The following is a 52886-nucleotide window of genomic DNA, read 5'->3' on the forward strand; positions in this document are numbered from 1 at the left end:
CTGCAAAAGCTCTTGTATTTCTTTTGAGCTCATTTCATCAATATCTAACATTTTATGCTCCTTATAAGACTTAGGTACTCTAGAGAAATCCCTCGATGTTTAAAATTGCTTCACGAGTTGGGCTGCTCGTCTAATTTATTGCCTTATTGATGCACCTGTTTTGTTTATATAAAAATTGTATAAGTATGGAAATTGTAAGCTTAATTCTTGACAATTATCATCTACCTTTAGACCTAGATTGTTTGTCTAAAAATTTGTATGGCTCTGATTACAGCGGTTATCAAAAAAGTGAGGTATGCCCTATGCCCTATGCCCCATGCCACATAGTACCTCATCTTTCTGAAAAAGGCTATAGTTTTAATCTTATGTCCGATCGCGCGATCGGACATAAGATTTATTTTAATTAGCCCCAAGCGGCGACAGCAAACATATTTGAAACAAAAAAAATCGTTTGCAGTTAGGACTTCAGTCCTTACTACAAACATTTTTTATTATGAGCTATTAAACGGAGATTTTATTAAATCTATCTAACGGATCGTCCTAGCCTAAAGCATCTTTGAGCAAGCTAAGAAAGCCTTGTCCTGTCAAAACTTCGATCGCCAGAAGCGAAACAAAGCCAATCATTGCAAAACGTCCGTTAACTTTTTCAGCATATTTGGTAAATCCGGTGCTGACGTTAGTGTCTACATACATCTTAGGCTCGATCGCGAAGTTGTTCATGAGGCCTTGGTCGTCAACCATCAAATTGCGTGAAGTCATTTGTTTTTCCTTTGTTGCTTTATGTAAATAAATGTAACAAATTGTTAACAAGTCTTAATGTGATAGCAAACATATAAATATGTGATATTAGTCACATACTTTTGTATTTAAGTAAGTAATAAAAATTTGCTCATTACCAGGATCTGCCTGGTAATGCAGATGATTTGGTTCTAGCTCTCTTTATATGTGTGTCCCCGAACAGCAAATGTGTCGATCGACCTTTCCCGCATCGCCGCCGAATTCCCCCAAATCCAAACCCTGACGCACTCGCAAGGGCGAGAAACCCGGTTTCTGGTCAGGGTATGGCGCAGAAAGCCTAGGTTTTTGTCGAGAAACCCGGTTTCTTTAATTTTTGGCATCAGCTACCAAATAGTTAATAAATATTATTAATTAACAATACTTCGGACAGTTTTAGGCAGGATCGAGTATCTGAAACCCATGCTGGCTATAGTGCGGACTATTTTTTAAAAGTTTAAGTTTAGCCTTAAGTTTGAAAAAAAGATTAAAAATGCGAAGGCTTGCACTGTAAAGCTTACAGAAACTTTAAAAAACTGTCCGAAGTATTGAATTAATTTAAGCTGCAAATACTATTCAAAGTAAAAGTAACGGTGAATCCCATGACTCTTTCCACCTACACTCCAGGCTTGTACGCTAGTTTAAGACACCAGACTTTCACCCACCGTCAGTTAGTGCCGGTGCCGTCTCAAGGCTTGTTGCGAATAGAACGGGGAGCTGTCCGAACCGTGACTTGGAGCGAGCAGGGGACAGCAATCACGCTGGGAGATTGGGGAGTTGGAGACGCGATCGGTGAGCCGCTCTGTGGCGTGCAACCTTATCAAATTGAGTGCAAGACTCATGTAGAAATTAGCTACATTCCGACCAATTTGTACGATCGCTCCTTAGATGAAATTTTTGCCCACCTTCAGCAAACTCAAGAATTTTTCTGCATACTTCGCACCGAATCTCTGCGGGATAGATTGCTGCAACTATTGGTTTGGTTGGGAAAAAAATTTGGTCGGGAAGTCGCACAAGGGCTGTTAATTGATTTGAGATTGACTCACCAAGAGATTTCCGAAGCCCTGGGGATTACGCGGATCACGGTGACGCGACTGATGGCGAGGCTGGAAGAAGAGGGATCGATCGCTCCCGCCCTCAATACATTGTCTTAATTTCCCGTTAACTTCGCATTTTTGACATTTTTGAAAGCAATTATAGATTTATCTGAAAATCAGATTTCCCCGTTTACTATCAGTGGACTTGCGCCATAAAAAGAGGGTTTGAATCACTTCTCTGACTAATAGCCAAAATCGGTTTTAACCAACCCAGTTTCTGGTTGTTTTAGTTTGTTTTAACCCAATGCTCCCTCGCCGTTTGTTTGAAGCGAAGGCGGGCTAGTCGGCAAACTAAAAATGAAAGTGTCGGTAATGACAAGCTAAAAAAAAGGGAGAAACCAGAATCGGCTCGAAGTCCCCCGACCATCCGGGAAAGTAGGCGGTATGCGAGGGAAATCCTCGACCGACAGTTTTAACAATCGCGTATTAATTCAAGTTTTATTCTACTTATCTGTTTTTTCGGTATTTGAGGCAGTTAATAACAAGAAATAAATTAATTTCACAAAATCTGCGATAATTTTTGTAATAATGGGCGATGAATTAATATGGATGAGATGGAAGGATTGCGACAGCGAGAACTTTGCGATCGCTTAATGCTTGACTATCGAGAGATGGCTGCGACAGCAAAAAAGCTAGGGCTGAGTACCCATGCGTATATTCAGCAAAAAACAGGATGGATTTTGTTTGAGGAACTTTACTATCCTCCAGAAACAATAGTTGTAACTGAGGATTTGTGCTGCATTCCGTTAATCTTGTATTCTAAATCAAAACGATGAAGGGAATTATTTATAACCTTTTTCAAAAATGTGAGTAGTCAGTCAATTTTAGATTTTAGATGGGAGGGATTGAGAGATTTAAGAATGGTAATTTTATTAAAGTTGGAGTCTCAACCATGAAAAACCGTTGGATTAAATGGCTTCAGTTTAGCCTGACGGCTTTGCTGGTTGTGGGTGCGATCGTCCTAATCAACCACTACGGGATCGAGCAAATTAGAGCTAACATCAGTCAGTTTGGAATTTGGGCACCGTTGGTGGTGATGTTGCTGCGAATGGTAAGCATTGTGATTCCTGCCCTACCAGGTACCGGTTATTCGCTGCTAGCAGGTGCATTGTTTGGGTTTACCCAGGGTTTAATCGCGATCGCCATTGCTGATGCGATCGCCTGTACCATTAATTTCTACATTGCCAAACGCTACGGACGCCACCTCGTGCAAAAAATTGTCGGGGAAAAGTTCATGGATAAAGTAGATTCTATTAATCAGAATTACCTAGAAAGTAATATCTTTTTAGTAACGGCTTTACTGATGACTGGGCTGTTTGACTTTGTTTGCTACGGTGTCGGATTAACTCAAATGAAATGGCGGAGATTTATCACTACTCTGACGCTGAGTATTGTTGTGGCAAAACCTCCATTAGTAGCTCTGGGAGCAGGCGTTCTCGAAGGCGGTAAGTTGTTGCTAGGATTTGCATTGTTAGGAATGTTTTTACTAGCATTGGTGACAGGTTGGTTGAATCACAAACACAGTTTACCGTCTTGATTGGTAGAATTTTATTGGAGACATTGCAGGATTTAAGATCCTGTCCGCTGGATTACCATCACAAAAAAGGATCGCGCGTGCAAACTGCAGTCCGCTCTTGGATTACGGACTCGCATTCCGCACGCGCGATCCAATTTTCTTGTTATCAATCCAAGAGCAGACAGAATTTAAGAAATTTTTAAATCGCAGATGCACGCAGATAGAGGCAGATATTTTTTAGATATTTGCCTCTGTCTCAACTAATTTAATTTGTCGGCAATGCCTTCAACAAATAAGCCCGAGTTCCTGTTAAAGTCGCGCCCTTGGCATTTTGGTACGTGTAATTTCCGTAGTTAGCCCCATTTTTATTTTGCCACAACTTTGCTTTAATTCATCTAGTCGAAGCAGATTGTACAGCCTATTGCTACTTAAAATTAACTAAATTGGCTGAGGTAATTATTTTTTTATGTGATGTATCTCTGAAAGTACCTAAGAATAAAGATTTCAATACTAAGTTCAGTTATTTACCGTACTCGTTAATAAGAAATTTTTCAATAAATATGCTTAAAAATTGTTTAAAAAAACTAGCCAGTTGACAGTTAGGGATTAGAATCATTGTCGCAATTAGCTCTTGATTATTTTATCAATAGAAGCCATGAAGTTTAAGTCCCTCAAGTCTGTGAATCCGGGTTGAGTTTTCGTTTGTTTGGCGGTAAGTTCGATCGCTGTTACTGTCACTGTTAGTTCTGATTTGTAACAAATGCCCCTGCGATCGCTCCTACAACCCGAAAGTACGCGCGTGCGAAGCTATCCCGTAGGGAATCGCCCAAACCCCGACTGGCGAGTCAGAAGATGCGATCGTCCCCTGAAACTCTCTCACATTAGATACACTTCGTGAAAAAAAACATCAATTCTCGAAAAAAATAAAAGCTGAAACGATATAATTTTTGACATTCCCAACCTAAAAAATTGAGAGCCAATCAAATCTTCGCAGTCTGTTCTTATGACACCAGATATCTCCGAAGCCCAGCAGCAAAGAAATCACCGCATAATTATCTTGGCGCTGATTTGTCTGACGCTGCTAGGATTAGCATTCCGGCTTTATTTTGCGTGGCACACCAACCAAACTCTCCCCGATACCATCGCCCGTCTCAGAGGCGACGAACCGGGCTATGAGGGTTTGGCCTACTGGTTGCTGAAGGGTCATTTTTTTTAGCGACCGAGCCGGACACCTGTTTATCCATTTTTTGTGGCTGGATGCTATGCAATTTTTGGTCGTTCTCCCGCATCTGTAGTATACGTACAAGCTTTTTTAGGGGCGATAACTATACCGCTAACTTTTATCCTGGCACGGCGTTTTACTGGCCCTCAAAGTTCTTTAGTCGCGGCTGGATTAATAGCGCTGAATCCTGCCCTGATTCTTCATGTCAGCCGGGTGCAAACGGAGATTTTATACACACCTTTAATGCTTTTAACAGTGCTGGGCTTGCTACGGGCATTGGAACAGCCGCAGTGGCAAAAATTTTCATTAGCAGGTGCGCTGTTGGCAATTACAAATCTTTGCCGACCGACAGCGATGTTGTTTCCATTAATTGTGCCACTATTGATGCCGCCTCAATGGTCTTTAAAGCGCAAGATTGCTTGTTTTGTTGCTTATTTGGGCGCAATTATTATCATTACTACACCTTGGACTTACCACAATTATCGAACTCACAAGACTTTTTTGATTTACAGCGTTTCTATAGGTGCGCTGTGGCAAGGAAGTCCAGAGTTTTATCATTTAGCCTACGAACAACTACCAAAACGCAATATTGTTCAGATTTGGCAGGAAGAACTCAATCCGGCTCGGAATGGAGGACACAATGCTTTTACAATTGAGGGCGATCGCTATTTTACCAAACGGGCGATCGCTTCAATACTCCGCGAGCCGGCTGTCTATCTCTGGTATTGTTTGCAAAAGGCAGTTTTTTTCTGGTTTGGAAACCCTATAAGTGACTGGCCTTATCACACTTTGTTTAAGATTAAGGCAATGCGGACATTGTTTTCGCCACAACGGATTATCGGCATTTTAGCGTCGCGAAATTTGCCTGTATTTGCTATTTTGGGCATGATAGTTTTGCGGCATCGCTGGAGGGAGTTTTTGCCACTGTTGGCAGTTTGTGGCTATTTTACTTTGATTCATGCGCTTACTTATGCAGAAGTTCGCTACAGCGAGCCACTGCACCCGATTTTGGCGGTCGTAATTGCTACGGCGGCGGGGGAACTTCAGCGTCGGTTGAAGTCATCAGTCATTAGTCATTAGTCATTAGTCATTAGTCATTAGTCATTAGTCATTAGTTGTTAGTGCTGTCCCCGCTCGCTTTGTTCAAACGTCCAACGTCCAACGTCAGCATTCAAGTGTTATCAAAAACCACAATTATAAGTTTAGTTATAGGCATTTTAATCGCCCCGATCCTTGAGTTGTCCAGCCCGATCGCAATTTTTGCTCAAAACGCCGTCGCAATTAAAATATCGGGTACTGCTGCAGGGTGCGATCGCTACATCGGTGCAGTAGACGGTAATTTAAAATAAAAAATTCTAATAATTGAGAATTTATAGCAATTATTAATATTTGCTATAATAACAGAGTCAGTGATTATCGCCATTATTTGTTTTATAGCAGTTCGAGCCCAAAATGAGGGATTGACCGATCGCTCCCTCAATCCCTCAATCCCTCAATCCCTCAATCCCTCATTTTCCCCATGCCCTAATTCCCTAATCTAAAATCTATAGCAGTCCGAGCCCAAAATGAGGTATTGATCGATCGAGTTCTCAATCCCCCAATCTAAAATCTCAAACTTGTACAGCAAAGCCGAAGTATCTAAAATCTCAACTCCTCACCTTTTTGAGAAAGGCTATATATTCAAAGCTCCCCCTTTCCCGTTCTCTCCCTCTGGCTTCTCCCACCCCCTAATTGCACAGTTTATATACCTACTAATTGGCAATCTTGTAACAAGCCTGCGGCCGCTGGTAAATTGGTAGTGTATAAGTATCTTGCCTCAAACAGAATCTGAGCGAGAATTCCGTTGAGGGCGAGAAAGTAGGGTGCAGTCTAGACAATCGCAGAAATTCTTGCTCGTCAACCCGCAGTAGTTAGGCTGGGCGAGGAATTGCCGGCCAGTTAAAAGTCCGCCCTGTGGCAGATAGCATTGGTTCTGACTTGTCATTACCCGCCAATTGTCAGGATTTGGCACAGAATTAATTTTAAATGCCAAGATGCTGGAAGTAGGGGTGAATTTTATGATACAGAAAGTTTGACCGTGCTTGGAAAGCTCGCGGGTAAAGCCTCTCAATCAAGCTGCTGCCCGCGATCGGGTTTTTCTAACAAATATCACTCTTATGCCCGCTGATGTTTATTCCTTCTCTCAGTCAGGTCATCAACCGCAATCCCCTTACCGTCACCCCTCAGACGCCCGTAGAAAAGGCGATCGAGCTGATGAGCAGCACAGGAGCCAGTTACGTCCTCGTGGTAGAGCCGCGCGAGCATTCTCAACTGGAAAATCTCAGCAATGGGAATTCCCCACGATTGCGGGAACAGTCGGGTTTCTACAACGGCTTACCGCGTGCGGTAAAGGCCTTCGGCAACGGGCTGCATCAGGGCGGCGCAAAAGCTCCCTATGGGAGCGGGCAGACGGTGCTGGGGATTTTTACGGCGCGAGATGTGGTACAGCTAAATTCGATCGGCGCTGCTTTGAGGGGATTTGCGATCGAGCAAATCATGATCAGAACCGTGACTGTAGCCAGAGAATCGGAAATTACCGACTTTTTTGCCTTAGTAAATCTGCTGGAAAAATATCAGATTGGTCATTTACCCGTCGTCAGCGACGCTGAAGAACTTGTCGGTTTAATTAGCTCTCAAAGCTTGGTAGAACTGTTGCAAGAACTGGGGAAATCGCCACAAAAAGCAAGCAGCGATCCGCCACCCGTGACCTTCGCTTTCCCACCGCCGCTGCCAAGTTCACAACCGAAATTAGAGCTGCCGGCGAGTTTAATTAAACTTTATCAAATTCCTCAAATCGCAGCAGGACGAATTATTCACGCTCCTGCTAGTTCTTCAGTTCGCTATCTGGCGCAACTGATGTTCCGACACAATGTTAGCTATGTATTAATTACTGAAACCCCAGAACCAAACTCGACTGGTGCTACAAATTCCAAATTTACAAATCCCAACCTGCACAAACTCGTTGGGGTCGTAAGTTCGCGGGACATCGTGCAGTTGCAGGCGTTGGGAAGAGACTCGAACAAAATTAAAGCGGGAGCGATTTGCAACAGCTCGCCGCCGCTGGTACGATCGCAATCTACCCTAGAAGCAGCCGTCGCCCTGCTGCAAAAATACTACTACCAGTTACCATTATTAGTCATTAACGAAAGCAATCACCCGATCGGGATTGTCAATCCTAAAACTATCCTTTTACAAGCGCTAGATTCAAAATCTCTGCATTCTAGCTTGATCGCTTTGCAGCGACAACTAGAATCTAGCAACGCGCAATACAAAAAACTCGCCGCCCAAATACAGCTTCCGGCAGTAAATCGCTACCAGGAAGTTGAAATTGCAGAAAACAGTTTCGCCGAGCCCCCAAATCTCCCCGCTACTGTCAACAATCAGGGGATTTGGGATTGGAATCTCGAAACAGATGAGTTTTTTTATTCCGTGCGGTGGCAAGAAATGCTCGGCTACAAAGCAGGGGAAATCTCGAATCGCCGATCGGAATGGTGGAGTCGCATCCACCGAGATGACATTAACGGAGTAAAGGCAGCCTTAGAAGAACACTTCGCACAAAAGACAGCGGATTTTGCAGCAGAATATCGGATGTACTGCAAAGACGGCAGCACTATCTGGGTGCTGAACCGGGGTCAAGTTTTGCGGAGCGCTGCAGGCAAACCGCTGCGCTTGGTCGGAACTCATACAGATATTACTCCAAACAAGCAGTTAGAACTCAAAGGCGCAGATCCCGATCGATTCCAAGTCTTTGATTCTTTGAAAGCAACAGTAATTTTTCAGATGGATGCGGCGGGAGTTTGGACGTTTCTCAACCGCGCTTGGACTGAAATTACTGGTTTTTCGGTTTCCGAAAGTTTGCACACTAATTTTTTAGATTGGGTTCATCCAGATGAACGCCCGCAGTGTGAAAATCTATTAGAGTCTTTGCTGTCTGGAAAATCGGAATTTTGTCGGAGAGAACTGCGATTTAAGTACAATTCGGACTCGGTGAAAAATGAATTAGACATTCATCCTGAATCTGGCTTTATTTCGGTAGAAATATTTGCTCAAGTCCGGCTGAATTCCCAGGGTGAAATAGCGGGAATTTTAGGAACTTTGCACGATGTCTGCAGCCGCGTCGAAGGCGTTGAGGAATTGCGGGAAAGCCAGCGAGCAATTCGATCGCTCTACGAGGTAATGGTGAGCTCGTCAGGCTCCTTTGAGGAACGCACTGCTCAGTTGCTGGCAATGGGTTGCAGTCAGTTTGGGATGGATATCGGGCTGTTGGGCAGGGTTTTGGGCGATCGCTACGAAGTCATCGCAGCCTATGTACCGTCAAATTTCCCCTTCGGATTTGCCAAAGGAGATGGTTTTGCTTTGAGTAGAACTTTTGAACGAGAGGTTTTGCGATCGAACGAACCTATTTCTATCGAATCCGCCGGCACTACTCAGTGGAAGAACCACCCGGCTTACGCCGTCCGCAGGTTGGAGGCTTTTGTCGGCACGCAGGTAATAGTGGAAGGGCGAATTTTTGGCACTTTGAGCTTTACTTCGAGCTCTGCTAAACCACCTTTAAAACCGCTAAATTTTGAAATGTTAAAATTGATGGGCAATTATATCGGCGCGGAAATTGCCCGCGAAGAACGCGAGCACACTTTGCAGCGTCAGTACCAGTGCGTTTTACTCTTCAAACAAATCACTCAAAAAGTGCGATCGACCTTAGATACTCAAGAAATTTTTCAGACTACCGCCACCCAAATCGGGCGCGTATTCGGTGTCAATCGCTGTACAATTCACACCTACCTTTCCCAACCTTATCCGCACCTTCCTTGCGTCGCAGAATACCTCGAACCAGGTCACGCATCAGCTTTAGATTTAGAACTTTCTGTCACTTACAACCCCTACACAGAAAAACTGCTCGCTGAAGATATAGCCCTAGCATCTCCCGATGTGTTTGCCGATCCTTTGCTCGAATCTTCCGTGCCCATGTGCCGCCGCATCGGCTTAAAATCTATGTTGGCGGTTCGCACTTCCTATCAAGGCGAACCGAATGGCATTATTACTTTGCACCAGTGCGATGCAACTCGCCAGTGGACTCCCGACGAAATTGAACTGTTAGAAGATGTTGCCGCTCAAGTCGGAATTACCTTAGCCCAAGCCCAACTTTTAGAAAAGGAAGTTCACCGACAGCAACAGTTAGTAGAGCAAAATGAAGCTTTGGAGCAAGCGCGACAAGCGGCCGAAGTTGCTAACAGAGCTAAGAGCGAGTTTTTAGCTACGATGAGTCACGAAATCCGCACTCCGATGAATGCGGTCATCGGGATGACCGGTTTGCTGCTGGATATGGAACTAACTACAGAACAGCGGGATTTTGTAGAGACAATTCGCACCAGCGGCGATGCTTTGCTGACTATTATTAACGATATTCTCGACTTTTCCAAGATTGAATCGGGTAAAATGGATTTGGAAAGTAGCCCCTTCGACCTGCAAAACTGCATAGAAGAATCTCTGGAATTGCTGGCTCCGAGAGCGTCAGAAAAAGGTTTAGAGCTGGCTTACTTTATTGACGATTCTGTTCCAAAAAACATTTTAGGAGATGTCACACGGCTGCGCCAAATCTTGGTAAATCTGCTAGGAAATGCAGTCAAATTTACAGAATCTGGAGAAATTGTCGTTTCTTGTACCGCTCGGCAAATCGAGCCTGTAGCTGCTAAAGTTTTGCCGGAAATAACCAATATTTTAGCTCTGAAACCGCTAGCAACTAAGGAGGAAAAGTTGCCAAGTAACAGACAGTACGAGATTCAATTTGCTGTCCAAGATACGGGCATTGGCATTCCACCAGACCGGATCGATCGCCTATTTAAAGCTTTTTCGCAGGTGGATGCTTCCACAACTCGACAGTACGGCGGAACAGGTCTGGGACTGGCTATCAGCCAGCGTTTGAGCGATATGATGGGTGGTAAAATGTGGGTTGTCAGTCAAGTTTGTCCGGCAAGTTCTAAGTCTCAATCTGCTGTTTCGGCGATCGGACAAAGTACCGCAGGAATTCCGCCTGCTGGATTTTATCCACCGTCGGTATCGGGTTCCGGTTCAATTTTTTATTTCACGGTGACAGCAGAAGCTAATGAAAGTCGAGAGTCAAAAAAACTGCCGGAATTTGCGGTGGGCAAGCATTTGTTGATTGTCGAAAATCATGCCATTAACCGGCAAGTTTTGATCCGGCAAGCTGAGGCTTGGGGAATGATACCCGTAGCTGCAAGTTCGGGTGCTGAGGCTGTGAAAATTATCCAAGAAAACTCGGCGCTAGATTTGGCTATTTTGGCGATGAATCTACCAGATATGGATGGCGTGGCTTTGGCTGTGAAGATTCGTTCCTTGGAGCTGAGCAATTTGTCTGGCGGCGAGGGGCTAAATCCGAATGTCATTGTTACAAGCCCTCGCAAAGTTCCGCTACCTTTGGTGCTGTTTACTTATTTGAGCAAGGCGGAAGTCTGGAAAAAGCTTGAAACTACAGAAGTACATTTTTCGGCTTTTTTAACTAAGCCTCTAAAACAGTCGCAGTTTTATAATGTGTTGCTGCAAGTTTTTGGATATGTTGCCGGCAGAAGTAGTAGGGGAGAAGTTTCAAATGTGGCGACTTTGACTTCGGGATTGAAGTATTTTGAAAATTCTCAAGAACAGCACCGCGTGCAGCGGACACCTGCGGTTTTGAGGCAGGTGGCTAGCAATTCTGTCGCACAGGATGGAGCTAATTCTACTCAGATTCGGATTTTGCTGGCGGAGGATAATGTGGTGAATCAAAAAGTAGCTACGCATTTGCTCGACAGGATAGGATATCGGGCAGATATTGCGGCTAATGGGCTGGAGGTTTTGGAGGCTTGCAAGCGGCAATCTTACGATGTTGTGCTGATGGATGTGCAGATGCCGGAGATGGACGGGTTGGAAGCGACGCGCCGCCTTTGTCAGGATTGGCCTGCTAATCGGAAGCCGAGAATTATTGCGATGACGGCTAATGCGATGCAGGGCGATCGCGAAAAGTGTCTGGAAGCGGGTATGGACGATTATATTACTAAGCCGGTGCGCCGGGAAGAGTTGGCGATCGCCCTGGGCAAATGCCAACCACTGCAGCGGGATGAATTGGATGCCGTTGCTGAACTAAAAAATCCACAGATTACTGAGCAAGTTGACAGTGTGGCTGCTGGACACTCGATCGTTCAACCTGCAGCAAATTCGCCGATCGATTTTCATGTTTTGCAAAGTCTCCGCGAGTTAGACGATGATGAAGACCCGGATTTTTTGGGGGAGTTGATTAAGATATATTTGTTAGATGCACCGCAGCAGTTAGAAACAATTAAAGAGGCTATTTTTCTCGGCGATGCTGATAGTTTGAAGCTGGCTTCTCACACGCTGAAGTCGAGCAGCGCTAATTTAGGAGCGGTGTCTTTTTCGGAAGTTTGCAAGGAGTTGGAGTATATGGGCCGCATGGCAGTTGAGTCTGGAGGGGAACAGGTTTTTGATGCGAGGACGGCGCGCGATCGGCTTTTGGAAGCCGAAACAGAGTGGGAAAAGGTACGGATGGCGTTTGAAACTGAATTAAAAACGGGGAAGTTGCGATCGCAAATAGGGTAATGGGGAATTGGGAATTGGGAATTGGGAATTGGTTGTTGGTTGTTGGTTGTTGGTTATTGGTTATTGGTTATTAGCTGTAGGGTGCGTCGCAACTATTAAATTTCCCAGAAAAAACCACAATCTAATAGCGACGCACCTGACAAATAGGATTCGTGAAAACCCTCCGCTGCATCTCGCCCAATACTAATGATTGTTGCAAGATTTTTTAGAAACGATATTAACACTGTTGAATCAAGAGAATTAGTTGTTAAGAATCATCCCTGTAGGGGAGCCGTACTTTTGAGCTATTGCTTTCATTACTTGCCACTGTTTTTGAATTTTTTCATGGTATTTATTGGTTCCATAATCTTCAATGCTTGGTGCTGGCCATATAGTTCCAACTGTTTCTAAAGATTCAGCGATCGCTAACATCATGTTGGTTAAACTAGGAAACCATAAAGAAGGGTCACATTCTTCTATTTCTAGCACAGGTGAGTTTTCAACCTTTGTTTCCGAACCAGAAATGAATAGACAACCATTTTCATAGGAAACAAATTGAAGATACTTTGGATCGTGAAAAGATGGAGAATAATATCCTTTTGCCTCCTCAAGAGACAGGAAATGAATTAAGTCATCTGCGGGTTCAAAAAATCTCTCCAGCGCACAGCAATATGTCGAACTACTGTATGAACAATCGTCATCATCTGGCCACCTCATACCTACAGGTGCGCCTGCCCACTGATAAAATTCATAGGCTTCATCAGATAGCTGAAATGGAAAAAAATTGAGTTTTTTTTCAATTTCTTCTCTGGGTCTATCTGGCTCGCTTAGCTCACAGTAAATACTGATTCGCTCAAGAGCCTCGGTCATCACAGACATAGTTTATTACTCCCAAATCAACTTCAAAATGCTGCTATTGTATTGTCAAAATAACACAGAATTATCATTGCCTAAGCGGAGACGACCTAATAGCCGATTACCAAGGCCCAATCCCTCCGCTTCGCGCTCGCCCAATCCCTCTGCTTCGCTCCGCCCAATTGCCATATTTAACTTTCCCCTAAATACGCCTTGCGAACAGTTTCATTTGACTGCAAATCGCTAGCAGTACCGGCAACTACAACCTCACCAGTTTGAATGACATAGCCGCGGTGAGCTACACTTAAAGCCATCCGGGCGTTTTGTTCTACCAATAAAATAGTAGTTCCTTCAGCATTAATATCGCGGACGATCGCAAAAATTTGACTCACCAACATCGGAGCCAAGCCCATACTCGGCTCATCCAATAATAACAAACGGGGGCGCGACATCAAAGCACGGGCGATCGACAGCATTTGCTGTTCCCCCCCGCTGAGAGTTCCCCCTTTTTGACTAATTCTTTCTCGCAAACGCGGAAATAAATTTAAAACTTTTTCCATATCAGACTTGATACCGAGGGTATCGTTGCGGAGATAAGCACCCATTTCCAGGTTTTCTTGTACCGTCATGCGCCCAAAAATCAGTCGCCCTTCCGGGCTTTGAGAAATGCCCAAACGGACGATCGCCTCTGTAGAAAGCGACTCCAAAGGCTTTCCCTCAAACAGTACAGTACCTTGGCGCGGGCGCAGCAGCCCTTGAATCGTGCGGAGAGTGGTAGTTTTCCCCGCCCCGTTGCTACCGATTAATGTCACAACTTCTCCCTGCGAGACAGTTAGCGATACTCCTTTGAGAGCGTGAATATTTCCGTAATAGGTGTGAATGTCTTTAATTTCTAGCATGATTGCTCTTTCTGCCTTGTCCTTTGTTATATCGTCCCGACTTAAGTATAAAATTTTATTGCATTTATTTAAAATTAACCTTTTCTATAGTAAACCAGAGCATTTCACAATCTTAAAATTATCTGCGTCAATCAGTGTTTATCTGCCTTAAATTTGCGGTTGACAGACTAATTGTATTAACCGTGAACATCATCTTCTTTTCCCAAATATGCCTCAATCACGCGAGGATCGGCGCGAACTTCTGCCGGAGTTCCCTCAGCAATTTTAGTACCGTACTCCATCACACTAACGCGATCGCTAATTCCCATAACCACCTTCATATCATGTTCAATCAGCAAAATACTCAAATCCAACTCATCGCGAATCCGGTAAATAAAGCGAGTTAAATCGGCCGTTTCGTTCGGGTTCATTCCCGCCGTCGGTTCGTCCAAAAGTAACACTTTCGGATCGGAAGCCAAGGCCCTGGCAATTTCCAATCTACGCTGGTCGCCGTAGGAAAGGTTTTTTGCCAACTCCAGCGCTTTAGAAGCACCTAAACCGACAAAATCCAGCATAGTCAGCGCTTTTATTTTAGCTTCCCGTTCCTCCACTATCGCAGTTGGTGGGCGGAGGATTGCACCCAACAAACCTGTTTTCATTCTGCTGTGCCTGCCTACCAAAACATTATCCAGCACAGTCATATTGTTAAACAAGCGGATATTTTGAAAAGTTCTAGCAATGCCGAAACTTGTCAGGCGATCGGGAGGCAAACCCGTGATATTCTTATTTTGGAGGAGCAAGTTACCGGCAGTAGGTTTGTAGATACCCGTCAGCATATTAAAAAAAGTGGTTTTACCCGCACCGTTGGGGCCGATCAAACTGGCGATCGAGCCTTTTTCTAAGGTTAAACTAACCTGGTTGACTGCTGTCAAGCCGCCGAATTTCATTGTAAGTTGCTGTGCTTCTAGTAATGACATTTTTGTTGTATTTTCTAATATTTTATATGGAAGTGTGAGATTTCACGCAGGCTTCTGACTCAACTTGGGAGATTATCGGACATATTCTCTAATGTACACACAAAATAAAACTTAAAAAGATTAGATTCTAGCGAACGGCGAGGGCGATATTGTACGTGCAAATCGGTCGTCGAAAAGTTCTCAATAACTTTGAGATTGAGTTCGTCAGCCAAAGTAGCAATGTTTTCAAACCCAGTAATCCACGGTGCATACATACTTTCGTATCGATCTATGTAATCATTGATATCTTGGTAGCCCGTCGTCCTCAAAATCACCCGCTCTGACATATAATCAAAGGACAATCGAAAACTCTTCACATTGTCACGAATTTGTTCCAACGTCAATATTACATCTTTTTTGGCAAGCAAGGTTGTGTTGCCTTCCCACAAAAAATATGTCGGCCGCTCGAAATCCAATTCACTCTCTTTCAGTAAAGCTATTAAACCATCTTTGATGTAATCTCCGGGAATGTAGCGAACATTGGCGCTAATTTTGTTGGCTTTGAGAGTTTCTTCTTTTAATTCAAGAGTGTCGCTGTCGTCTATTTCAAAATAAGTGACTTTTTCTCCATTGATTCTGGCAGCGCGAGTGTCTAAACCCGAACCTAAAATAACTACTTGCTTGCAACCTCCTAAAATTTGATTTGACAAAACGTCATCAAAATACTTAGTCCGCAACTTGATCATTTCTTTAGCGGCGGGAGAGTTTTGAGCTATTTTGTCTGCGATTTCTTTGGTTTTCTCATTCAGCCATATTTTTACGACATTATCAGTGTAAAGAGGAATTGTTTCTTGATTTTCTTCCGCTCTAAATTCCGCAACGATAAAAGCAGTACCAGTTACATTGTTCATGGCTAATTTTTCAGCTTTACTATTGACTTCTGGCATCTGCTAAAGATTCATTGCTCGCTTCACTATCTGAATGCAATTCAGCTTGGTGGAGCTTGTCGGGAATCAGCCCCTCGGGCCGCACGACCATCATCACAACGAGTGTTAAACCAAAGAGAAATAAACGCATTTGAATCGGGTCTAAACTGGTGGCGAGAAAGTCTGCTAACTGGGGAATTGCAATTCTGGGGAGTACAAAAGTATTCAGGAAACCTTTGAGGACTTCGGCTAGTTGGGGTAGATAAAGCCGATCGGCAGACATGATAATGATAGCGCCTAAAATCACCCCGGTCATGTTGCCCAAACCGCCTAAAATTACCATGCACAGGATAATCACCGAGACTGAAAAATCGAAGACGCTGGGAAAAACCGCGCTGATATAAGCCGCATAAAATGCACCTGCAAACCCCGAAAATGTCGCTCCCATCGCAAAAGCCGAAAGTTTTGTTTTGACCAGGTTAATGCCCATTGCGCTTGCCGCTAATTCATCTTCGCGCATGGCATTCCATGCCCGTCCCAAGCGGGAATCTCGCAGCCGCGAAATCATGAAGTAAGCGAAGACAACTAACAGCAAAATTAGATAATACCAGGGAAAGTAGTTGCCGGTGCTGAATGTGCCGATGATGGGGAGAGATGGACGCGCGATCGGGTTAATTCCCGCTTCGCCGCCGGTGAGGTTAAAAGGTCGATCGCACCCAACGAGACACAGCACCAACTCCGGCTTACCCAACAACGAAGCCACAATCTTTGAGACTGGTTCATCGATCCGAATCTCGGTTAAATTCCGAAATATCACGGGGATAATTTCGCCAAAACCGAGGGTAACAATTGCCAAATAATCGCCCTTGAGTCGCAGGGTGGGAATACCCAGAATTACGCCCGCTATTCCAGCTACACCGGCGGCGATCGGCAAAACGATCCAAAAATTCCAAGCAATATTTATCTGCCCGGAAGATAGCAAAGCTGTCGTGTAAGCGCCGATCGCAAAAAACGCCGCATATCCCAAATCCAACAAACCCGCAAAACCCACAGTAATATTCAAACCCAGCGCCAACATAATAAAGATTTGAATCTGTACTACCGTAGCAATCCAGCCAGTTTGAGCTTCGAGGTCGATAAACGGAAACAGAATTAGAATAAAAGCTAATGTTACCAGAGTAGCCAGCCGTTGACGTTGCGGCGGCAAACCTTGCAAAGCACCCATTAACGAAGCTGTCAAAATTGCGATCGCCAAACTGCAAACCCCGTACAGCAAAGTAGTAGGTAAAGCCACAGCAGATTGACCGGAAAAAGGTCTAACTAAAATTCCTTCTAGTACGCTAGCAACCAATAGCCAAACGCCCAATCCCAAACCCGCAAAACAGCCAACTTTTGCGCCCATCTTTGGGTTTTGAACTTTCTGATCTTGACAACTCATGAAGCCCGCCGCCGTGCCCATCAGCCACCCGATGACGGTGCCGCTCCAACCGCCGAATAACACAACAGTCAAAAAGGCGATCGCTCCTAAAATACCAGTCGATTTAATTGCTTTGATTATTTTATTTGACATAAAAAGAAGTCATTAGTCATTAGTCAGTGGTCATTAGTCATTAGTCAGTGGTCATTAGTCATTAGTCAGTGGTCAGTAGTTAGATCAAAGAATGCTAGGAATCGCAGTTATAGATGCGACTGACGCGGGCAATGCCAACTTCTGCCTCAATCAATGCGATCGAGTGCTTGTCGTGGAAACTGTCATCAGACTAGCTACAGTTTTAAGTCTTTTGAGTTCGATTGTTGCACCAAAAGCGACGAAAATTCAAATATACTGGAACTGTTACCGAAACACACTTCAAACGGGCGATCGCTATATGGTACAAGCACCTCAAAAAACTATCACCCTCGACGAGTTTTTGCAACTCCCAGAAACCAAACCCGCTAGCGAATACATCAAAGGTGTCATTTTACAAAAACCTATGCCGCAAGGAAAACACAGCACAATTCAGGGAGAACTCATCACGACGGTTAATGCAGCGGGAAAACCTCAGCGGATTGCTTGGGCATTTCCAGAACTTCGCTGCACTTTTGGCGGACGTTCTATTGTTCCAGATGTCGCGATTTTTGTTTGGAATCGTATTCCCCTAGATGCTGACGGCGAAATTGCCAATACATTTAACGCTCACCCAGACTGGACAATCGAAATTTTGTCCCCCGGCCAAAGCCAAACCAAAGTCACCCACAATATTTTGCACTGTTTGAATGCCGGTTGTCAGATGGGTTGGTTGCTCGATCCCGATGAAAAAACCATTTTAGCTTATCCCGCAAGGCAGCAGCCGATTTCACTGCAAGAACCGACAGATTTACTTCCGATGCCCAATTTTATGCCGGAAATGCAGTTGACTTTAGGCGAAGTTTTTGGCTGGCTCAAACCTGGCTTTAGTATCGAACCGAAAATAGTGGAATCGAGTCAATAATACGCGATCGCACATACTCATTTCTCAATTTACGCACTACGCTGCTCAGTGCGATTTTCCTCAAGGGCGATCGGGATCAGTTGAACCTCCAATCGCTGATTGAGCGCACGCGCAATTTTTTGCAGCATTAAAAGCGAATGTTCCTCATATTCAGCATCTTCAAGCTCCGCAATTACCGACTGTTTTGTCCCAATGCGATCGGCAAGTTGCTGTTGGGTCAATCCTGCTTGCGTCCGAACACGATAAATCAGTTGTGCAAGTTCTGCATTGAAAGAGGATTCCTTAATCATTTCCTCCATTTCAGGATCTTCAGATGTCATTTGTTGAAGGATCTTCAGTGAATCATTCGTGTTCGCCATCTTCTGTTTCCTGCAGGTAGGATCGATCGCACTTTTTAGGCGATCGCCAATCCGGTATGTTTGCGTACTTCCGGCGAATGAAACGCCAAAACAATGCAACTTTCAGGAACCCCACCCTCCAGTAATTCATCGGTAATACCGTCTTCAATACCATCATAATGAATCCAGAGTTTGCCGTTGCGAATTTCAACGTGAACGAGGCAGTAGTGAAGTCGCTTTTGGCCCTCCCAGCCTTCACTCATCAATAAAAAATCATTTCGGTCTTCGCTGACAATGACTTTATTATTAATCTCGGCATATCTGTACGGTAGGCTGGCATAGTACGACAGAGTTTTATAAATCAACTCGCGGTATTCATCTAGTTTATCCATCTGGTAATAACCTCCTGAATCGTATCGACAACGATAATTTTCATTACTCCATCTGCAAGTACAACCTGCACGATATCTTCATTAAAGAAGCTTGTATAAATCTCTTCAGTAATTGCTAGATATAGGGTGCGATCTGGTTCTTTTTTCGACAGGATTTTTAAGTACAAAGTGTATTGCCCGATCGCATTTTCCCAATCTTTGACTGGAGATTTGCCGACAAAACTTTTGATTTCAACTGCAATTTTTTGTCCTTCGCGTTCGGCTGCTAGCAGCTTTTTAGCTCCCAAATCCACAAACACACCGCGCGAACCAAATTGCAGAGTCAGAGGATCGTCTGTAATTATCCACCCATCCTTTTATAAAGCAGTCCTTACATTATAATGATAAATGTCTTTTGCCATTATTTCAACCCTGCACCTTCAAACCTTCTCCTGAACATTCTCACCCAACAAACCCCCAGGCCGAAAAGCCAAAATCACCACCAAAACCCCAAACACCCAAGCATTAGTCCAGCGGCTCGACAAATACTGATCGCTCAAAGACGAAAGCACCCCAATCAAAACCCCTCCTAACATCGCCCCCACAATATTACCAATTCCCCCCAGAACCGCCGCCGTAAAAGCCCTCAAACCCGCTGTAAAACCCATCGTAAACACGATCGTATTATTGTACAAACCAACCAAAATTCCAGCAGATCCAGCCAAAGCTCCCCCGATCAAAAAAGTCAGAGCAATAATCTGATCGACATTAATTCCCATAATCTTAGCAGCATCGCGACTTTGAGCAGTTGCCCGCATCGCCTTTCCCAGACGAGTGTACTGCACAAACACATGAAGCAAAACCATCAATACAACCGCCACCACCAACACAATTAAATCTTTAGTGGTAAATACAATACTGGTTTCAATTCCCAAAAATTTTAGAATATCAACTCTGGGCAACAAATCGGGAAAACTTTTCGGAGCAGCCGAATTAGAACCCATCACCGGAATAAAAGCTTTTAAACCTCCCCAAAACAGCCCCATATTTTGGAAAATGAAAGAAACCCCGATCGCCGAAATTAAAGGAGCCAAACGCGGAGCATTCCTCAAAGGCCGATAAGCATACTTTTCCACAACAATATTCAGCCCTGCACAAAACGCCGAACATACAATTAAAGCAACTAACATCACCGGTATCGCAACAGCTAAAGGTGCGCCGTCTTGAATGCCAAAAGCCCCGAACACAGTTAGGGCAGCAAAAGCACCCAACATATACAAATCGCCGTGAGCAAAATTGATTAATTCAATAATGCCGTAAACCATCGTATAACCCAAAGCAATAATCGCAATCAGCGCCCCGTTGACCAAACCAACTAATAATTGTTGAATCAAAACTTCAGGGTTGCTGGCTATTTCTCCAATAATTTTGGGCAAGTCAAATCCGGCGATCGGTCCCAACAACAAAACTATATAAGCTACACCTAGATATAATAGAATACTTTTCCAGTTTTTCATAATTATTCGTAATTTGGCATTGAAAATTGGGCATTAGGAACATTCATTCTACTTGTTTCTAGGCAGATATTAGAAACGCAGATTCGGAGACTCTACCTCCAATTTTTGATACTAGAAAATCGAGGCGATTTTCCTGCTATAAAAGTGAGGCAGAGCCTCTAGATATCAGTTCCCAGGCTCTGCCTGGGAACCAGTTACAGTTAAAATCACTACAGTCAACAGTCAACAGTCAACTGACAACAGTCAACTGACAACAGTCAACTGACAACAGTCAACTGACTAATTATTCCGTTTTGAGGGCGCTCACAAACTCCCACTTGCCATCTTTAACAACATTTCCTGACATTGTAGTCAAACTCGTGTCACCGTTAGCGTCAAAACTCCAAGTGCCGAGTACCCCGTTAAAATCCTTAGTTGCCAAGACAGCATCGCGGATAGCAGCCCGGTCATTTTTGCAGACTTTGTTAATTGCGCCGATCGCCACTTTAGCAGCTTCATAGGCATAAGCTGCATAAGCTTCCGGTTCAGCATTATATTTTGCCTTGTAACTTTCGTACCACTTAGCGCCCTCACCAGTCAATTCTTTAGGAGGCAAGCCGCCAAAAGTAGCATAAACACCCTCGGCATCTTTGCCTCCGGCATCAATTAAAGCTTGATCTTTAATGCCGTCGGGCCCCATGAACTTAACTGCATCAGCGGCCATCCCGACATTTCTCATGTCTTTAATTATTTGTCCGGCGTTGCTCTGAGTAGTGCCGCCGAAGTAAATCATGTCTGGATTTAAAGCTTTGATTTTATTCATTAACGCCTTGTAGTCGCTAGCTTTAATATCAATTCCCTCCCGGCCCAGGACTTGAATTCCCAACTTTTTAGCAGTTGCTTCAAAAACGTCAGCGATGCCTTTGCCGTAAAGTTCTTGGTCGTCGAGAATGAAGACTTTTTGCACTCCTAAAGATTTTGCCCAGTTTCCCGCAACAGCCCCTTGAAGGTCATCAGCAGGGACAACGCGGGTGAAATTGCGAGTACCTGCAGGATAATAAACGTTGGGTTCTTTGGGTTCGCCTTTTCCTGGTTTAGTCAGTCCCGGATAGGTGTTTGCCGGACTGATCATCACGACGTTAGCTTGGTTGAGCACGGGAATGGAAAGTTTAGCAGCACCGGAGTTGTAGTGACCGATAGCGGCAACTACCGAACCGTCAGCAACGGCTTTGTTCGAGTTGGAGGTTACTTGGGCCGGGTCCCATTTGCCGGCGGCGGCGGTGGCGTCATCGAGCACTTCGTATTCGATTTTGATTTTGCCGTCGCAAGCTTTGGAGTCAGTTTCGGCTAGTGCTTGTTTGATGCCGTTGACCATTGTTTGAGATTGACCCAAGGCGCTGCCTGTCATGGGGAGCATGGAGACAATTTTGACAGTATTTGGGTCTTTGGGGGCGTTGACGGCGACGGGAGAGGCTGCTGGAGTCGCTCCGGGAGTTGTGGCGTTTGGTGCTTGAGGATTTTGGCAGCTAGCGCACAGAGAGGCTATGCCGGCGGCGAGGAGTATTGTCCGCAATCGGGCCGCGCCCGGATTCTGGGTTGAGTTGGTTGTTGAGGGTGTGGCACTTTTGCCCCCTGATTTCTGGGAAAAGGTCATAGGTTGGTTTGTTTGTTGCTTGCGTCTTTGCATATTTTCACTCTGTAAGTCTGTAAGTCAAGAGCTAGCACAAGTTTAAAAAATTTGTGTCAACTCTCAAAGATACACTGCTGCCACAAGAAGGTCGGGAATTGGGTCATATCTGATTCAATTACGTGCTAAGATTTTTGAGTATTTATTGACAATGCTTGAACTGCAACGATAGAAATAGCATCATCACTAAATATTTGACATAATATTACGTCCGCCATCTGCATCCTGTCACTACGTCAATGTCGGCGATCTCCAAAATTTAGATTTTAAAAATGGCTTATTCGCCTTGGTATGCTTGGTATTCTGCGATCGCAGTTGGGATTTCCTCGGCCGAGACGTTTGCTTGTTCTGATTAAGAGTAAATCAGGTATAAAACAACCTGAGTCGGTGATTCAACTCGATCGAACGATAGCCACCGCTCTTACCAATTTGGGCATCACTGTTTTTAGCCCGGACTTTGTAAACGGTGTATTGGGTTGCTGCAATCTGGTTTCCGATGAAGTTCCCTTGGATAATCTCATCGAGGACGGGCTGAACATCCGTTTGAATTTGACGATACTTTTTAGCAAGTCCCTTGAGGCGACGTTTGAAGAGTGCCGTGAATTTGAGTTGGACTGGCATATCAGACATTGATGCCGTCCCAGAGTTCCTCGATGGGGAAAGTTTGTCCAGCTTTGGCTTGGTGGAAGGAGGCTTTCAGGTCAACGAGGATTTGGTCGTTGGAATCGGTGTCTGAATCAAAATCTGAGTCAAAGTCTGGGGCGAGATCGGTTTGTGTCCGACTGGTCAAAAATTCCAGGAATGTCAGGGTTTGCTCTAAAATCGATTCAGGAGTTCGATCGATCGCTTGTAGAAGGCGTTGTTTAATCGGCGACATAAGATGACCTCTAAATCTAGCTCCTCCGATCTTATCAATAATTCTATTGCGTGTTTCCTATTGATAACCTGCTCGATCGCCCGCGATGCACGACTTGTCACAACTAACGATGCTCTTTCGTCTTATCTATAAATACCTCACAGGCTTCAACAGGAGGTTCCTAGATGAGAATTTTTGTGGCAGGTGCAACGGGGGCGATCGGTCGTCCGCTGCTCGCCCAATTGCACAGCGCAGGACATGATGTAGTGGCGTTAACCCGCACTCCCGAAAAAGCACGGATTTTAGCTGAACAAGGTGTGGAACCGGCGATCGCAGATGTCTTCGATGCAGATGCTGTCAAAGCTGCTGTCATTCGCGCTCAACCGTCCGTTGTAATCGAACAACTCACCTCTCTGCCTAAAACCTACACCCCTGACTCGATGCAGGCGGCAGCAGCACTGAACGATCGCATCCGTATCGAAGGGGGCGCTAATGTCCTAGCGGCAGCGCAAGCGGCTGGTGTGCGTCGTTACATCAGGCAGTCGATCGCCTTTTGGGCGATTCCCGGTACAGGATTGGCAGACGAAGAAACACCCCTAGCCTTAGATGCTTCGCCCGCAGTTGCAGACGGAACCCGCATCCTGAATGAGATTGAACATCCCTTACTAGGGAACCCCAATCTAGAAGGAATTGTCCTGCGTTACGGCTTCTTCTACGGGCCCGGCACTTGGTACGCAACCGATGGAGACGTTGCCGAACAGGTGCGGCAGCAACAATTCCCGATCGTCGGAAATGGCGATGGGCTATGGTCTTGGGTTCACATTGAGGATGCGGCCTTTGCGACGGTGGCGGCAGTCGATCGGGGAAATCCCGGTATTTACTTAATTGCGGACGATCGGCCCTTAGAGGTGCGCCTGTGGCTTTCTGCTTACGCCCAGTGGCTGAATGCTCCACCGCCACCGCAGGTATCAGTTGAGGATGCTCTGCGAATCAGCGGTGCAGATGCTGTCTACTATGGCACCCAGATACGAGGTGTCTCCAATGCCAAGGCAAAACGCGAACTAAATTTTCAGCCTCGATCGTTGGAATGGCTTATTAAAACTACCGTTCCTAGTGCCAACTGACAATTTAATCTCGATCGAGCTAACACTAGGAGTTGTCTAGAAAGCTTTCTAATCAGGGATAAATAAAATGAAGATTGCTCAATATGGAACAACGATCGCGGTCATCCATGCGATCGCAAACGGACTGCATGGTTTAGCGCATTTGGAAATCCCAATTCCCCTCTCTCTTCTTCAGAGTTTGTTTGTGGGTATGGTGATTTTTCTAATTCCCATCATTGCAGCCGTTTTGCTTTGGACACAGTTCTATCGCATTGGTAGCTGGCTCTTACTCAGTTCAATGGCTGGATCGCTCCTGTTTGGGCTCTACAATCATTTCATCGCGATCAGTCCCGATCATGTGTCTCAAGTTGCCTTTGAAGGCTGGGGTTTGCTGTTCCAAGTCACAGCCATCCTGATATTAATTGTGGATGGATTAGGATCTGGAATTGGGTTCTGGGCATTGAGAACTATTCAGCAACAAGAGCAGGGGGCTTTATGAGTTCTCTGGATGATTTTAACCACCATCGTCCGTTGCTGTTCTCGATCGCCTACCGAATGCTGGGCACTGTCACAGATGCCGAAGATATGGTACAAGAAACCTTCCTGCGCTGGCAACAGACAGCAAGCGAAACCGTGCGATCGGCAAAGACTTATCTAGCAACTATCATCACGCGCCTCTGTATCGATCATTTGCGATCGGCGCGCGTCCAACGAGAACAATACGTCGGTACCTGGCTACCAGAACCGATGTTAACGCAACAATCCGAAAATTCAACCGATCTAATGGAATTAGCAGACTCGCTCTCGATCGCATTTTTAACTGTAATGGAGCGTTTATCTCCGATCGAACGGGCAGTATTTCTACTCCGCGATGTCTTTGACTACGACTATGACGAAATTGCTCAGATGGTTGGCAAGAGTTCTACTAACTGTCGCCAAATCCTGCGGCGGGCGAAGCAGCATCTTGCCGACCAACGTCCTCGTTTCCCAGTTTCCAGGCCGCAGCAAGAGCAGATTACCGCCCAATTTTTAGATGCCTCCACCAAGGGCGATTTGCAAGAATTGTTGCTATTGCTGGCGAAGGATGTGACGTTTTGTTCAGATGGTGGCGGCAAGGTAGTTGCAGTCCTCAAGCCGATACATGGAGCAGTAAAGGTGGCTCGGATGCTGTTAGCAATTCGTCGCAAATGGCTGCTTAATTCTGTCTCTCACTTAGCCGATATCAACGGACAACCAGGCATTATCCAATATCTGGATGACCGCATTCACAGTGTGATGACTTTTGAGATTGTGGATGGCTGTATTCAGTCTATTTACAGTGTGCGGAATCCAGAAAAGCTAGAGCGGATTTGCCAGGAGATATCTTTAGAGAAGTAACCGAAAACCATCGGTGACTTGCTTCAAGTATGAGCCAACTCATAGAAGTTATTGAGATTTTATTTTACGCTCGAAGCAGATGAACTTAGGGAGGTCTTAAAAAACCAATACTGCTGTTACAAAAAACACATCAACTCAGGAGATTTTGACATGAATAACATAACTTCAAACAATCCATCTGTTGTAACACCACCCGAAGTTACATTGGTTCCTAATAACTCGCTTTTGACAGAAACCCCTGAAGAGGGACGGCAACTGGCAGTCAAAATGGCACGGCTGATTATTAAAATGACTCAGCCTGATGAAGAAAAGCGCAACCAGTTACGAGAGGTTTATGGCAATGATGCCATGATGCTGATTGCAGTTGGTCACGTTGTCGCCATAGAATTTGCCACCGTCGCTGCTGCTAACAACTACTGGCGTAAGTAGGTACAAGTCAGAACTTCAACTTCTCTGATGAGTCGGACTCTGAACCCCTGGTAATGTATTCAATTATTGAGGAATTCACCATGAAAGTTTTGATTCGATTGATAGTTGGTTTTTTTGTCTTCCTTGTAGATGTCGTCTACGGAAATCGTTCTTACCCTCGGTTTTATATGCTGGAAACGATCGCCCGCGTGCCTTACTTTTCTTATCTATCAGTGCTGCATCTGTACGAGACTCTGGGCTACTGGCGCAAAGCTGACTTGTTGAAAGTTCACTTCGCTGAAAGCTGGAACGAATTACATCATCTCTTGATTATGGAATCACTGGGGGGCGATCGCCTCTGGATCGATCGCTTCATCGCCCAACACGTTGCATTCGCTTACTACTGGGTAGTCGTCGCGATTTATATGCTGTTTCCCTCTTACGCCTACTACCTGATGGAACTGATTGAAGGTCACGCCTATCACACCTATGACGAATACTTGAAAACCTTTGAAGCCCAACTGAAAGCTCAACCTGCGCCCGATGTGGCAATCAATTTCTATCGCGATGGCGATCTTTATATGTTTGATGAAGTTCAGACTGCACTCAGTCAGGAATTTCGCCGTCCCAAGGTGGATAATCTATACGACGTGTTCGTGAACATTCGTGATGACGAAGACGAACACGTCAGAACGATGATAGCACTCCAGAAACCCGAAGCGCGTCTCAGCTTCAAAAGTCCCCATACAGTTATTGAAGTGATGCCTGTCAACGCAGATCAAACTGGTTGATTGTAAGGGGGATTAGACCAAATCCGGTTTAAATACCCCTTTCTTTATTTCTTAGTCTGCGGAGGCAGACTTCGTTTGACAAGAAGCGGTTGAAACCGCCGAATCATCTTTTAAGAACCATGAAAAAACTACTGAAAAAATCCGCATTACTGCTTGCTCTACCAATCTGTGTCTTAGCTAATTTTTCCTTACCTGCATCTGCTGATTCTACGGCTGACCTCATCCTCAGTATGAAATGCCAGGGTGGTTATAACATCAATCTTTGGAAAAAGAAGGCTTCAGGTGAACTGCTCTATCGCTCGATTAGTTCCAAGGGTAATTTAAGTTTGGGCGGAGGTACTAGCAAAGCGACAGAAGGCGTTCGAGTCTATAAGTTTCGGAAGGGTAATTATGAATATTGGGTGTGGGATGGCACGTTGGACAGTAAGCAGTCGGGAACTTTAGAAGTGTATAAAAACAACCGTATCTTGATGCAGAAATCTTGTAGGAAAAGTTGAATTCTCTAGCCTGACTAAATTAATCGATTACATACAACAAAGCAGGAGAATGTTATGACGAACTATGACTACATTGTGATTGGTGCAGGTTCGGCTGGCTGCGTTGTCGCCAACCGTTTGACAGAAGATAGTGAAACAACTGTGTTGTTGCTCGAAGCTGGCAACCCGGATACTAAACCGGAGATTCAAATCCCGGCGGAATGCTTCAACTTACTAGGCTCCGAGGTAGACTGGGCATACTTCACAGAACCCGAACCTTACCTCAATAATCGCAAAATCTTTCACCCCCGAGGGAAAGTCTTGGGCGGGAGTAGTTCGATTAATTTCATGCTTTATGTCCGAGGTAATCCTCATGATTACGATCGCTGGCAAGAATTGGGTAATCCTGGTTGGAGTTACCAAGATATATTGCCATATTTCAAGAAATCTGAGAACCAGCAACGAGGTGCTTCCGAATACCACGGTGTTGATGGCGAGTTGAGTGTTACGGATCTAATTTCCCCGGCACCGATATCTCAAAGATTTGTAGAAGTATCTGTAGCAATGGGATATCACAACAATCCTGATTTCAATGGGATGCACCAAGAAGGCGCAGGACTCTATCAGATGACGATTAAAGATGGAAAACGGCACAGTACCGCTGCTGCATTCCTGGTGCCAATTCTCGATCGCCCCAATTTGACAACAACGACAGCAGCGTTGGTGACTCGATTGTTGTTTGAGGGAACCCGCACCGTTGGGGTGGAATATATGCACGAGGGAACACTGCACCAAGTTAGGGTTAACCGGGAAGTAATTTTAAGTGCTGGCGCGTTCGATTCGCCTAAGCTGCTGATGCTTTCGGGCATTGGTAATCAAGAATACCTGGAATCATTAGGTATTTCTGTAGTAGTCGATTTGCCTGGTGTCGGTCAAAACCTCCAAGATCATCCTCTCATTCCTGTGGTACACCTGGCAACTCAGGATTTACACCCTGCAATCACCAGTAGTATCGTTGAAGCCGGATTGTTTTTACATACCGAGGGTAATCTGGATGCTGCGCCTGATTTACAGTTGATCTTCAGCCCTGTGGTGTTGACATTCCCTCCTAGTTCTGATTCCGGATTCACTGGTTTAGTATGTTTGATTCATCCTGAGAGTATTGGTAGTGTATCTTTACGATCGCCCGATCCGAAAGATGCACCAATGATTCGGATGAACTATCTCCAAAGTGAATCTGATATGCAAAAGTTGGTTGCAGGAATTAAATTACTCCGCACATTGTTTCAGACAAGTGCCTTTGATGAGTTTCGGGGTGATGAAGTCGCTCCCGGTGCGGATGTTAACAGCGATGAAGCCCTCGAAGCGTACATCCGGGAAACGTGCAGTACGGTGTTTCATCCTGTCGGCACCTGCAAAATGGGAACTGACTCAATGGCGGTTGTAGACCCCGAATTACGGGTACGTGGAGTTGAGGGATTGCGTGTGGTAGATGCGTCAATCATGCCAACAATCACCACAGGAAATACGAATGGGCCAATAATTGCGATCGGCGAAAAAGCAGCCGATTTAATTAAAGCCACAGCTTGCCTTTCACAGCAAGTACAGGAAGAAATGGCAAATTAACAGGGAGTGCGATCGATTAAATAGCCTTGACTATTTTTTTGCAATTATGAGCTAGCTCATAGCAGTTGTTGATAAAAACTGTCAGAATAAAGGTAGTTCAAGGTTAGGAGGAGAGCGATATGACTCTCACAAAAGCAAACATAACCGCATTAAAAGTAGAAACTCTCGCCAAACTCTATTTGGAAAGTAAGCCAGCCGAAATTTCAGATCAAACCATCGCCCAACTCTGTGATTGGCTAATGGGTGAGTTCCAGCAATTGCCTTTAAATCTACAATTTTCAGATTATATGCGTTACGAAAACGCAGAAGAAATGTTTGCAGATATCAAACAAGGGCAACTTTGGGTATCTGCTGAAAGTTACGATTCTTCGGTTTATCCCAATCCCATTTACGGGTTTATTTTTCAGGGAATGCACGATTACGACCACTACTTGACGGATACTGAATTCAGTTTGGAAGGGGAAATCGTGGCTTACAAATTCACTGCAAAACGTGCGCCGAGTTTAGACATCCAAAAGATTCTCTATTCCGAAATTGTGCTGCGCTCGGCTGCCTATCTTTATTTAGGATATGCGGCTACTCCTAAAATAGTTTTCCCCTAATTAATTATATAGATACAAGATAATGCACGAATGTCCTTGTTGTTCGGAGCCATTGTTACGGCACATTCACAAACAAAAGATTTGCTGGTTTTGTCCCAAATGTCGGGTAATGATGCCAGCTATTTCCGAAGTAAAAGTTACTTCAAATATTAGCATCAGAATGTCAATCAGACCTGGGATGTTAAAATTAAAAGACGTTAGCTACAAGATTGGAGGTTAGCTCGCGGATGGTTGAGTTGCAATCAGATTTAGAATATGTTGTTACCGATCGCCTAAAAGTCTCTCTAGATGCGATCGCCCAAAAACCAAAAATGCGCGATCGCCTCATTGCAACAGTTCCCAAAAATCAACTAGACTGCGAAATTAAATCCGAATCCTTTTTTTCTTTTGAGCGATCGACACTAAAATCTTCATAGTACGATCGCTCAGTATTCACATCCCACAAATCGTGCTTTTCCCCCAGAATATTTCTCACAGCCAGGATTCCCGTCAGCATGGAATGGTCTTGGTTGTTGTATCGGTGCATACCGTTTCGCCCGATCGTCTGCAAATTCTCAAATCCCTTCAAAAAACCTTCAAGTACCTGCAAGTGTCCTCGATATTCCCCATCATAAACTGGATAAGCTTTAAGTTGCCGTATGACAACTCCATCTTCAACCTCAGCAGTTGTTGCTAAACCCAAACCAACCAACTCGCGAGTTGCTAATTCCACAAGTTCAGCGTCCGACATTTCCCAAATATCGTCGCCTACGCTACAGAAATATTCCATTCCCAAACAACTTTTGCTGACATCGGGAACTAACGCGGCGCTCCAATTCTTAAAGTTTTGAATTCGTCCCACTTTGACTTCGGGAGAGTGAATGTAAATCCAGTTGTCAGGAAACAAATCCTTGCGATCGACAATCAGCGCTACAATCAAAAAATCTCGATATTTGAGCGATCGCGCGGCGTGCAATACCTCTTCGGGGGGCTGCGGTTTCATTCTTGCTACCAGCGCCGATATCGGCATACTCGTAATGAAATTATCAGCAGAATATTGAACTAATTCTCCGTTATGATCCGCAGTAATACTTTTAATCTTATTACCTTCACGCTCAAAGCTAATCACTTTAGTATCGAGATAAACTTTGCCGTCTTTATTCTCCACAGCTTCCGCGAACTTTTCCCACATCATCCCCGGGCCCAAAGCTGGATAATCAAACTCTTTGATTAATGTTTTAGTGTCGTTGCTGCCAAACAAAGCATTAATAATTGCAGTAGTAAGCGACAATCCTTTAATCCGCTGCGCCGCCCAATCTGCTTGGATTTCCGAACAGGGAATTCCCCAAACTTTTTCCGTGTAAGTCTTAAAAAATGTTTTGTACAAGCGTTCGCCAAAACGATTGATCACCCACTGTTCAAAAGTTTTTTCTTCCGGCAGCGGCCAAATTCTAACTTTTACATAACTCAAAATAATTAGCGTACTCTCAATGATGCCCAAATTAAACAGAGTATTGAAGGCACTGATCGGATAGTTAAAAAATTTCCCTCGATAAAAAATTCGCGACAATCGCGGCACTTTAATAAACTCATTTCCCAGTACCTCTTGCCACAAATGCTGCACAGCTTCAACTTTAGTATAAAAGCGGTGGCCGCCAATGTCGAAACGATAGCCTTTGTAGGTTTCTGTGCGAGCTATTCCCCCAACTTTATCGCCTTTTTCCAGTACAACAGGGATGATGCCCTGCTTGACTAACTCGTAGGCTGCAGTCAAACCCGCAGGGCCTGCACCGACGATCGCAACCGGATAATGTTTCACTCAGCCTACCTCCAGCTTTTTTATCGAACTATACCATTATTTATAACTTCTAAAATAGATAGATGCACCCGTGAATACCCCGATCAACTATCGATCGATCTGATGTTGAAGCGCAATTGGCATTGATTGATTCAGCGGTACCGGCAAGCTAACCTTGGCAGTCAAGGGCTTTTTTTGGGACAAATGGCGAGCCGTGCCGATCGCAAATGCCAGTCCGCTGTAAAAATAGAAAAGCCAGTGCCAAGGAATTGTTTTCAGAGCAAATATGAGACCGTGTTTTTGCTGGAAAAATCGATAAAGCGGTGCATTAATTGCTACCAGTGGCACAGCTACAAACGGCACAGCTAGCAAGCAGTTCAGCGACCAACAGGTTCCCAAAACCAGAAGCAGCATTACATAAGTTAAAATCACGCTGAGCCGGTTCGACACTTGCAAGTTGAGGTCGTTATTTAATTGGCGATCGCGCCAAATAAGTTCCGTCCAAGGCAGCGCTCGGTAAAAAAAGTCAGCTTTCACCATCCCCATCGCCTCCCAGCGCTTTAAGTGCTTCACCTGCAATGTTTTGCACAGCCGAATTTGATGACCGGCTTGTTTCAAACGGTAGCCGAATTCAATATCCTCGATCGAAGCTTGGCGGTAATTCTCATTAAAGCCACCCATCTGCAAAAAAATTTCCCGGCGAATCACTCCGCAAGCTCCCCAAAAAGTCGAAGCTTCTTCGTTACCGGTTTGGTGCACGTAGTGGTGCAGCAAGTTCCTGTACTGCGACAGAAAATCTGGATCTCCAGGAGCGTCGTCGTAGGAGCCGATGAAAGCAGTCAAGTGGGGATTATTTTTGAACACCGATATCGCATAACCCACCGCTTCAGGACAAACAGCCACATCAGCATCCACAAAAAACAGAATATCTCCCTTCGCAGCTTGCGCTCCCAAATTTCTCGCTCGGGCTGGGCCGCCGCATTCAGGAATTCTAATTAATTTTGCCCCAAATTCCTTTGCAAGTCGCCAAGAACCGTCGCTTTCGCCATCTGCTACTACAATAATCTCGATCGGTCTGGGCACAGCTTGAGCCAGTTTTGACAAACAGGTGCGGAAGTAAGAACCCCCGTTGTGGACTGGGATAATCACGGATACAGTCGGGTCAGCGGTAGAAATCATCACCTAAATAACTTAAATTACACGGGCCAAAATTTGCTTGAATTTAAATAATGCTTTTTCATGAAGAGTAAAATTAACTCTACTTTTTGTTTATAACTCGATTTCTGTTTCTATTCAACTAAATTTTTGCTGGCATGGCAATAATCTGCATTTTTTCCCCTTCCTGCCTGCTATTCTAGGCTTGATCTTCCTTAAACTCACCTGATGCAGACAACAGCTTTACGAAATCTTTAAATATGTCATTGTTTTTGTAAACTTGAGAAAAAGCCCCACCAGCCATTGTATCTGACACTGTTCCACCACAAGACTTGGATTTTACAAATATGTATCAAGTATCAAATATAACATTAAGTAAGTATACTGAAAAAAGTCAGCAGAAGCGTCGATTTTAGATACTTCGACTTCGCCCTACAAGGTTGAGATTTACTTGCAACGTCGGTGAATCACCGAAGCTTGAACTTTCTTCTAAAATTTGGGGCTCTCCCCGACAGGAGTACGCGGCACCCTGCCAGTTTTGGAGCGGACTCAGGAATTGACTAATACAATTTATTGTGCAGAGCTCATTCGTGAGGGACTCTTGCACTAAGTCTGTATCCACCGCTGTGACAATGCACATTTTAGGAACTATGGCAATATACTTAAAACATACATTTGAATTTTTTTGACGGTGTACGATCGACCTTTGGTGATTTGCTAACATACCATTAGCTCACTTTCTTTGAACCCAAATTTTCACCTACACAAATTTTATCCTGCATGAACACCTTCCAAAACAATTTAAAACCACCATTAGTTTCAGTCATCATACCAGCTTACAACGCCGAAAAATTTATTGCTAAAACACTAGAATCTATCTTATCTCAAACCTATCAAAACATAGAAATTTTATTAGTAGACGACGGCTCAACAGATACAACAGCCGAAATCGTCAATTTTTTTGCCCAAAAAGATAGCCGAATCATCTTATTACAGCAGTCCAATGCCGGAGTCGCCGCCGCTCGCAACCTAGCAATAGAAAAATCCCACGGCGAATACATTGCACCCATCGATGCCGACGATATTTGGTATCCGCAAAACCTAGACAAACAAATAGAATGCTTAACAAAATCAGAACCCACTGTCGGAGTTGTCTATTCCTGGTCAGTTGATATCAACGAACAAGACTTGCTCACAGGCGGATTTTACAACTCCACTATCGCCGGAGAAGTTTACCAAGCATTAGTTTATAAATATTTTATCGGCAATGCCAGCTCATCCCTAATCCGCCGCGCTTGCTTTGAAAAAATCGGCGGTTACAACTGCAAATTAAAAGCAGAAAATGCTCAAGGCTGCGAAGACTGGGAACTGCACCTCCGCATAGCCGAACATTATCAATTTATAGTAGTGCCAGAATATTTAGTTGGCTACCGCCAGATTTCCAGCAGTATGTCTTGCAACTATGCAGCAATGGCAAAAGGTCATTCTTTAATTATGGCAAATGTCCGGCAGCAACATCCCGAAATTCCTAGCAACATTTATCGCTGGTCTAGCAGTAATTTCTACATTTATTTAGCAGTAAAAAGCAACCGCAGTGGCAATCATCGCAGTACATTATTTTGGCTGGCTCAAGCTTTTAAAGAAGATTTATTTATGTCACTATTGCGTCACAATCTGTACTTGCTGTTAATAACCAGCCTCTTGAAAATTATAGTTTCACCGCCCACTGAATCGGGCTTAAAATTAAAACCAACATCAGAATCGATTGAAGATACGACACTTGCGACGATTGAGACGCGGACGAAAGTTCACAGAATGCTGCCGTCACAGGTGTATGAAAGAATGCGGTTTAATAGTTTAGCAAATCTAAAATTTAAATCTACCCAACATTAAAAAACCCGGTTTCTTGATAAAACCGGGTTTTTGAGGAAGCTAGAGGGCGTTTAATTCTGCCTGGTTACGGGATCGAGAATCAAATCAGGAAAGAGGGTTAAATAAAAAATATAAATTTTCTTTCCCTTCTTCCTTCTTCCTTCTTCCTTCTTCCTTCTTCCTTCTTCTGTCTAAGCGTGAGAAGCTGTAGCAGTTTTAGCTTTTGGCTGCTGACCGTCTGACGAAAGCGATTCCCCTTCAATAAACGATCGCAACATCCAAGCCATTTGTTCGTGCTGTTCCATCAAACCAGTCAAAAAGTCTGCGGTTCCGTCATCCTTAAACACTTCACCACACTGTTCGACGTGTTTGCGGAGATTGCGAATAACCAATTCGTGATCGTCAACCAAACGCGATACCATCTCACTTGCTAAAGGCAAATCGCCGACGTGTTCCTTAATCGAACCATACTTGAGAAAACCCTCAGCAGTACCAATTGGGTAGCCGCCTAAAGCTCTAACCCGTTCGGCCATAGCATCAATATTCTCAGTCAATACCTGGTAGTGTTCTTCCCACAACTGGTGGAGCGATCGAAACTGCGGGCCAACTACATCCCAGTGATACTTTTTAGTTTTGATTAACAGCAGATAAGCGTCAGACAGGTCGTGATTCAAAAGTTCGATAACACCTGCACGTTGCTCGTCAGATAGACCTATATTTAACTTACGCATTGAAATTATTTCCTCAATTCTTCTAACTAAACATTTATTAAAACAAATTTTGCCAGCCGTTGACATCAACCCAAAGGACGATCGCACTTTTAGTCAAATATCTGCATTTCAGGTTAAAGTAATCGCAATATAGATACCTTTAGATAGATGTCATGCAGCTTTTTGTTCCTGGCCGCCTTTGTCTGTTTGGCGAACACACCGATTGGGCAGCCGCTTATCGGCCCCTCAATCCCGCTATAGCAAAAGGCTGCACTCTGATAGCCAGTACAAATCAAGGAATTTATGCTGAAGTTAAGCCGCATCCCACACACTTGATTTTGCGGGCTGCTTTAAATGACGGCACCAAAATAGAAGCTGCACTCCCGATGGAAAAAAATTGTCTGCTTGCTGAAGCACAAACAGGAACTTTTTTCAGTTATGCAGCCGGTGTGGCGGCTCAATTTCTCACCTACTACCGCGTGGGAGGAGTAGAGATTGACAATTATTTAACAGATTTACCAATTCAGAAAGGCCTGTCTTCCAGCGCCGCAATTTGCGTATTAGTAGCCCGCGCTTTCAACCGCTTATACGATTTGAAAATGAACGTGCGCGGTGAAATGGAAATGGCTTATTTAGGCGAGACTGCAACACCTTCGCGCTGCGGCCGCATGGATCAGGGTTGTGCCTATGGAAATCGCCCGATTATGATGATTTTTGACGGTTCTCAAATGGATGTTGTTGAGCTCAAAGTTACCAAAGATTTGTTTTTTGTACTCGTAGATTTGGGCGCTAGCAAAAACACTCAAGAAATCCTGGCAAGTCTCAATCTGGCTTACCCCTTTGCTGCGAATGAAGTAGCAGCAAACGTGCAGCAATATCTCGGTGCCATTAGTTCGAGAATTACGCAGGATGCAGCCGCAGCTTTACAGCAGGGAGATGCGGTTAAACTCGGCGAGTTGATGAAAGTTGCCCAGAGGGAATTTGACAAGTATTTAATCCCCGCTTGTCCGGGGCAGTTAACTGCTTCTGTTTTGCACGAACTTTTGAACTATCCACCAATTCAGCCTTATATTTTGGGTGGGAAGGGAGTAGGTTCTCAAGGAGACGGCACGGCGCAGTTTATAGTTAAAGATGCAGAAAGTCAACAGGAGGTTATGGAGATTATTGCACGCAATTTTCCTCAGATGAATTGTGTGAAACTGAAAATCAGTTGAAAAAAAATACGAATTTAAGGAAGCTTCAAATTCTTCAATCTAAAATCTAAAATCCTATGACAATCCGTTCTCAGTACAGAGTCCGCAAAGCGGTGATTCCGGCCGCCGGTTTTGGCACTCGGATGTTTCCGGCTACTAAGGCTGTGAAGAAAGAGTTATTTCCAATTATCGATCGCGACGGCCGCGCCAAACCGATAATTTTGGCAATTGTGGAAGAAGCTTTGAGCGCCGGAATCGAAGAAGTTGGTATAGTTGTGCAAAAGGGCGATCGCGCTTTTTTTGAAGATTTCTTTAAAGCCCCTCCGTCTCCCCAACTTTTCCAAAAACTGTCTGTGCAAAACCAAGATTATAGTCAATATTTACAAAATGTAGGACAGAAAGTTACAATTCTTATTCAAGATGTTCAGGAAGGATTCGGCCACGCGGTATTTTGTGCTAGAGAATGGACGAACAGGGAGCCATTTTTGCTGCTGTTGGGCGACCACATTTACTTGTCGGACACTGCAAACTCTTGCGCGCGCCAGCTATTGGATATTTACTCGCAAGTGCAGCAAAGCGTAATTGGTTTGAGGGTGACACAGGCTGAGGTAATTCATCACTACGGCTGTGCGGCGGGTGTTTGGCGGGAACAAGATGCTATTTTGTCTGTGACGCAAGTTTACGAAAAGCCGGATATCGAGTATGCGCGGCAGCATTTAAGCGTAGAAGGCATGGGGGATGATTTATTTTTATCGATGTTTGGGATGTATGTGCTCAATCCTCAAATATTTGATTATTTGGCGGAACATATTAGTGCCAATTTTCGAGAAAGAGGCGAATTTCAGTTAACATCCTGTTTGGAGAAATTGCGGGAGTTCGAGGGAATGGCTGGTTATGTGGTGCAAGGGCGGTGTTTTGACACGGGATTGCCGGAGGTTTACCGGCAGACGCTGATTGATTTTGCCATATCTGGTGGGGCGATCGGCTAACGGGCCTTAAAATTAGACTTGCATTACCTCCCCAAACTCGCTCCTATACAAATGATCTGTGTTTATGCGCGTCAATTTGCCTTAAATCTGCGGTTGATAGCCATCCATTCATTCCCCAATCCCAAATCGCCATACCCCAATCCCAAATCGAAATACCTGCCGCTGCATCGCAGCCTCATCAGCTAAAAGCCCATTGATTCCGTTGTAGGCTGCCCCAAAATCACCTCAATTGTAACGAAGTATTACAAGATGACGCTAAAACTGCATAGAGGGTTGACAGCAAAGAATTAAGTGGCTAATCTAATATACATACCCGGGTAAGTTCAATTCACTGATATGCAAGAAAAGCAAAAAGTTACGCTGTATCTTCCACCTGAACTGCATCGCCAGCTCAAAATCAAAGCCGCAGTCGAAACAGAACCGATGTCATCAATTGCAGAAAGGGCAATTGTCTTTTACCTAGGAAACCCCGAAGTGGTTGACGAAGTAGAAGCCTCCTACGGACAAACCCACCGGGTGTACACTTGTCCAGAATGCACGGGTTCTGTAGTAATGCGAGATGGAGAACTGGCATCAGTAACAAGTCAGCCGAGCGTATTGGCTGAGCAAGATCTTCCAGTAAAGCAGGTGTCAGGCGTCGGTGCCAGCACAGCCAGACCGGGAGAGGAAGAATTGGTTCCCTGCTAAGAATGCCTTGCTTCCCCAAAAGCTAGAACTTATAATTTACTGAAATTTTTCACTAAAATTTTTCTAATTCGGCTAAAGGCAGCATTGAGATTCAGCACAGATAGCACCGTCTCTAGTGGGTCGAGGACTATGCAAGAAGAGATCAGTATCCTAATCCAAGCTCAATATCCTCTGATCTACCTCGTGACATCCGAGGAAGAGCGGTGTGAGCAAGCAATTTCAACAATAGCTCAAGCCAAGCCACAGCGACGAGTATTCGTCTGGACTGTAACCCAAGGCATGATAGAGCGCACGGATCACGGTCAACCTCGGAACACTCAGCAAAGCACCCTCTCGCCACAGGCAGCCCTTGAGTGGGTTATCAGGCAGCGGGAACCAAGCAACAACCCCAGTGGAATCTATATATTCAAAGACCTTCATCCTTTTAAAGATGATGCAACTGTAACAAGGTTATTGCGGGATGCGATCGCCAACTTCAAAGGAACGCAAAAGACAATCATACTAATGTCTCCTTTGCAGCAAATTCCGATCGAGCTAGAAAAGGAAGTAGTGGTATTAGATTTCGCGCTTCCCGACATGAAGGAACTCAACCAAGTGTTGTCCGGTCAGTTGGAGCAAACAAAATCGCGACGCATTACCACAGAAGCGCGAGAAAAACTTTTAAAAGCAGCCTTGGGATTGACTAAGGACGAAGCTGAAAAAGTGTATCGCAAAGCCCACGTTTCGACAGGCCGGTTAACTGAAGAAGAAGTAGACATAGTTCTGTCGGAGAAAAAGCAATTAATTCGGCGCAACGGCATTCTAGAGTTCGTTGAAGAAGATGAAACCCTGGATGCAGTAGGCGGTTTAGAAGAGCTGAAACGGTGGCTCAAGCAGCGTTCCAACGCCTTTACAGAAAGGGCGAGAGAATACGGTCTGCCCCAACCAAAAGGGATGTTAATTCTCGGCGTACCGGGCTGCGGAAAATCGCTGATTGCCAAGACTACATCGCGCCTTTGGGGACTGCCCCTGCTGCGGCTAGATATGGGCCGAGTCTACGACGGCTCGATGGTGGGTAGATCTGAAGCCAACCTCCGCAACGCTCTAAAAACAGCAGAATCCATCTCTCCAGCCATCCTGTTTATCGACGAACTAGACAAAGCCTTTTCCGGAGGCACTGGTTCTGCTGACTCAGACGGAGGCACCTCCAGCCGAATTTTCGGTTCATTCCTCACTTGGATGCAAGAAAAGACTTCCCCAGTCTTCGTAATGGCAACAGCCAACCGCATCGAGCGGTTGCCGGGGGAATTCTTGAGGAAAGGCCGGTTCGACGAACTCTTCTTTGTTGACCTGCCTACCAAAGAAGAACGCCAAGATATATTCAACATTCACCTGTCAAAGCGCCGTCGGGACATCTCTCGCTTCGATTTAGAGCAGCTTTCCAATGTTTCCGAGGGCTTTTCAGGCGCAGAAATTGAGCAAGGGTTAGTAGCAGCCATGTACGAGGCCTTCGCTCAAGATAGAGAGTTTACGCAGTTAGATATCATCGCGGCCATTAAATCCACATTGCCACTGTCTAAAACCATGACCGAACAGGTCAGCGCCCTCCGAGATTGGGCGAGACAGCGCGCACGGCCCGCTGCGTCTTCCGTCGCTGAATATCAGCGAATGGAATTCTAAAAGCTTTCTCCTGGTCCAAACAGGAGCAAAGGCTAGCAACAGCTAGCAGTTCGATTGAAAAGCCGCCCAGCGGCACCGTTAAATCCAGACCGTTGTTGTTTCTCTCTCAGTTTTATTAGGAGGAAATCCAATGTCTCACTTTAGCACTCTGCGTACCAAAATCACCGATGCCGAAATCCTGAAAGCTTCCCTGCGCGACTTGGGCATTTCAGTCAAGTCAGAAGCTGATGTTCGCGGTTATAACGGTCAGCGCGTTCGCTCCGACATCGTAGCGACTCTGGAAGGCGAATATGACCTGGGTTGGTCTCGCAATAGCGATGGTTCCTTTGACTTGATTGCCGACCTCTGGGGCGTGGCCAAAAAGCACAATCAAACTGAGTTAATTAACTCCATCAACCAGAAGTACGCAGTCAACAAGACCTTGGCAGCAGTCAAGCAGCGCGGTTTGCAAAACGCCAACGTCAAGCTGGTAGTGCAAAATTAATCGCCGTGCGCGTTTCTAAGCTTGCGGGTTAACCAAATACGGGTTAACCCGTTTTTTGCGCTTGAGTTTTTAGGCACTGCCCCTACAGCCCACATTCCGCAGATGTGATTATCTTACTGGTAGTTTTCAAAAATCAAAGCCATCAAACTTTTTTTAGTCTAACTCTTTTAACTTTAATTTATATTTTTTATGAAAATTAGTAGACAATATCTCAAGTTGAATCCCGGTTTTTTTCGGTGACAATAACTTGCTCAATTTATTAGGCAATATACTCCAATAAATCCGCAGTTTTTTTGACCGAGAACATTATTGTCTGGGTCGAAATTTATTGGCTCGACAAGTATCTCAATGTGACGGCAAATCTCTCTGATTAAATAATCAGATAATATTGACGACAGACTGTCCCTAAACAAGAGAGAATTTTTCGATGTTCTACCGTTAAATTGCTCACTTGCTTGTATCCATTTACCGTTATCAAATGTACTGCCTACCTGAAATATCCAGCGCATAGTCGGTTTATTTGTTGATTTTTTCACCTGATTCTTGACCTAAATTCCTGAAGATTCTAATTCTTTTCTTAGCTTTCTTTGTGCTAGGGTATAGACTAACAAACACAGTCCCATTATCATGGCAATTGCTTCTACTCTCTGAGGATTTTTTACGAAGACACTTGAAGTAAAAAACAACGGGTTTTTCAGGAATCTAAATCCTCTTTCTGTCGATTGTTGGGCTTTGTATTCTTTGAGTACGCTCTCATTACTCAATTCATTCTTGTCGATAACATTTGTTGCTAAAATAAATCTGCCTGCCCCAGTTTTTTCAGCTTCAATTACTTCTAATTTAGTCTCTCATTTACCTGTTACTCGATAAGTAATTTGAGTGGTATTGCCAATTTACTGGGTCTACCTGATTGCCCATATTCGGCGTTTTTTTGATATTGAATATGGTTTATTTTATGATATTTGAATGAATTTGATAATTTTTCGAGAGCCATTTTAGCATCGGGTTCACAAGCAAAATTTGGCTGGGATAGCTTGCGTAGAGAGGTTGATGCTTTTTCTTTTTGTTTTTCTACTTGCTTATTCATGTTATGTAATTGCTCAACCTCCTTGACAAGAGGACGAGATAGACATTAGATAGAGGAATGAAAAAACTCCCTGAGCTAAAACAACTATCGGATGAGGCCAAAAACGCCTTGATAGTAGAGCTTTGGCAGGAAATCCAAAAACTGCGGCCAGCATTAGACACTGACGAATCAAAACCCAACTCATCTCCCGCCAAAACCAGCTCGAATTCAAGCACTCCACCATCATGCATGATTCAAGCCCAAAATCAAGCCGAAGCCATCGAAAATAGAAGGAGTCAAAAGACAAAAAAGCATCGGCAGAGCAGGAGGGGGAAGACACCTACATCCCAACCCCGACCAAATCATTATCGCTCAAATCAAAAGTTGTCCCCAGTGTTCAGAAACAGTTAGTGTCGCAGCCCAAAAATTGCAATCCGTCTATGACAAAATAGAACTACCACCAATTCGCCCGATCGTAACGCGCATTGAACGTTATGGCGGTCGCTGCGACTGTTGTCAAACCGAGTATCTTGCCCCCGTACCCGCAGGAATGGAACCGGGTTCACCATTTGGCAGTTCAATTCAAAGCCTAGTTACATATCTGCGCTACACTCATGCGATCGGCGAAGAACGGCTGTCGAGAATCTTGGCGGAAGTTTTTGGACTCAAGATATCCGAAGGAGCGATCGCCAACCTCTTAAGTACCGTCAAAACCAGTTTAGATGACCTTTGTAAATCAAATACTACAACGTTTGCAACGCCGCAAAATTAATTTGCTCGGATGAAACCAGTGCCAGAGTAAACGGACAAAACCAATGGGAGTGGGTATTTCAGAACCAAGATATTTGCTTGCATGTCATCCGTCCGAGTCGGGGGGCTGGAGTAATGAGTGAAGTTCTCGGGGAACATCGCCCGCAACTGTGGGTATCAGACCTTTTTAGTGCTCAAAAAAATCACCCAGCAGCACAATGGCAGGTGTGTTTAGCCCATCAACTGCGGGATTGCCAATATGCCATTGATGCAGGAGACAGGATTTTTGCCCCAGCGATGAAGAGGTTATTATTAAGGGCTTTTGTTATCCATCGACGACGCGATAGGATGGACGAGGCAAGGCTGAAGCGATATCGCAGCAATTTACGAGAAAGATTAACCAGAATTTTGAGCTTTTCGCCACATCAGCCGGATGGTGTTCGGTTGCGAAAACGGGCGTTGCTGAATTAGGGTATGGTAAATTTATAGTGCGAGCGCCAAAAAATAACACTTCACAAAATGTAGAGCTTATGAAATGTCCTGAATGTCAGTCAACTCATGTTAATAAAAATGGCCATAAAAAAGGTAAACAGAATTATATTTGTGTCGGTTGTGGCAGACAATTTATAGATGGCTATCAACCTCATAAAGGTTACTCGCTCAGAGGTGAAACGTGAATGTCTTAAAATGTATGTCAATGGTATGGGTTTTCGAGCAATTGAGAGAGTCAAAAATGTGCATCATACGACAATCATTAATTGGGTCAAGCAAGTAGGAAAACTCTTGCCAGAATTTTATCACCCAGAAACAACTCCACAAGTGGGAGAATTAAATGAATTAGAAACATTTGCCGGCTCAAAAAAAACAAAACCTGGTTATGGACAGCAGTAGACCATTTTAAACCAGGTATTCTAGGATGGGTTTTAGGCGACCATAGTGCAAAAACTTTTGAACCACTATGGGGCATTGTTAATAAAGGAAAATGCCATTTTTATGTCACAGATGGGTGGAAAGTTTACCCGAAGTTTATTCCCGATGGAGATCAGATTATTAGCAAAACCTATATGACAAGAGTTGAGGGTGAAAATACAAGATTAAGACATTATTTGGCTCGCCTAAAACGAAAAAGTCTTTGTTATTCTAAATCTGAACAAATGCTAAGATATTCAATTCCATTACTAATTCACTATCTAAAATTTGGAGATGTTCCAATTCCGTATCAAAATCAAATAAATTATTTTCGCTCTCGCTTGTCTGTGATCGCACTATAATTTTATCATACCTTGATTCAGCAACGCCGCCATTTTTATAGTTAAAGGAACTCTAGTTATCCATTTCATTCCTCTCAGAGCGATGATATTATCTTTGGTATATAAGGTACTATCTGCTACATTTACTCCTTCAAAATTCCAGGAGTTTTTTAATTCTTTTAAGCGCTGTACAAATACACTTTTGTCATCGATATTTCCTGAGTCTATTGTTAAATATAATGGTACATCTCCATCTCCTGTACAAATCATGTCAACAATAAATTGCTTGAGGTCTGGTCGATGCTCCCTCGAATACCCATGTTTGAGTTCTATGGTTTTCATCTCTGATTCATGCGATGATTCTTGAATTTTCACTTCTGACTCAATCTTAACGGCTTATTGACTCCTTTTTCTGACGGCTTTGCGTACTCCCCATGTACATACATTGAAGTTCCATCCAAATGAATGCTCTTCATTTTTACTTGAAATTTTTCGGCAGCTTTTATAGCGATTGTTGTAAATAGTTGTGTTGTGCCTGCTGCATAATATTTGTCTAAGGCTCTGGCTAATCGGTCATCATTTAAATGTGATGGTAATACTCCTTCTCCAATCAGATGTGATGTTGCTTTGCCGACAAAAAATTGTTCAAATAAGTATCAAGGGGCGCTCAAAAATCCTAATCCCTTCAAAATCATTGCTTTCATTACTTGTCCGGGAGTTAGGAGTTCTTTTTCTTTGATACCGATTTGTTTATTCACTAATTCTACCAGTTCCATTTCATCGATAATTCCCGCTATTATTCCTAAATGATCTATGTTGAGGACTTTTATTTCGACTGGGGGCTGATTCATGATTTTTTACACCTGTGTTCCTGACTCTATTATATACTTTTGGAAATAGTTGAGACCGTTGCTATATATTTATTCCATGTATGGGTAGTAATAAATATGTAGTGAGATTTAATTACAGTAATTGAATACATAGGATACTTTTATAACTCATAGAATCAAATTTTGTGATTTTAATATTTCTTTACGCGCTTGAATGTAGATTGAGTTATAGTTATGCTATTATAATAAATTATTGCTGAAATCTTTGATACCTGCCCAGATTAATTTAGTCACATAATATGCTATCCTTACGACCAAATTGCCCTAATTGGGGTTCAACTCACATAGTTAAAAATGGTAGAATTCACAATAAAGAACCCAAATACAAATGTCAAAGTTGCGGCCGCCAAGAAAGTCGAAAATCCGACAAACAAAGTAATTACCTCAGAAACTAAAAATTTAATCGTTCGACTTCTTTTGGAGAAGATTTCTTTGGCTGGTATAGCTAGAAGCACGGGTGTTTCTCAAAAATGGTTACAGGATTACGTAAATAATAAATATGCCTCAATCGAACGCACAGTAAAGGTTAAACCTAAAAAAAAGTCAGATTGAATGTTGAATGTGATGAACTGTGGTCATTTGTAGATTGCCAAGAAAATAAGCAATGGGTGTGGCGCCGCAATGGATAGAGACACCAGAGAAATTATTGGTGTTTATATTGGCGATCGTAGCGAAGAAGGAGCCAAACAATTATGGAATTCTCTACCTCCTGTATATCGACAATGTGCTGTTTGCTATACAGATTTTTGGCAGGCTTATGCTTGTATTTTTCCTTCGCTACGGCATCAGCCAGTTGGTAAAGACAGTGGAAAAACTAATCACATTGAAAGATTTAATAATACTTTGCGCCAACGTGTTTCTCGGCTCGTAAGAAAGACTATTTCATTTTCTAAAAAGTTAGAAAACCATATAGGTGCTATTTGGTATTTTATTCATCATTACAACTATGTTTTGAGCCAATGAATATCTAATCACTACATATTTATCACTACCGAATATCTAATCACTACATATTTATCACTACCCATGTATTTATGCCGACAAATTTAAAACTATTAAACTTGTCTAAATATCTGCGGGATGTGGGCTACAGCTCGACAGACAGAGGAAAGCAGCTCCTTAGCGGCCGCTATCTTTTACGGTTTGTTGATAAATTTCAAGCATTCGATCGCACTCTTCGGGAAACATCGCTTAGAGTTCGGCCTGGGTGCGGGCGTCACTAACCAAGTCTCTATTTTGCGCGATCGAAGTATTCGGAAATAGTGCAGCGGCAGCAATGACTCACCGCCGAACTTAGTTGAAGCATTTTGAGCAACAATTACAATTCACATCACTTGTTTGGGAATCAACTCGATTTATATAATCAGAGATTAATTTTTTTCTTTGGCATAACTAAGACAGGTTAGTTATTCCCACTTTTTCCAAGCACTGAGCTAAAGTTTCTGCACTGCGGCCGTGGCTAAATTTGGCCATAATTTTTTTCCGAGATTCCCGACTAAGGCTCAAAGCAAGTTCGGGATTTTGCAGTATATTGGCGATCGCATCTGCCATTTCTTCGGGTTTTTCTGATTGAACTAATACAGCATCCACGCCGTCATCTACTAGCTCAGAAGTTCCACCTACATTAGTAACAACCGATGGCACTTCCATCGCCATTGCTTCCATCACAGCAACCGGAACTCCTTCATTTAAACTTGCCAAAGCGAAAACGTTAGCTACTTCTAGACTTTGGCGAATTCGCTGTTCCGAAACAGCCCCAATTAGCTCCACGCATTCGGACATCGATTTATCTTCAATGATTTTTTGTAGCTCTTGGTGATATCCGCTGCCCCCTTGTTCATCCTCGCCTGCAATTTGCAGCCTCACGTCAAATCCCCGATTTCGCAGCAATTCTACAGTCTCAATCAAGTATTTATGACCTTTCACCGGGTTGAGGCGACCGCAAGCAAAAATCTTGCACGGACTTCCTTCTTGCCAAGGCTTGTAAGGGCTGCTGCGTTTAATTTCTGCAATATTAACTCCCATGGGAGCAACAGCTAATTGTTTCGGAAGAAAGTTTGCTAATTTATTTTTGACATCATTGAGAAGCAGTTGAGATATGACGATCGCAAAAGCCGCATTTTTCCACTTTTGTTCCTGATTAGACCCGTACACTTCTAGAGTAGGCCCGTGAAGAGTTATACTGTAAGTACAGCCTGTAAGAATTGAGTTAAATAAGGCTATATTGGCGGAATTAGCACAGGAATGAACGTGGATGTGAGACCAACCTTTTATTTTTGTTAACCTTGCTAATTTCCCAGCAACCAAAACCAGTGCTAAGAGTTTAACTTTTTCAAATAACGATGTATCTCTCGCTTTGGCAATAACTGCGAGGCACTGCCACCATGCAGCGGGACCTGCTTTGAGAACCTCTAGGAATGAATTAATAAAATCTTTCGCAGCAAAAGGAAATAGATAGATAGTGTTTTTTTGAGCTTCTTCTGCCCATACGTGAGAAGCGATCGCTCTGGGGGGCGGTTGAGTTGATACTAAATCTGTTTCAATTCCAAGTTCTGCAAGAAATTGTCGCTCACGCCACAAAAAGATGTGTGTTTGTCCTGGAAATTGTGGAATAAAGTATCCAATTTTGGTCTTCATTTCTTACCTGCTTTATAATCTTTAATTCAAGGATATTTATCTACTATGTCGATGCACTAACACTTTTATCGCCGAGCATTTTTTCGTAAATCTCGACGATTTTTATCGCTTTGTTTTCCCAGGCAAATTCTCTGGCTTTTTCGATCGCCTTAGCTGACATACTTTCCCGCAGCCGATCGTCTTCGACTAACAGCTTAATTTTACTTGTCAACTCCTGTGTGAGATACTCTCTCGAAATCGGCTCGATCTTAAAACCAGTTTCTTCATTCACGTACTCACCAATACCGCCGTTATTAGCAACTATGCAGGGGAGCCCGCAAGCCATAGCTTCCATTACCACTGCGCCCCCGAACTCTCGGATCGAAGGAAAGCAAAAAATATCTGCTTTCCTATAATAATCCAGAGTTTTTTGTTGATTTACCCATCCGGCAAAGCTAACTATTTCCCCTAAATCAAGCTTCTTTATTCGGTTTTCCAAGTTATTTCTTTCTGGGCCGTCTCCTACTATAGTTAAGCTGATTTTACTTTGAATTACCGGGTCTAATTTCCCAATAGACTCAATGACAATATCGGCACATTTGTAAGGCACTAATCGACCCACAAAAAGCAGATTGATATGGCTAACATCTTTAATAGGGATATTTGTCTGGTTTAAAAATTCCTCCGAAATGCCATTTTCATAGAACAAATCAATTCTTTGGTCAGGGATTGCAAACAAATCTTTTAGCATATTTAAAGTATAGGTTGAACCGGCTAAAATTTTATCTGCTTTTTTGTAAGTGTCTACATAACCTGGAATTAATGCTCGACCAACTGCTCTCAAAAAGTTGAATTGAGCAAATTCTTGTTTTGCAGTTTCTTGAAAACCTGGGGGAAAGGGAATGCCCCCATTCACAGGGCCTAGAATAAAAGGAGTCTGCTGACAAACACTGACTACCTTAAACGGATACCGCGGCATCATGGGCGTAATTGCATGAACTATGTCATAATCTCCGTTGAGGATTTTACCTTTAAATTTTTGATATACTTGCTGATTGAATTCTTCATAGATTGGGTAACTCAAGGTATTATAAAGAGGCCAATTTACTCGCCCGTTTGCGGTAATTTTTGCGACTATTTTATAATATTGTTTTGTTAACTTTCCTTCTTCTAGGTAGACAATATTTTCGTATTCTGGGTATTCTTCGAGAGCTGATTTATTTCTAATATGGGTGATGAGGGTTACATCAGCTAAATTATTGATATTTTTAAAAAAATTGTAGCCCACCAAAGGTACTGATGCCCATTCGGGATTGCACTGTTCTACAATTAGTAGAATTTTTAATTTTTGATCGCTCATTTGTTGGCTAATCAGGGGTAAAATTTCTGGGAAGTTAGCTGTAATTCTAGCTTGCTGAATTAATAGAGTTGGTTGTTTTGTATTCGATCAACTTGCTCTGCTGCCCCAGCAATCGGTGCTGGTGAAACTGGATTTGACCTTGTAGCTGGGGAAATTTGGCTAATACACATGAGAAAGCGTAGATGGCTGCCTCTTGAGTTGTGAGATCCCGATGCTTTAGATAATAGTTATAGGTGCGATAGGTTGCTAAGGGGTAGCCACTCAATATTAACAGACTCCAGCCTTTTGTCGGCCATGCCATTGTCAAGGCTAACACTGGCAAGACTAATCCCCAGAACCAGGTACTTTGGGTCTCTTTGACCCAATGGCGCTCTGGTTCGCTGCCGTGCATCCAGGCTCCCTCGGCGTAGGCGTGACCCGCTCTTTGAGCGCGCTTCCACCACTGAGCAAAACTGGTCATTTGCGCGTCGTGCAGGGTCATTTCTGCGTCTAAGCGAAGGATTTTCCAATCTTTTTGGCGCAGCCGCAAGCACAGTTCGGGTTCTTCGCCGGCGATTAGTGCGGGATTGAAACCTTCGACTTGCTGAAATGCTGTGGCACGCATCATGGAGTCGCCACCGCAGGCTTTGGTTTCGCCGATGGGGGTATCCCACTCGATGTCGCACAATTGGTTGTAAATGCTTGCTTTGGGGTATCGTTCTCGCCTCCGCCCGCATACTGCTGCTAAGTCGGGTTTGGCTGTGAGTTCGCTGTAGGCGCGATCGAGCCATCCATCAACTACTTCGCAGTCACCGTCCACAAATTGGACAAATTCGATGTCTGGTGCTAGTTCCAGCAAGCGGGCAAAGCCTTCGTTTCTGGCGCGGGCTGCGGTAAACGGTATAGATAAGTCTAGTTCTACTGTATCAGCTCCGAGCGATCGGGCTAACTCTAGGCTGCCGTCTGTTGAGCCGGAATCGACGTAGACGACGCGGGCAACTTTGTCTGTGGCCGACACTAGGCACTGGCGGAGGCGCTGCCCTTCATTTCGTCCGATCGCTACTAATCCAATTTTTTTCAAGTCTTACCTCTTGAATTCGACTACTGAGAAGTTCCTTTAATATTTTACTGGACTTTAGACTAAATAAAGATGAGAACGGTGGCTTTCAGAAGAACTAGAGCTACCGTTAAGGAAAAAATGAGGATGAAAAATAAAACCTATCCACTCCCTTAATGCAATACTTCGGACAGTTTTATATCTAGTCGAGTCTCCGAAACCCTTGCGGGCTATAGACTGGACTCTTTTTTCAATGTTTGAGTTCAGCCCTAAGTTTCAGAAAATGCGTAAAAAATGGCAGGGCTTACTCTGTAACCCACATTCCGCACCCCCAAGGGGCAGCGTAGGCAGATTGAGGGGATAAAAGTGAATCATCCGAGATCGAGCGTGAGTAAAAACACTCAAAAATCTGTGCAACGAGATCATCACTCTGTTAGGGATTCCTAAAAATTGACATGAGGGCATTAATTCAATCTTCTTAACCCATTGAAAGTCAAAAATCAGACAATTAATAACTATTAATTTCCAGCATATATCGCCCGCATTATGACAATAATACATCACTGCTGAATCAAAAAATATTTAAATGTAAGTCAGGTTGACTAATCAATAATCGAGTTCATTTGGCTCTCCTGAAGTTATGGTTATAAGTTTATCTAATCAGAAAAGCAAGCTAATACGCGATTCCTAAAATTATTAAAATTAGAAAAACCATACCCTGGCCGCATTATCAACTTAATCCGATTGTTGATTCCTTCCATGACTCCACTTGTTATGCGATGAAGAAAGTAGTTGCAAATACCCTCAAAATGATTCTCAATTGTTGATGCAGCTTCTCTAAAAAATACTTGTGGATGATTTAGCCATTCTTTGATTTTCTTCTGCCCTTTTTGTACCGTCAAATTAGTCTCATATGTTTCTCTAAATTTTTCTTTCATCTCATACGCAATTCGCAAACATTCGGATTTTCCTAGTGTCATTTCTAATTTATCAATCTGGTCTTGATTCAATTTTAGTCGATTACTTAATGATAAATATTTACTTTGCCTATCTGTTATTCCGGCTGCTTTACGTAACTTATTTAAGTCTTTATTAACTACTTTCATCACATGAAAAAGATCAATAATAACTTTGGCATTTGGGAATACTTTTTTGATAACCTTAGGGAATCCTCCCCACATATCAACACTGACTTCCTCAACTTGTTCACGAACCTCAATTGCTTGTTGCATCAGGACTTCAATGATTTCTTCACAGCGATCAGAATCAATCATCTCAATTAAATTACCTTCGCCCAGGTCACTCACAACAGTCACAAAATTTCCTTGACCTTTTCGCATACTTATCTCATCCATACCAATTCGTTTAACCCGTTGCCAATTCGTTTTTTTTTAGGGTGTTTACCTGCTCAAATATTCCTTTTATTTCGTCATAACTCAGTCCTTCTTCTCTGCCAATTTGCTCCAGGCTCGATTGTTTAACACGCTCATAAATATTTGGTTCGTATCGTTGAGTATGCCGTCTTTTAACGTCCAAAAAATCTAATTTTTCTGTTGGATACCGTTGAGTAAGTTAGGACAGTAAAACTGCCGTCGTGGGATTTTTAGATATACAGGACGACCAAAAACCGACAAATCTCTTACTAAAATTGGTCGATTTTGATGCAGTTTTTCGGTAGGATTGTTACAATGATGACAAACAATTCCTTCTGATAAAATGCTCAGTCCCAATAAAATTTTTCCCTCAACTTGAGTACAAGTTTCAACCCTGACTCCAGGCAAGGCTAATAGATAGTCTAGATGGAAGCTCATAACGGTAAATGTATTAGTAGGTACATTTTACACCACAAACTCAGGAGAGCCGTTCATTTCACAACAAAAAGTAATAAGACCGACAGGTGACTGGAAATAAACTTAATATGACCAACCGTTCCGATGTCAAATTAGAAACTTGCTGAATTCCTTGAATACAAACCGCATGAATTGATTGAAAAATTTGGAATATCCAGCGCAAAGTAGGTCAATTTGTTCCTTTGCCCAATTGATTTTTTACGGTTTTATTACTGAGTTGCAAGTTTTGCCTGAGTAACCTTTGACCTAAAGTATAAACCAACAAACATAAACCCATTATTAAAGTTAAAGCCTCGATTCTTTCTGGGGATTTGAGGAATACACTATCCGTAAAAAATAGCGGGTCTTTTAGGAACCCAAACCCTCTCTCTGCCGACTGCTGTTCCTTATATTTTACAATCATTTCACTTCTGACTTAATTGCTCTGCATCCAGCACATTAGTAGCTAAGATAAATCTGCCACTAGCTTTGGTTATTCGGGCTACCACATTCGCATCTAGTTCTAGTTTTGCTTGAACTTTAAATGTCAAGGTAGAGCTAGAATTATCATGAGAAATGGTCGAATCCGTAGCGGGTTTTACTGTAGTTTCCCCGCAGGTAATTTGGGTTAAATTATGATATTTTAGTTGTTTGGATAAACGATTTGCTGCTGCGGAGGCATCTGCCGAACAAGCAAATTCAATATTTGATAACTCTCGCAACTTTTTCTGACCCTCAATTTCAGCTTTTTTGAGGTTTTTTTCATTCCTTACGTTGGTCAGCATCACGACGCAAACTGCTCTCTACTACTAACCATCTTTGTGTAATTCCACCATAATTACTTTTGTGTTCTGACCAACGATATCCCGTCACAGAACAGCCGTGAAATTCTGATTCATTTAATTGAGATACCAGTTGCTGTGCTTGTTTCAGACTGAGTGGTACACGAGTTAACCATCTTAAATTGGTTAACATTTCTAAATTGGGAGCACTATATAATGCACTGTCAGCTACCATTAAACTGTCGAGATTTAATTTTTTTTTAAAGTCTTGACAAATTGAGGCGAATATGGAATTATCTGATTCGTTTCCTGAAGCTACTCGTAAAAATAGTGGCACATCTCCGTCTCCACTACAAATTAGGTCTAAAATAAACTGTTTTAAGTCGGGGCTTGGCCATTGAGAGTAACCGTAGGTAATCTGAATTGGTACTGGGGATGTTTGATGATTGATTGATGAATTATCTAACTGATTGTGATCTTTTTCTGTCCTTTCAAAAGATATTGATGGTAATTCTTGTTCATATTTGCCATGTAGATGAAATGAACTTGAGTCGAGGTGAGATGTGTCGGTATTTATGTCGAATTTTTGAGTGGCTGACAGGGCAATAGTTGTGAATATTTCTGTGATTCCTGCCAACTATAACTTATCTAATACTCTCCCTAAACGGTCATCATTTAAATGTGATGCTTGAATCCCCGTTCCAAGTAAATGTTCTACTGCTTTCCCTTCAAAAAATTTAGAAAATAAATATAATGGGGCCGCAACCATCCCTAATCCATTAATAATCATGGCTTTAACTATCAGGCCGGGACTGACTATTTCGCCCGGTTGTTCGCCTATTAATTCATTGATTTTTGGGACAATTCCTATTTCATCAATTAGACCGGCTATCAAGCCTAGATGATCTAGGTTTTCTACTTTTATCTGGGATGCTTTCTGCATGGGCTGCTGAATCCTGATTTGAGCGTTCATCCATCTCGCCAGTTTACACTATTTTTGGTGATGATTGGTTACGGAAGAGCGATCGCAATTAACGCTTTTTCGCGGCTGTGATCGCCTTACGGATACGTAATAAAGTTGGTTTTTTACCGAGCGCAATTTTAACTGATATCAGATTTAACTCACGCCCTCACCTCAATTTTCCAGAATAGACTACTGGGTAATGCTGAGTGACCGAGATACTTGAGTATTTCTACTCATGATGGTCTCGGATGATTCACTTTTACCCCCTCAATCCGCCTACGCTGCCCCGGTAGTGCTAAACAAGTAATGATGCATTATAATGATGGATGAAATACCAGATAGCACCGATATGGTTGTCTAATGAC

At 43.6% G+C, this 52886-nt stretch carries 46 protein-coding genes and 7 pseudogenes (1 of these 53 only partly in view); 26 read left to right on the forward strand and 27 right to left on the reverse strand.

Translation table 11 applies throughout. The features are described 5' to 3' along the window. Positions 1 to 51, reverse strand: partial view of a pyridoxamine 5'-phosphate oxidase family protein gene (locus QT998_RS20470; protein ID WP_333117378.1) — the start only. The gene continues 399 nt to the left of window position 1, outside the view; 51 of the gene's 450 nt are visible here — the first part of the coding sequence; the start codon lies at positions 49 to 51; the stop codon falls past the left edge of the window. A gap of 489 nt (positions 52 to 540) precedes the next feature. Next, positions 541 to 759, reverse strand: a complete 219-nt coding sequence (locus QT998_RS20475; RefSeq protein ID WP_194011728.1) for a chlorophyll a/b-binding protein — start codon at positions 757 to 759, stop codon at positions 541 to 543. A 617-nt stretch (positions 760 to 1376) separates the two neighbouring features. Here QT998_RS20475 and QT998_RS20480 point away from each other — a divergent pair. The 7 genes and pseudogenes from QT998_RS20480 to QT998_RS20510 all read left to right on the forward strand — a co-directional run bounded on the left by QT998_RS20480 (position 1377) and on the right by QT998_RS20510 (position 12256). Further along, positions 1377 to 1928, forward strand: coding sequence for a Crp/Fnr family transcriptional regulator (locus tag QT998_RS20480; RefSeq protein ID WP_333117374.1), 552 nt, complete (start codon positions 1377 to 1379; stop codon positions 1926 to 1928). A 488-nt stretch (positions 1929 to 2416) separates the two neighbouring features. Next, positions 2417 to 2647 (forward strand): hypothetical protein, encoded by a 231-nt coding sequence (locus QT998_RS20485; protein WP_333117373.1) that lies wholly within the window; start codon positions 2417 to 2419, stop codon positions 2645 to 2647. A gap of 116 nt (positions 2648 to 2763) precedes the next feature. After that, on the forward strand, positions 2764 to 3408 hold the full coding sequence (locus QT998_RS20490; RefSeq protein WP_333091762.1) for a TVP38/TMEM64 family protein: 645 nt from the start codon (positions 2764 to 2766) through the stop codon (positions 3406 to 3408). A 982-nt stretch (positions 3409 to 4390) separates the two neighbouring features. After that, positions 4391 to 4603 carry a hypothetical protein gene (locus QT998_RS20495; protein WP_333117371.1) on the forward strand — a complete coding sequence of 71 codons (213 nt, stop codon included), beginning with the start codon at positions 4391 to 4393 and terminating at the stop codon, positions 4601 to 4603. A gap of 21 nt (positions 4604 to 4624) precedes the next feature. Continuing rightward, positions 4625 to 5689, forward strand: a pseudogene (locus tag QT998_RS20500) (ArnT family glycosyltransferase); the annotation flags it as partial. A 41-nt stretch (positions 5690 to 5730) separates the two neighbouring features. Next, a complete protein-coding gene (locus QT998_RS20505) occupies positions 5731 to 5958 on the forward strand; it encodes a hypothetical protein (protein WP_333091759.1) in 228 nt (75 codons plus the stop codon). Between the two features lie 817 nt (positions 5959 to 6775). Beyond that, the gene (locus tag QT998_RS20510) at positions 6776 to 12256 is read left to right on the forward strand and encodes a response regulator (RefSeq protein ID WP_333117368.1); all 5481 of its coding nucleotides are present in this window, start codon (positions 6776 to 6778) and stop codon (positions 12254 to 12256) included. A gap of 240 nt (positions 12257 to 12496) precedes the next feature. Here the strand turns inward: QT998_RS20510 and QT998_RS20515 are convergent, their stop codons facing one another. The 5 genes from QT998_RS20515 to QT998_RS20535 all read right to left on the reverse strand — a co-directional run bounded on the left by QT998_RS20515 (position 12497) and on the right by QT998_RS20535 (position 17420). Beyond that, positions 12497 to 13114 (reverse strand): hypothetical protein, encoded by a 618-nt coding sequence (locus QT998_RS20515; protein ID WP_333091756.1) that lies wholly within the window; start codon positions 13112 to 13114, stop codon positions 12497 to 12499. A gap of 167 nt (positions 13115 to 13281) precedes the next feature. After that, entirely contained in the window at positions 13282 to 13989 is a 708-nt protein-coding gene (locus tag QT998_RS20520; RefSeq protein WP_333091755.1) for an ABC transporter ATP-binding protein, read from the reverse strand. A gap of 176 nt (positions 13990 to 14165) precedes the next feature. Further along, positions 14166 to 14945: an ABC transporter ATP-binding protein gene (locus QT998_RS20525; RefSeq protein ID WP_333091753.1), complete on the reverse strand. Its 780-nt coding sequence runs from the start codon at positions 14943 to 14945 to the stop codon at positions 14166 to 14168. A 59-nt stretch (positions 14946 to 15004) separates the two neighbouring features. After that, positions 15005 to 15835, reverse strand: coding sequence for a class I SAM-dependent methyltransferase (locus tag QT998_RS20530; protein WP_333117366.1), 831 nt, complete (start codon positions 15833 to 15835; stop codon positions 15005 to 15007). A gap of 19 nt (positions 15836 to 15854) precedes the next feature. Next, positions 15855 to 17420 (reverse strand): ABC transporter permease subunit, encoded by a 1566-nt coding sequence (locus QT998_RS20535; protein WP_333117365.1) that lies wholly within the window; start codon positions 17418 to 17420, stop codon positions 15855 to 15857. A gap of 298 nt (positions 17421 to 17718) precedes the next feature. On the opposite strand from QT998_RS20535, the gene QT998_RS20540 reads away from it, so the two are divergent. Next, on the forward strand, positions 17719 to 18321 hold the full coding sequence (locus QT998_RS20540) for a Uma2 family endonuclease (RefSeq protein WP_333117414.1): 603 nt from the start codon (positions 17719 to 17721) through the stop codon (positions 18319 to 18321). Between the two features lie 29 nt (positions 18322 to 18350). On the opposite strand, the gene QT998_RS20545 is transcribed toward QT998_RS20540, so the two are convergent. The 7 genes from QT998_RS20545 to QT998_RS20575 all read right to left on the reverse strand — a co-directional run bounded on the left by QT998_RS20545 (position 18351) and on the right by QT998_RS20575 (position 23090). Continuing rightward, positions 18351 to 18680, reverse strand: a complete 330-nt coding sequence (locus QT998_RS20545) for a helix-turn-helix domain-containing protein (RefSeq protein WP_333117364.1) — start codon at positions 18678 to 18680, stop codon at positions 18351 to 18353. Positions 18681 to 18715: 35 nt separating this feature from the next. Then, positions 18716 to 19051, reverse strand: a complete 336-nt coding sequence (locus tag QT998_RS20550) for a XisI protein (RefSeq protein ID WP_194067796.1) — start codon at positions 19049 to 19051, stop codon at positions 18716 to 18718. Then, a complete protein-coding gene (locus tag QT998_RS20555; RefSeq protein ID WP_333117412.1) occupies positions 19039 to 19395 on the reverse strand; it encodes an element excision factor XisH family protein in 357 nt (118 codons plus the stop codon). The genes QT998_RS20550 and QT998_RS20555 overlap by 13 nt, the downstream gene beginning before the upstream one ends. Before the next feature lie 75 nt (positions 19396 to 19470). Further along, positions 19471 to 20547, reverse strand: coding sequence for a branched-chain amino acid ABC transporter permease (locus tag QT998_RS20560; protein WP_333091743.1), 1077 nt, complete (start codon positions 20545 to 20547; stop codon positions 19471 to 19473). Between the two features lie 283 nt (positions 20548 to 20830). After that, positions 20831 to 22180 carry a branched-chain amino acid ABC transporter substrate-binding protein gene (locus QT998_RS20565; RefSeq protein WP_333091741.1) on the reverse strand — a complete coding sequence of 450 codons (1350 nt, stop codon included), beginning with the start codon at positions 22178 to 22180 and terminating at the stop codon, positions 20831 to 20833. 396 nt (positions 22181 to 22576) lie between these two features. Further along, the gene (locus QT998_RS20570) at positions 22577 to 22843 is read right to left on the reverse strand and encodes a hypothetical protein (protein ID WP_333117363.1); all 267 of its coding nucleotides are present in this window, start codon (positions 22841 to 22843) and stop codon (positions 22577 to 22579) included. Continuing rightward, positions 22836 to 23090 carry a hypothetical protein gene (locus QT998_RS20575; RefSeq protein ID WP_333091739.1) on the reverse strand — a complete coding sequence of 85 codons (255 nt, stop codon included), beginning with the start codon at positions 23088 to 23090 and terminating at the stop codon, positions 22836 to 22838. Before QT998_RS20575 ends, QT998_RS20570 begins: the two co-directional genes overlap by 8 nt. Before the next feature lie 164 nt (positions 23091 to 23254). Here QT998_RS20575 and QT998_RS20580 point away from each other — a divergent pair, with 164 nt between their 5' ends. From QT998_RS20580 to QT998_RS20615, 8 genes are all read left to right on the forward strand, one after another. Further along, positions 23255 to 24193 (forward strand): NAD-dependent epimerase/dehydratase family protein, encoded by a 939-nt coding sequence (locus QT998_RS20580; RefSeq protein WP_333091738.1) that lies wholly within the window; start codon positions 23255 to 23257, stop codon positions 24191 to 24193. A gap of 67 nt (positions 24194 to 24260) precedes the next feature. Beyond that, positions 24261 to 24671: a hypothetical protein gene (locus QT998_RS20585; protein ID WP_333117362.1), complete on the forward strand. Its 411-nt coding sequence runs from the start codon at positions 24261 to 24263 to the stop codon at positions 24669 to 24671. Then, complete coding sequence (locus QT998_RS20590) at positions 24668 to 25549, forward strand: RNA polymerase sigma-70 factor (RefSeq protein WP_333117361.1); 882 nt, start codon at positions 24668 to 24670, stop codon at positions 25547 to 25549. Before QT998_RS20585 ends, QT998_RS20590 begins: the two co-directional genes overlap by 4 nt. 150 nt (positions 25550 to 25699) lie before the next feature. After that, positions 25700 to 25978, forward strand: coding sequence for a hexameric tyrosine-coordinated heme protein (locus tag QT998_RS20595; RefSeq protein WP_333091733.1), 279 nt, complete (start codon positions 25700 to 25702; stop codon positions 25976 to 25978). An 80-nt stretch (positions 25979 to 26058) separates the two neighbouring features. Then, positions 26059 to 26748 (forward strand): alternative oxidase, encoded by a 690-nt coding sequence (locus tag QT998_RS20600; protein ID WP_333117360.1) that lies wholly within the window; start codon positions 26059 to 26061, stop codon positions 26746 to 26748. A gap of 119 nt (positions 26749 to 26867) precedes the next feature. Next, positions 26868 to 27245 carry a hypothetical protein gene (locus tag QT998_RS20605; protein ID WP_333117358.1) on the forward strand — a complete coding sequence of 126 codons (378 nt, stop codon included), beginning with the start codon at positions 26868 to 26870 and terminating at the stop codon, positions 27243 to 27245. Positions 27246 to 27299: 54 nt separating this feature from the next. Next, positions 27300 to 28850, forward strand: coding sequence for a GMC family oxidoreductase (locus QT998_RS20610; RefSeq protein ID WP_333117357.1), 1551 nt, complete (start codon positions 27300 to 27302; stop codon positions 28848 to 28850). 119 nt (positions 28851 to 28969) lie between these two features. Further along, the gene (locus QT998_RS20615; protein ID WP_333091726.1) at positions 28970 to 29452 is read left to right on the forward strand and encodes a transposase; all 483 of its coding nucleotides are present in this window, start codon (positions 28970 to 28972) and stop codon (positions 29450 to 29452) included. A 346-nt stretch (positions 29453 to 29798) separates the two neighbouring features. Here the strand turns inward: QT998_RS20615 and QT998_RS20620 are convergent, their stop codons facing one another. Continuing rightward, positions 29799 to 31250, reverse strand: coding sequence for an NAD(P)/FAD-dependent oxidoreductase (locus tag QT998_RS20620; protein ID WP_333091724.1), 1452 nt, complete (start codon positions 31248 to 31250; stop codon positions 29799 to 29801). Positions 31251 to 31337: 87 nt separating this feature from the next. Further along, on the reverse strand, positions 31338 to 32408 hold the full coding sequence (locus QT998_RS20625) for a glycosyltransferase family 2 protein (RefSeq protein ID WP_333117411.1): 1071 nt from the start codon (positions 32406 to 32408) through the stop codon (positions 31338 to 31340). Between the two features lie 756 nt (positions 32409 to 33164). Here QT998_RS20625 and QT998_RS20630 point away from each other — a divergent pair. Further along, positions 33165 to 34277 (forward strand): glycosyltransferase family 2 protein, encoded by a 1113-nt coding sequence (locus tag QT998_RS20630; RefSeq protein WP_333117355.1) that lies wholly within the window; start codon positions 33165 to 33167, stop codon positions 34275 to 34277. 170 nt (positions 34278 to 34447) lie between these two features. Here QT998_RS20630 and QT998_RS20635 read toward each other — a convergent pair whose 3' ends face one another. Continuing rightward, on the reverse strand, positions 34448 to 34987 hold the full coding sequence (locus QT998_RS20635; protein ID WP_333091722.1) for a Dps family protein: 540 nt from the start codon (positions 34985 to 34987) through the stop codon (positions 34448 to 34450). A 152-nt stretch (positions 34988 to 35139) separates the two neighbouring features. Here QT998_RS20635 and QT998_RS20640 point away from each other — a divergent pair, with 152 nt between their 5' ends. The 5 genes from QT998_RS20640 to QT998_RS20660 all read left to right on the forward strand — a co-directional run bounded on the left by QT998_RS20640 (position 35140) and on the right by QT998_RS20660 (position 39978). Next, entirely contained in the window at positions 35140 to 36180 is a 1041-nt protein-coding gene (locus QT998_RS20640) for a mevalonate kinase family protein (protein ID WP_333117353.1), read from the forward strand. A 56-nt stretch (positions 36181 to 36236) separates the two neighbouring features. Further along, positions 36237 to 37148 (forward strand): UTP--glucose-1-phosphate uridylyltransferase, encoded by a 912-nt coding sequence (locus QT998_RS20645; protein ID WP_333091718.1) that lies wholly within the window; start codon positions 36237 to 36239, stop codon positions 37146 to 37148. Positions 37149 to 37484: 336 nt separating this feature from the next. Further along, positions 37485 to 37835: a hypothetical protein gene (locus QT998_RS20650; protein WP_194008388.1), complete on the forward strand. Its 351-nt coding sequence runs from the start codon at positions 37485 to 37487 to the stop codon at positions 37833 to 37835. A gap of 129 nt (positions 37836 to 37964) precedes the next feature. After that, positions 37965 to 39494: a stress-responsive protein Ycf46 gene (ycf46, locus tag QT998_RS20655; protein ID WP_194008387.1), complete on the forward strand. Its 1530-nt coding sequence runs from the start codon at positions 37965 to 37967 to the stop codon at positions 39492 to 39494. 130 nt (positions 39495 to 39624) lie between these two features. After that, positions 39625 to 39978 (forward strand): DUF1257 domain-containing protein, encoded by a 354-nt coding sequence (locus QT998_RS20660; RefSeq protein WP_096832348.1) that lies wholly within the window; start codon positions 39625 to 39627, stop codon positions 39976 to 39978. A 370-nt stretch (positions 39979 to 40348) separates the two neighbouring features. Here QT998_RS20660 and QT998_RS27570 read toward each other — a convergent pair. Further along, a pseudogene (locus tag QT998_RS27570) lies at positions 40349 to 40856 on the reverse strand (IS1634 family transposase); the annotation flags it as partial. Beyond that, on the reverse strand, positions 40838 to 41065 hold the full coding sequence (locus tag QT998_RS20665; RefSeq protein WP_333117351.1) for a hypothetical protein: 228 nt from the start codon (positions 41063 to 41065) through the stop codon (positions 40838 to 40840). The pseudogene QT998_RS27570 and the gene QT998_RS20665, both read right to left, overlap by 19 nt. 406 nt (positions 41066 to 41471) lie before the next feature. Here QT998_RS20665 and QT998_RS20670 point away from each other — a divergent pair, with 406 nt between their 5' ends. From QT998_RS20670 to QT998_RS20680, 3 genes and pseudogenes are all read left to right on the forward strand, one after another. After that, positions 41472 to 41816: a hypothetical protein gene (locus QT998_RS20670; protein ID WP_333117349.1), complete on the forward strand. Its 345-nt coding sequence runs from the start codon at positions 41472 to 41474 to the stop codon at positions 41814 to 41816. After that, positions 41816 to 42265, forward strand: coding sequence for an IS66 family transposase (locus QT998_RS20675; RefSeq protein WP_333218135.1), 450 nt, complete (start codon positions 41816 to 41818; stop codon positions 42263 to 42265). The genes QT998_RS20670 and QT998_RS20675 overlap by 1 nt, the downstream gene beginning before the upstream one ends. Positions 42266 to 42324: 59 nt before the next feature. Continuing rightward, positions 42325 to 43065: pseudogene (locus tag QT998_RS20680) on the forward strand (IS1 family transposase). A gap of 27 nt (positions 43066 to 43092) precedes the next feature. Here QT998_RS20680 and QT998_RS27575 read toward each other — a convergent pair. Beyond that, positions 43093 to 43895: pseudogene (locus QT998_RS27575) on the reverse strand (IS1634 family transposase); the annotation flags it as partial. Between the two features lie 278 nt (positions 43896 to 44173). On the opposite strand from QT998_RS27575, the pseudogene QT998_RS20695 reads away from it, so the two are divergent. Next, positions 44174 to 44897 (forward strand): annotated as a pseudogene (locus QT998_RS20695) (IS1 family transposase). Positions 44898 to 45326: 429 nt separating this feature from the next. Here QT998_RS20695 and epsE read toward each other — a convergent pair. The 7 genes and pseudogenes from epsE to QT998_RS20730 all read right to left on the reverse strand — a co-directional run bounded on the left by epsE (position 45327) and on the right by QT998_RS20730 (position 52500). Next, entirely contained in the window at positions 45327 to 46571 is a 1245-nt protein-coding gene (gene epsE / locus QT998_RS20700; protein ID WP_333117346.1) for an exopolysaccharide biosynthesis GT4 family glycosyltransferase EpsE, read from the reverse strand. 43 nt (positions 46572 to 46614) lie between these two features. Then, positions 46615 to 47910 carry a glycosyltransferase family 4 protein gene (locus QT998_RS20705; RefSeq protein WP_333117345.1) on the reverse strand — a complete coding sequence of 432 codons (1296 nt, stop codon included), beginning with the start codon at positions 47908 to 47910 and terminating at the stop codon, positions 46615 to 46617. 46 nt (positions 47911 to 47956) lie between these two features. Beyond that, positions 47957 to 48970, reverse strand: a complete 1014-nt coding sequence (locus tag QT998_RS20710; protein WP_333093583.1) for a glycosyltransferase family 2 protein — start codon at positions 48968 to 48970, stop codon at positions 47957 to 47959. Between the two features lie 632 nt (positions 48971 to 49602). Continuing rightward, positions 49603 to 50310, reverse strand: a pseudogene (locus QT998_RS20715) (ISL3 family transposase); the annotation flags it as partial. Position 50311: 1 nt separating this feature from the next. After that, entirely contained in the window at positions 50312 to 50482 is a 171-nt protein-coding gene (locus tag QT998_RS20720) for a transposase family protein (RefSeq protein WP_333117344.1), read from the reverse strand. Positions 50483 to 50487: 5 nt separating this feature from the next. Continuing rightward, a complete protein-coding gene (locus tag QT998_RS20725) occupies positions 50488 to 50757 on the reverse strand; it encodes a transposase family protein (RefSeq protein ID WP_333117343.1) in 270 nt (89 codons plus the stop codon). Between the two features lie 58 nt (positions 50758 to 50815). Continuing rightward, a pseudogene (locus tag QT998_RS20730) lies at positions 50816 to 52500 on the reverse strand (IS1634 family transposase). Positions 52501 to 52886 lie beyond the last annotated feature (386 nt).

Source organism: Microcoleus sp. S1D4 (assembly GCF_036700765.1).
GTDB lineage: Bacteria > Cyanobacteriota > Cyanobacteriia > Cyanobacteriales > Microcoleaceae > Microcoleus.

Excerpts from the sequence above, each read along its gene's own strand:
- epsE (WP_333117346.1), bottom strand. The coding sequence starts at position 46,571 with ATGAAGACCAAAATTGGATACTTTATTCCACAATTTCCAGGACAAACA.
- QT998_RS20545 (WP_333117364.1), bottom strand. The coding sequence starts at position 18,680 with ATGGCGAACACGAATGATTCACTGAAGATCCTTCAACAAATGACATCT.
- QT998_RS20570 (WP_333117363.1), bottom strand. The coding sequence starts at position 22,843 with ATGTCTGATATGCCAGTCCAACTCAAATTCACGGCACTCTTCAAACGT.
- QT998_RS20590 (WP_333117361.1), top strand. The coding sequence starts at position 24,668 with ATGAGTTCTCTGGATGATTTTAACCACCATCGTCCGTTGCTGTTCTCG.
- QT998_RS20475 (WP_194011728.1), bottom strand. The coding sequence starts at position 759 with ATGACTTCACGCAATTTGATGGTTGACGACCAAGGCCTCATGAACAAC.
- QT998_RS20725 (WP_333117343.1), bottom strand. The coding sequence starts at position 50,757 with ATGAGCTTCCATCTAGACTATCTATTAGCCTTGCCTGGAGTCAGGGTT.
- QT998_RS20530 (WP_333117366.1), bottom strand. The coding sequence starts at position 15,835 with ATGAACAATGTAACTGGTACTGCTTTTATCGTTGCGGAATTTAGAGCG.
- QT998_RS20630 (WP_333117355.1), top strand. The coding sequence starts at position 33,165 with ATGAACACCTTCCAAAACAATTTAAAACCACCATTAGTTTCAGTCATC.
- QT998_RS20585 (WP_333117362.1), top strand. The coding sequence starts at position 24,261 with ATGAAGATTGCTCAATATGGAACAACGATCGCGGTCATCCATGCGATC.
- QT998_RS20580 (WP_333091738.1), top strand. The coding sequence starts at position 23,255 with ATGAGAATTTTTGTGGCAGGTGCAACGGGGGCGATCGGTCGTCCGCTG.
- QT998_RS20665 (WP_333117351.1), bottom strand. The coding sequence starts at position 41,065 with ATGAATAAGCAAGTAGAAAAACAAAAAGAAAAAGCATCAACCTCTCTA.
- QT998_RS20510 (WP_333117368.1), top strand. The coding sequence starts at position 6,776 with ATGTTTATTCCTTCTCTCAGTCAGGTCATCAACCGCAATCCCCTTACC.
- QT998_RS20575 (WP_333091739.1), bottom strand. The coding sequence starts at position 23,090 with ATGTCGCCGATTAAACAACGCCTTCTACAAGCGATCGATCGAACTCCT.
- QT998_RS20625 (WP_333117411.1), bottom strand. The coding sequence starts at position 32,408 with ATGATTTCTACCGCTGACCCGACTGTATCCGTGATTATCCCAGTCCAC.
- QT998_RS20610 (WP_333117357.1), top strand. The coding sequence starts at position 27,300 with ATGACGAACTATGACTACATTGTGATTGGTGCAGGTTCGGCTGGCTGC.
- QT998_RS20645 (WP_333091718.1), top strand. The coding sequence starts at position 36,237 with ATGACAATCCGTTCTCAGTACAGAGTCCGCAAAGCGGTGATTCCGGCC.
- QT998_RS20600 (WP_333117360.1), top strand. The coding sequence starts at position 26,059 with ATGAAAGTTTTGATTCGATTGATAGTTGGTTTTTTTGTCTTCCTTGTA.
- QT998_RS20550 (WP_194067796.1), bottom strand. The coding sequence starts at position 19,051 with ATGGATAAACTAGATGAATACCGCGAGTTGATTTATAAAACTCTGTCG.
- ycf46 (WP_194008387.1), top strand. The coding sequence starts at position 37,965 with ATGCAAGAAGAGATCAGTATCCTAATCCAAGCTCAATATCCTCTGATC.
- QT998_RS20605 (WP_333117358.1), top strand. The coding sequence starts at position 26,868 with ATGAAAAAACTACTGAAAAAATCCGCATTACTGCTTGCTCTACCAATC.
- QT998_RS20635 (WP_333091722.1), bottom strand. The coding sequence starts at position 34,987 with ATGCGTAAGTTAAATATAGGTCTATCTGACGAGCAACGTGCAGGTGTT.
- QT998_RS20705 (WP_333117345.1), bottom strand. The coding sequence starts at position 47,910 with ATGAGCGATCAAAAATTAAAAATTCTACTAATTGTAGAACAGTGCAAT.
- QT998_RS20560 (WP_333091743.1), bottom strand. The coding sequence starts at position 20,547 with ATGAAAAACTGGAAAAGTATTCTATTATATCTAGGTGTAGCTTATATA.
- QT998_RS20595 (WP_333091733.1), top strand. The coding sequence starts at position 25,700 with ATGAATAACATAACTTCAAACAATCCATCTGTTGTAACACCACCCGAA.
- QT998_RS20540 (WP_333117414.1), top strand. The coding sequence starts at position 17,719 with ATGGTACAAGCACCTCAAAAAACTATCACCCTCGACGAGTTTTTGCAA.
- QT998_RS20520 (WP_333091755.1), bottom strand. The coding sequence starts at position 13,989 with ATGCTAGAAATTAAAGACATTCACACCTATTACGGAAATATTCACGCT.
- QT998_RS20480 (WP_333117374.1), top strand. The coding sequence starts at position 1,377 with ATGACTCTTTCCACCTACACTCCAGGCTTGTACGCTAGTTTAAGACAC.
- QT998_RS20650 (WP_194008388.1), top strand. The coding sequence starts at position 37,485 with ATGCAAGAAAAGCAAAAAGTTACGCTGTATCTTCCACCTGAACTGCAT.
- QT998_RS20525 (WP_333091753.1), bottom strand. The coding sequence starts at position 14,945 with ATGTCATTACTAGAAGCACAGCAACTTACAATGAAATTCGGCGGCTTG.
- QT998_RS20490 (WP_333091762.1), top strand. The coding sequence starts at position 2,764 with ATGAAAAACCGTTGGATTAAATGGCTTCAGTTTAGCCTGACGGCTTTG.
- QT998_RS20515 (WP_333091756.1), bottom strand. The coding sequence starts at position 13,114 with ATGTCTGTGATGACCGAGGCTCTTGAGCGAATCAGTATTTACTGTGAG.
- QT998_RS20495 (WP_333117371.1), top strand. The coding sequence starts at position 4,391 with ATGACACCAGATATCTCCGAAGCCCAGCAGCAAAGAAATCACCGCATA.
- QT998_RS20615 (WP_333091726.1), top strand. The coding sequence starts at position 28,970 with ATGACTCTCACAAAAGCAAACATAACCGCATTAAAAGTAGAAACTCTC.
- QT998_RS20660 (WP_096832348.1), top strand. The coding sequence starts at position 39,625 with ATGTCTCACTTTAGCACTCTGCGTACCAAAATCACCGATGCCGAAATC.
- QT998_RS20565 (WP_333091741.1), bottom strand. The coding sequence starts at position 22,180 with ATGACCTTTTCCCAGAAATCAGGGGGCAAAAGTGCCACACCCTCAACA.
- QT998_RS20535 (WP_333117365.1), bottom strand. The coding sequence starts at position 17,420 with ATGTCAAATAAAATAATCAAAGCAATTAAATCGACTGGTATTTTAGGA.
- QT998_RS20640 (WP_333117353.1), top strand. The coding sequence starts at position 35,140 with ATGCAGCTTTTTGTTCCTGGCCGCCTTTGTCTGTTTGGCGAACACACC.
- QT998_RS20485 (WP_333117373.1), top strand. The coding sequence starts at position 2,417 with ATGGATGAGATGGAAGGATTGCGACAGCGAGAACTTTGCGATCGCTTA.